Raw genomic sequence first — 57,671 nt, 5'->3', positions numbered from 1 at the left:
ATTATAAATCATGACATCCTTTTCTTGTCCGAGTCGATGGATACGTCCGATTCGCTGCTCTAATCTCATTGGATTCCACGGCAAGTCAAAATTAATTAAATGATTACAAAACTGAAGGTTGATACCTTCTCCTCCAGCCTCTGTTGCGATTAAGACTTGCGTTTGTTTTTGAAACAGCTCACGCATCCAATCCTTTTTACCACGTTTAAAGCCGCCGCGAAATGGCACAGAAGAAATGCCATTTTGCTGCAAATACCATTGTAAGTAGAGCTGTGTGGCACGATATTCCGTAAAAATAATGACTTTATCATCGATTTTTTTAATTAACTCCAGCGCTTTTTCAGCTTTGGAATTCTGTTCTGTCTCGTTCACTTTTTGTAAGACGTTGTCAATCATCGCTGTAAAGGCTGCAGATGGATTTTCATACTTCGCTTTCATATTTTTTAATGTATAATATACAGCTTCGCGACTACTGCATGCTTCTCTTTGGAGTGTGAGCGTTGAAAAAGAGGAATGTCCTACTCCATCTGAATGGACTTTAAACTGCGAAACTGCATCATATAGAGCTTGTTCTGTTTTAGAAAAATCAATAATAATCGTTTCAACTTGGCGTTTCGTCCATTCGATTTTCGTATCTGCCCGGCGGTTGCGAATCATCACCGTGTTGACGAGTTCTTTTAGATGCTGATTTTCTTGGATGGTACGTCCTTTTCCTTTATATTTTTCGGCAAATAATTTGGCATTTCCTAAATGTCCTGGTTTTAATAGAGAAACGAGGTGAAAGATTTCTTCCACCTTATTTTGAATAGGTGTTGCTGTTAGCAATAAGCAAAACTTTTTTTTAAGATTTTGGACAAACTCGTAATTTTTTGTTTTATTATTTTTAAGTTTATGTGCTTCATCAATAATGACAAAATCATAATCTTGATTTAAAATCATCTCACTATGCGGCTTCCTTTTAGCGGTATCAATCGAGGACACCACTACATCGCAAGAGTCCCATACATAGCTTTTTCTTTGTGTAACCGCTGGTATATGAAACTTTGTATTTAATTCAAACGCCCATTGAGTGACGAGGGAAGCCGGTACAAGAATTAATACTTTTTTGACAAGGCCGCGAATCATATATTCTTTTAAAATTAAACCGGCTTCAATCGTTTTTCCAAGTCCTACTTCATCTGCTAAAATGGCTTTTCCATTCATTTCTTCCACTACTTGCCTAGCTGCTTCAAGCTGATGAGGTAACGGCTTTAAATAAGGCAAATATTTAGGTGCCTGTAATCCTTCAAAATCAGAAATAACAAGATCTTTAGTGACTTCTATTGCTAATTTATACAGCTCCCAGTTTGCCCAGGGCCCATCCTCATTAATTTTCGTTAAAAAATTATCACTCCATTCTAAATCAGAGGTAATTTCAATTTTCACACGCTCCAACCCCTTTCAAATTGTTCTAAACACGAATGTTTTATTGTGAAATACTCGGAAATGATCAGTTTTTAGAATTTATTTTATAAAAAATGATTGCAGTTATATCTCTCTTAAGGTAGGATGAGAGTATCTTGAAGAAAAGCATAATTTGTTTTTCATAGTATGAGCAGTACGTGACAATTTTATAAGCGAATGAAGGCAAGGGGAGAGACTACGTCATGTAGCGCCGAAGGAGCAAACGAAGCTGTGAATCTCTCAGGCAAAAGAACTCTTGCTGGACGCAACTCTGGAGAGTGTCACAATAGGTGACCACCAAAGGGGAAAGCCTTGTATAAGGTAAACTTTCAGGTTTCAGGACAGAGAAAAGCTATGATAGGCTTTCTCTGTCCTTTTTTATGCCTTTTTTGAGGAATATCTTCGCGTTAACAAGTTTATTGAAGGAGGGAATTCATTGACGAATTTAAAAAGAACACCATTATTTGAAGTGTATCGTGAGAGTGGTGCCAAGACGATTGATTTTGGAGGCTGGGAACTGCCTGTACAATTCTCAGGAATTAAGGAGGAGCATGAAACAGTTCGCACAAAAGTGGGGTTGTTTGATGTTTCGCATATGGGTGAGTTTGAAGTTAAAGGAAATCAGAGTCTTGCTTTCTTACAAAAAATGCTTACGAATGATTTATCCAAGCTGCAAGCAGGTGGAGCAATTTATACAGCGATGTGCTATGAAAATGGCGGTACAGTAGATGATTTAATTGTTTATAAAAGAGCAGAACAGGACTATTTGCTTTGTGTGAATGCCGCAAATATCGATAAAGATTTTGAATGGCTACAATCACACCTTATTGAAGATGTAGAGCTTGTTAATGTTTCTAGTGAATATGCACAACTTGCGTTGCAAGGGCCTCTTGCAGAAACGGTACTTCAAAAGTTGACGAAAGATTCAGATTTGAGTGAAATTGGATTTTTTAAATTCAAGGATGGTGTGAATATTAATGGTGTTCAAGCACTAGTTTCCCGTACTGGTTATACAGGGGAGGATGGGTTTGAAATCTATTGCCGTTCTGAAGAGGGGCCGCAACTATGGCGCAAATTGTTAGAGGCTGGTCAAGAAGAAGGGATTTTACCAATCGGATTAGGTGCGCGCGATACGCTTCGATTTGAAGCGAAGTTGCCATTGTATGGTCAAGAACTTTCCGCTGATATTACACCGATTGAAGGTGGCATTGGCTTTGCGGTTAAAACGGAAAAGAACGCAGACTTTTTAGGGAAAGAAGTACTTGCTTCTCAAAAAGAAAATGGAGCTCCACGCAAGCTAGTTGGATTGGAAATGATTGATCGCGGGATTCCGCGTCATGGCTATAAAGTCTACAGCGGCGAGAAGTTAATTGGAGAAGTTACGACGGGAACTCAATCACCAACTTTGAAGAAAAATGTTGGGTTGGCACTGCTCGAACAAGCATTTACTACTCTGGGCACTGAAGTCGAAGTAGAGATTCGTTCAAAACGCTTAAAAGCTGTTACAACGGCAACACCATTTTATAAACGACCACGAAACTAGAGGGGAAGGTTATTTAAATGAAACATCGCTATTTACCGATGACAGAACAAGATCAAAAAGAAATGCTATCAGCAATCGGGGTTTCTAAAGTTGATGAACTTTTTAGTGATATTCCGGAAAGCGTTCGTTTTCAAGGCGAATATAATATTAAACAAGCGAAATCGGAACCGGCTTTATTGAAGGAATTAACGAAATTAGCAGGAAAAAATGCAGATTTAAAAAGCTATGCATCGTTTTTAGGAGCGGGAGTATATGATCATTACGCACCGATTATTGTCGATCATGTGCTTTCTCGTTCAGAATTTTACACAGCGTACACACCATATCAGCCTGAAATTTCACAAGGAGAGCTGCAAGCAATCTTTGAATTTCAAACAATGATTAGTGAGCTAACAGGTATGGATGTAGCCAATTCTTCGATGTATGATGGCGGGACAGCTTTGGCTGAAGCAGCGATGTTAAGCGCAGGTCAAACACGTCGTAAAAAAATCCTCCTTTCAACAACTGTTCATCCAGAAGCAAGAGATGTGGTAAAAACATATGCAAAAGGACAACATGTTGAAGTAATCGAAATTCCTTACAAAGACGGTGTAACAGATGTAGCGGCGCTTAAGGAATTGATAACAGATGAAGTTGCTGGTGTGATCGTTCAATATCCGAACTTTTTCGGTCGAATTGAACCATTAAAAGAAATAGAAGAAATCGTTCATAGTGTAAAATCGATGTTCATTGTATCCAGCAATCCACTTGCGTTAGGGGCGTTAACTCCTCCAGGTCAATTAGGAGCTGATATTGTGACAGGAGATGCACAGCCATTTGGTATTCCATCTTCGTTCGGTGGACCTCATTGCGGGTATTTTGCTGTTACAAATAAGCTTGTTCGTAAAGTGCCAGGTCGACTTGTCGGTCAAACGGTTGATGAGAATGGTAAGCGCGGATTTGTATTAACACTTCAAGCGCGTGAACAGCATATTCGTCGTGATAAAGCCACGTCTAATATTTGTTCTAACCAAGCCTTAAATGCATTGGCAGCGTCTGTTGCCATGACTGCTCTAGGCAAAAAAGGTGTAAAAGAAATGGCCGTTCAAAATATTCAAAAAGCTCATTATGCGAAACAAGTACTAAAGCAACAAGGGCTTGAAGTGGTCTTTGATGGTCCTTCATTTAATGAGTTTGTGGTGAAGCTGCCTGCTTCTTATCAAGAAACGAACAATCGATTGTTTGAAAAGGGAATTATCGGCGGTTATGACTTAGGAAGCAGCTATCCAGAATTACAGAATCATATGCTTGTCGCTGTAACAGAGCTTAGAACGAAAGAAGAAATTGATGCATTTGCTAATGAATTGGGGGATCATCATGAATAATCAAGACCAATCGTTAATTTTTGAAATCAGTACACCAGGTCGTATTGGTTATAGTTTACCAGAGATGGATGTAACAGAAGTTTCATTAGATGATATTTTACCTGCGGAATATATTCGTGCTGAAGAAGCGGAATTGCCTGAAGTATCAGAACTTGATATTATGCGTCATTATACGGCTCTTTCTAAGCGAAATCATGGTGTAGATTCAGGGTTTTATCCACTAGGTTCTTGTACGATGAAATATAATCCAAAAATTAATGAAAATGTTGCTCGTTTAAATGGATTTGCTCATATTCATCCGTACCAAGAAGCGAAAACGGTTCAAGGGGCTCTAGAGTTGATGTATGACTTGCAAGAGCATTTAATTGAAATTACTGGAATGGATCAAGTCACGTTACAGCCAGCAGCTGGAGCGCATGGTGAATGGACGGGATTAATGATGATTCGTGCTTATCATGAAGCAAATGGAGATACAGGTCGTACAAAAGTTATCGTACCAGACTCAGCTCATGGTACAAACCCAGCTTCTGCAACGGTTGCAGGTCTTGAAACGGTTACGGTGAAATCCAATGAAAACGGCTTAGTTGATTTAGAAGATTTAAAGCGTGTAGTAGGTGCTGATACAGCTGCATTAATGCTGACAAACCCAAATACACTTGGATTATTTGAGGAAAGCATTTTAGACATTGCGAAAATTGTGCATGATGCTGGTGGTAAATTGTATTATGATGGAGCGAACTTAAATGCTGTGTTATCGAAAGCTCGTCCAGGAGACATGGGCTTCGATGTGGTTCATTTAAATCTTCATAAAACATTTACAGGTCCGCATGGAGGCGGTGGCCCTGGCTCAGGTCCAGTTGGTGTAAAAGAGGATTTAATTCCGTTTTTACCTAAGCCGATTGTTACAAAACAAGGGGATCAATATGTATTAGATTATGACCGACCACAAGCTATCGGTCGTGTAAAACCGTACTATGGAAACTTCGGTATTAATGTCCGTGCGTATACGTATATCCGCTCAATGGGTCCAGATGGTCTTAAAGCGGTTACGGAAAATGCCGTTATTAATGCGAATTATATGATGCGTCGCCTGGCTCCTTTCTATGACCTTCCTTACGATCGTCATTGTAAGCATGAGTTCGTGCTCAGCGGTCGTCGTCAAAAGAAACTAGGTGTACGTACGCTGGATATTGCGAAAAGGCTGCTTGATTTCGGCTACCATCCGCCAACTATTTACTTCCCATTAAATGTGGAAGAAGGAATGATGATCGAGCCAACAGAAACGGAATCAAAGGAAACGCTGGATGCTTTTATTGATGCGATGATTCAAATTGCGAAAGAAGCAGAGGAATCACCAGAAATCGTGCAAGAAGCACCGCACACAACGGTAGTTAAACGTTTAGATGAAACACTTGCTGCTCGAAAACCTGTGTTACGTTATCAAAAATAATCATGAAAAAATCCCTGCTTTTATATAAAGTAGGGATTTTTTTATGCATTTTATACAGAATAAGTTTCTTAGCTTTTCTTTTTAATTTTACCGGTCCACATTCTGAACCCGCCTTTTAAATGAAACAGTTCTTTATACCCTTTTTTCTTTAGTAAAAGAGCTGCTCGACCGCTTACAATTTCGCTTTGTGCATATAAATACACAGGCTTGTCCGGTCTAATTTCTACAAGGCGTGTTTTTAGTTGAGTTAGCGGGATATTTCTTGCTCCTAAAATGTGACCATTTTCAAAGTCATTTGGCTCGCGTACATCAATTAGCTGTACTTTACGATATCCTGCAATGAATTCTTCTTGTGTAAGAGGTGTAACAGCTCGTTTTTGGCGAAACCATGTAAATAGGGAATAAGCAACAACAATTACAATGAAGATGAGCAGTGAATATAAAAAATCCAAACGTAAAACTCCTTTCTACCTAAGCAACATACAGACATCTCTTATTATATAGTTGCACCAGTTAATAATCAAAATAAATTTTAACAAAGAACAAAGGCATTTTGCATACACAAAGATTAAGAAATCAAGAGAAAAAAATATTTTTATTTTTTAGTAGAACGAACAGGAGTTTCTACTTTCCTTGAGAGACCTAGGTTGGAAATACATAATGAAATTGCAAGTTTGAAATTTATCGAAATATCTCCAAAAATAATTAAAAATCAATCCTATTCTCCTTTTTTCTACACAAATTAAGCCTTTTGACGTTTGACAAAAATAAAAAAATCAGAAGGGGACACAACATGTAGTATAGAAAATAATTAAGTGTATACTATATGTTGATTAAAAAGAATGCGTATGATAGATTTATATTACTGCTTAATGAAACGGCAATGTATGGGCTACATACACATTTCTACAGCAAGAAGAGGTTTAAGAATTTGTACGAATAAGGAGAGGACAATATGTCGGTTGTTTTAAATTCCACTTCAAAGGTTAATGTCGAAAGGTTGAATAAGGATATTTCTTTATTTGCTCCCGTTCACCCGATTACACCTGATATGAAGATGACACATAAAGGGGTTTCACGCCTTGTGATGATTGATCGCTACTCATTTAAGGACACAGAGAAAGTGACATTAACTGAGGGCGATTTCGTTGTGTTAACGATTAAAGAAGATCCTAAATTCCCTGCACGAGGCTTAGGATTTATCGTAAGCATTGACTGGGAGGCGAAAAAGGCCCGAGTGTTAGTGGAAGAAGAATTCCGCGGTGTGTTAGATAAACCAGAGGAAGTGGAAACAGGCATCGTTAACCGACCGTTAGATGTCATTGAGAAACCACTTGAAATTTTCTATGAGCAAATTGCGAAGCGTAATGCTACAGGCTTAGCTTCTGTTGAAGAAACAGAGGAAAAGAGACAAGAGTGGTTTGAGAAATTTTATCGTGAATTGAAAGAGTTAAATTTTGTTCCTGCAGGACGTGTATTATATGGAGCGGGAGCGGATACAGATGTCACATACTTTAACTGTTACGTAATGCCATTTGTACCGGATTCTCGTGAAGGAATTTCTGAGCACCGTAAGCAAGTGATGGAAATCATGAGCCGCGGCGGTGGTGTTGGAACAAATGGTTCTACACTTCGTCCACGAAACACGCTTGCAAAAGGTGTAAATGGGAAATCATCAGGTTCTGTGTCATGGTTAGATGACATTGCGAAATTGACGCATTTAGTAGAACAAGGTGGTAGTCGCCGCGGTGCACAGATGATCATGCTTTCGGACTGGCATCCAGATATCATTGAATTCATTATTTCAAAAATGCAAAACCCACGCATTCTTCGTTATTTAGTGGAAAACACAAAGGACGAAACGATTAAAAAATATGCGTTAGATAAATTGAAATTTACACCGCTAACAGAACAAGAAGAAGCGATGTACCAAGGAATTGTGAATTATAAACAAATTCCTGGTTTAGGCGGTTTTAACGAGAAAATCATTAAAGAAGCAGAAACGAAATTGCGCACAGGCGGCAATTACAGCGTTCATAATTCTGAGTTCTTAACAGGGGCTAATATTTCCGTTTGTTTAACGAAGGAATTTATGGCAGCTGTTGAAAACGATGATTTCTACGATCTTCGCTTCCCAGACGTGGAAAGCTATGATGCGGATGAAATGGCTCACTACAACGCAGAATGGCATAATGTCGGCGATGTACGCGAGTGGCAAAAGTCAGGCCATAAAGTACGTGTATATCGTAAAATTCGCGCTAAAGAGCTTTGGAACTTAATTAATATTTGTGCAACATATTCAGCAGAACCAGGGATTTTCTTTATTGATAATGCGAATGAAATGACAAATGCTAAAGCGTATGGGCAGCAAGTTGTTGCTACAAATCCGTGTGGGGAACAACCACTAGCACCATTCTCCGTTTGTAACTTAGCAGCGGTTAACCTTGCTGAAATGGCAGATAAAGATACAAAAACAGTGAATTTTGAAAAGCTGAAACGTACTGTTGAAGTCGGCGTTAGAATGCAAGATAACGTCATTAATGCCACACCTTATTTCCTTGATGAAAATAAAAAGCAAGCACTTGGTGAAAGACGTGTTGGCTTAGGTGTTATGGGACTTCATGACTTACTTATTTATTGTGAAACAGAGTATGGTTCTGAAGAAGGTAATGTATTAGTTGATAAAGTGTTTGAAACAATTGCAACGACTGCTTACCGTGCTTCTGTAGAGCTTGCTAAAGAAAAAGGAAGCTTCCCATTCCTTGTTGGTGAAACAGAAGAGGAAACGATGGAATTACGTAAGCGATTCACTCAAACTGGCTTCATGAAGAAGATGCCAGAAGATATTCGCGAAAGCATTGTTGAATCAGGTATTCGTAATTCGCATCTATTGACAGTTGCTCCTACGGGTAAATAATATTGCCCCCGATGCAAGTAATTGCATCGTGCAAATCGGGCTATATGCGGGAAACTCTGAGTATCCTTTTGTACCTGTACCTTGCCAGTACGTAAAGGTAAAAATCAAAAGGTGCAGACAATCCGCAGGGAAGTCGTGGCTGACCCCTCAACGACTACATGCCTGACAACCGAAATGAAAATCATCCAAGTAAATTCAAACATTCGGTTGATGATATAGTCTGACCCATATGGCGACATATGGAGCGGGTACTGATAATCCCGCCCTCCTAAAAATAGGAGAGTAACAAAAGTGAGTACAGGAACAATGGTCGGAGTATCAACAGGTCTTGAACCATACTTCTCATTTACTTATTTCCGAAGCGGACGTTTAGGGAAGTTCATTGAAGTAAAAGCAGATATCGTTCAAGAATATTTAGATCGTCATCCAGAAGTGGATGCAAACGAGCTTCCAAAATGGTTTATTTCAGCGATGGAACTAACGCCAGAAGCACATGCGGATGTTCAATGTATTATTCAACGCTGGATTGACAGCTCAATTAGTAAAACGGTGAATGCGCCAAAAGGTTATACAGTGGATCAAGTAGAAAAAGTATATGAGCGCTTATACAAAGGCGGCGCAAAAGGCGGTACAGTTTATGTAGATGGTAGCCGTGATAGCCAAGTATTGACGCTGAAAGCTGAGGAAAATCAGCTGGATGAAGAAGTCCAAACAGAGGAAAAACCTGCAGATAAGAAAAAAGTTGTATTAGTTGATACGATTAACGAACTTCGCTCAACGAATGTAACGATTGGTTCTGAAGTGGGCAATACTTGTCCTGTTTGTCGAAAAGGAGAAGTAAAAGATATTGGCGGCTGCAATACATGTACAAACTGTGGCGCACAATTAAAGTGTGGACTATAAGAATATGATTTGTAAAAAAGTTGTGGATTTAAAATAAAGTTGTACCGTTTTACCCCTTTGGATATTTTTATCTAAAGGGGTGTTTTTATAGTGAAAAGAAAAAGAACATCTGAATTGAAAAATCGATTGAGAAACTGTTGAGTGACAATAAGTTGTTCCGTTAAAGGGAGATTGTCGAAGAAGCGGATTTGAAGAAGGTTATTATTACCAATCCATTTGTGGTAAAATAAATGTGATTTTTTAGAAGAGGTGAGTTTAGTTGAGTAAAGTTGAGCAGAGTTCAAAGTTAGATTTAGAAAGAATTGTTTTTATTGGGAGAACTTTTGAAGAGTATTTGGATATGTTTTCGCTCTCTGAGGAAGAACTACAAGGAAAGAAAATACTCGATTGTCCAGCAGGAGCTTGTTCATTAACTGCTGTTGGTAACAAATTAGGTTTAGACGTAACAGCTTGCGATATTGCTTATTATCATTCGGATGAAGATCTAGAAAATAAAGGTCTTCAGGATATTGAACACGCAATGGAGCATATGCAAAAAGTTCAAAACAATTATAAATGGGATTATTTCGATGATATAGAAGGTCTTAGGAAGCATCGTTTAAGTGCTTTACAAGATTGTGCTAATGATATGAGAGAATCCAACGAAAGGTACATTCCCGTTACTTTACCTTCTTTACCATTTAGGGATGAAGAGTTTGATATTCTTCTTTCGGCCCATTTTTTATTTATGTATGCGGATAGATTAGATTATCAATTTCACATTGAAACACTAAATGAGTTATTGAGGGTTACGAAAGGGGAAGTTCGTATTTTCCCTTTAGTTGATTTAGAGGGAAAACATTATGAGCATTTAGATAAAATAATAAGTTATCTGGTGGACAATGGCTGTACAGTTGAAGAAGTGAAAGTATCATATGAATTTCAGATAAATGCTAATTCGATGTTAAAAATTCAAAAAGGTTAGTAAAGAAAGGGGCAATGGATGCATTGTCCCTTTTTGAAATAAGGCTTATTAAGCTACCATGAAAATAAACTTCTGTAATTTAGTGAAAAAGGCAATACTTAATAAGACGCAGCTTATTCATTTTAAAAAAAGGGGAGAGCGTCTAATTCAATTGATCTATTGTAGGAATATGGACTGGATTAAGATGCTTCAGGTTCTTGTAACGTTACTGTGTATCCTAAACTTTCAAGTCTTCGGAGTGAATGTCGTACAATAGATTGCTGTCTCTGTTTATCAAAGTAGTCTTCGCCTAAGTCTACATACATTTCTTTTCGTGTTAAGAGATAATAAGCTATTCTCATCATGGCATGAGCGACGACAATTCCTGCTCGTTTCTTACCTTTTCGTGATGCTGTACGCCTATACAGTGCTCCAAGGTAATTTTTTGATCCTCTTACGGAATGAGCTGCCTCTGTTAATGCTGACCTCAAATATTTGTTTCCTTTTTTGGTTTTAGCTGATTTTCTTTTTCCAGCACTTTCGTTATGTCCAGGAACCAAACCTGCCCAAGAACACATATGAGCTGCACTTGGAAACTGTTTTTTTATATCAGTCCCAATTTCGGATAAAATTTGCTCAGCCATTCTTGTAGCTATACCAGGAATAGAGTCTAATCGTTCCACATCTTCTTGATAGGAGCTTACCCTTTTCTCGACCTCTTGGTCGAGCATCTCGATTTGCTCTGTTAAAAAATCAATATGCTTTAAAATGGTTTTTAACATGAGGCGTTGATGCGAATTAATATAACCTTTAAGGGCAAGCTGCAGTTCATCTTTCTTCTTTTTCATTGTACGTCGAGCGAAGTTTGCTAGTTTTTCAGGATTTTCTTCGCCTTCGACAATAGCGTTAAGCATATCTCGAGCTGAAACGCCCATGATATCCGAAACCACAGAACCCAGCTTAATGTTGGCGCCCTCTAACACTTTTTGAATGCGATTATGTTGTCTAGCACGTTCTTCAATAATACTCCTGCGATATCGAACTAGTTCGCGTAGTTCCCGTTGATTTCGATCTGGAATGTAACTAGCTTTTAGGAGTCCATGACGAAGAAGTTTGGCAATCCATTCTGCATCTTTCACATCTGTTTTACGTCCTGGCACTGCTTTCATATGTTGGGCATTCACAACCAAAAACTCAATATCTTCAGCCTCTAATAAATTAACAATAGGTTTCCAATATACACTGGTACTCTCCATTGCAACATGAGTACAGCTATGCTGTTTAATCCAGTCCACCAATTGTATTAGAAAAATAGTTTTTGTCGAAAACGTTTGAATCTCCTTTCCTTCTGGTGTCATAATACATGCAGTAATATTGTCCTTATGGACATCCATACCACATGCTCTTTCAATGACTACTTCCATTGAAAACATCCTTTCTACGGCTCTCAATATAATTGGAGGCTGGTGCATCAACCAGAATAGGATTAATCTACCATGTGTGCTTCCCGTAAGGGAGCGACAGTCAGTGGTGCACCTTGGTCGTTGGAGTCAGACTAACGGATGGGCTCTAACGCACCATAGTTCATCGACCTTCCTCTCCCAGCCGTAGAATCAGTATTGACGGTTCTGAACCATTTTCATTCTCTGTGGTGAAGCGCTGATCTTTGCGCTTCATGAATGGCTAACGGGTAGCGTTTCCTCAATAAGGTCTTTGGAATGTTCATTCGCAAAACAGGGGCAATAGGGAAAGAACGTTATTAATGTCTTTTAAGATTATCTTGAAATCGAGTCTTCTGTTAAAGGGCGCTTTCCTGAAACAAGGATTAGCGTCTACTTCTGTTTTATGGTACATTTTACATATTAAGGGGATTGGTTATTAGAAAGTGAATTGAAGATGAGTATAATTACAGGGAATTTTCAAGAGGTGGTTTTTATTATGAGTAATCCAACCATAAAAGAACTTCAAACACGTGATGAAATCATTAAAGCCTTTCCAGTTATGAGACAGTTGCGAACACATCTTGATGAAGGTTCTTATCTTGAATTGGTCAGTGAAGCACAAGAAAAAGAAGGATATAAAATGTTTGCCTTATTCGATGGCAACGATATAGTTGCCGTTATTGGTTTCCGGCCAATGATAACTCTTTATTATGGAAGATTTATTTGGGTTTGTGATTTAGTTACAGATGCCAATAAGCGTTCGAAAGGGTACGGTGAAAAACTACTTTCATATATTCATAAATGGACGAATGCAAATAAATACGAAAGTGTTGCCTTATCTTCGGGATTACAGCGTATAGATGCACACCGTTTTTACGAAAATAAAATGGATTATAACAAAGTAAGTTATATATTTAAAGCGGATCTAAAATAAGTAAGATTTTCAATTAAAGGACGCTTTCCTGTAATAAGGATCAGTGCTTTTTTCATTTTAGGGCTAGAGTGTGAAGGAATGTACTTAAAGTAATGGGGAGTTTAGTTGAACAATCATCATTAGCTTTTATTCCACAATCGGAACATTCTTTGGAATAAAGTGATACTTTATGTAACCTCCAATAGGGGTCCTATTGGACCCCTATTGGAGTTATATACAAAGATTATGCTTCACTGTAATTACTGAAGATGTTTAGTTGCAAACTGAAAAGATGCGTGTTCTTACATGTAATTAAAACAGGTGTTTCTCGGATTCCTTAGTGTAATGCAATATTTGATCAAGTTTACCATTTTTGAGTTTTACCGCCCATTCTGAATCAGCGAGCAGTGCACGGCCGACTGCTACATAGTCATATTCGCCTGCTTTGATTTTTTCATCTATAATTGTGAGATTGTCTTCAATTGTTATATTATCATTATCATGATTGCTCCGATATGCGCGGTTAATTCCGACAGACCCAACCGCAATCGTTGGTTTTTTAGTAATTCGTTTAGTCCAGCCAGCTAAGTTTAAAGATCGATCTTCATCTTTAAATTCAGGTTCCCATATTCGTCTTGTAGAGCAATGGAAAATATCTACGCCAGCATCAACCAAGGGGGTAAGCAATTGTTCAAGCTCATTAGAGTTCTTAGCTAATTTAGCTTCATAATCGCTTCCTTTCCATTGTGAATAACGAAAGACAATCGGAAAATCAGGCCCAACTTCTTTCCGGCAAGCACGAACAATATCTGCCGCAAATTTCGTTCGCTCTCCTAGATCCCCACCATACTCATCTTTACGCTTGTTCGTTACTTCCCAAAGAAATTGATCAATTAAGTATCCATGCGCTCCATGCAATTCAATTCCGTCAAATCCGATGCGCTTAGCATTTGATGCAGCTTCGGCATATGCATCAATCATTTCAGTGACTTCTTTTTTCGTTAAAGCCTTTATTTTATCATTTCTGCGGCCTTTTAAAGTAAATCCAGACGGACTCACAGGAGGTGAGTCAATATTTGGTACACTGCCTGCTTTTCGTGCTGCACCTACATGCCATAATTGTGGAATGATTTTGCCACCTGCTTGGTGGACTTCAGTAACTACATTTGACCAGCCATTTAAGGCGTCCTCACCATAAAAATGGGGAATATCGGCGCTCGCTACTGCAGCTGGGTGGTTGATCGCTGTCCCTTCAGTTATGATGAGTCCAATCCCATTCTCTGCACGTTTGCGGTAATATTGTGCAACATTTTCCCCTGGGACACCTTCCGGCGAAAAGTTTCTTGTCATTGGGGCCATCACTAACCGGCTTGCTAACATTTCATTTCCAAACGGTACAGATTGTAACAAAGTATGACCTACGTACTTTTGATTCAAGGCCAGCACTTCCTTCCATTAATTCATTTTATCACGATACCTTTATTTTACAATTCCGCTATACAAATATAAACCGATAAGTCCTATGTTTTTACTAATATCAATCTTTATTATAAGAGATTAATACTTTTTCAAAAGAAAAACGACTATGTTTTTATTAAGTACCACTCTTCTTAAAGGGGAGCTTCTTCGAAAGGAATATACAGGCGGTGCTGGTGGATATGGCTCGCAAGATAACAAAGAATATGTGGATTTTATGAAACAAATTATAAAAAAAGAGTTTCGAAGTGGAAATTATGTAGTAAATGGTGTTGCTGATTTTTTCATTCTAATAAATGAGGAAACTAAATAAGGGATCTCATATAAAATAAAAGCACAAATCGGGTTTAAAGTTAAATCAATGGTTAAGAATTTTTAAGTTTTGTTGAACTAGAGGACGCCATTCTTGAGGTGGTGTCCTGTTTGAATTGGGGACAATTATTGAACAAGGAATGTTGATTTTTTTAATATCTGCGTGAACTTAATAAAAGAGAGCTTGTATGACCTCAGTGCGAAAAGGCATCTTTTTTTAGGCACCTTAAGTAAGCTGGTTGAAGGCTAAATTTTCTGCTTAAGTTCATTCTATGTCGATGTCTTAACAAAGGTTGGGTAATAGCCCATTTTTAAAAAGAGCAAGGTGAAGTTGTTTTGTTCATGGATGGTGGAGTCACACCTTGCTCAAGAATATTATTTTTCCCATTAGTGGTTAGTGGATATATAAATTTTGGAAATAAATCATATTTTAGTTATTCCAGAATAGGGCCATATTGTTGAACAGCACCTTTAAAGAAATTTGGATATCTATGTAACAGTTCAGGTAATTTCGGTTCTTTTACGTTTTCTTTTCCTAACAACAGCAATCACTAATAAAAACAAAGGGACAATCGTTTGTATCAATAGTGCGTATAGAGGAAAGGACCCGACAAGAAAATGTTGCAATCCCATTGTATTAGGAATTGACCAAAAGCCGAATGCTACAATCAGGATCCCTAACGGCCATACAATGGGTCGGTAGTCCGAAAGATTCAGCCACTGTGCGGTACCTAAAGCTGCTGCATAATAAAATACAGAAATTTTGACAAACGCCCCTGCTACCCAAATAGCCATGACGACGGACTCTAAATGTTCAAAAAAGTCGGCGATACTGATGTATCGAGATATGTTAAATAAGGGATAAGACCTAGAGGCAGTCGCTGATCCGAGTACAAAAAGAACGATAAGATTGACTACAATTAACAACATCATCACGGCAAAAACACTTATCATTCCGTATTTCATTCCTTTTTTCTGATCCGCTAAAAAAGGCAGGAGAAAAGTAATCAGAAAAAATTCTGTGAACCAACCACCAGGCACAATCGCACCCTTGATTAGAGGCAACATCCCATTTCCCAATATCGGGAATATGTTCTTAAATTCAAAATCAGGGAATGCTAAAATAATTAAGAGGAGGAGTGGAACTATAAAAACAGGTGAAAATAATTGAGCAACCCTCCCCAATACTTCTAAACCTCCGTGTACCACTAAGGCACAGAGGAATACCATCGATACCATGATCACGCTAATCGGAGTAGTGACTAGAAAAGAGTTAACAACAAAATCTGCGTACTGTCTTATAATAAGTCCTGTGCCCTGGATATAAAAAAACAAGAATAAAATACTAATAATTTTTCCTGCGTACCGACCCATGATGTGTTCACTGAATTGGATAACCGTTTGTTTCGGATACAATTTGTGCAGTTTATAAGCAATATACACCGTCACATATCCGATAAGAGACGCCAAAATGGGTGACAGCCATAAATCATTTTTGGCATATTTCGCCGTAATGCTTGGAACCCCAAGAATAGCGGTAGCCACAATCGTAGGAAACATCATGATGGCCATCTGTAGAGATGAGATTTTGCCTTTCTCCATTATCTTTTCCTTCCATTGATTGTTAATTACTTTCTTCAAAGATTAATGTAACCCAAGAGTGTGGAGACTATCCCCTGTAATACCCAAGGTTCGTACAGCTCTTTAAGAGGTCGCTGCCCTTTATTTCTAGTAAGGTAGATTATGTCACAAAGGGTACTCACCTCTTTTGGACTGATAGTTGTAATTATGATAATTTTCTTATTTCAGAAAAGGGTGCGATAGTTGAAGAAGAATCAGGTGGTTTATAGAATAAGGTCCGTTTCAGTTATTCCATTAAAGGGCGCTATAACGGAGTAAGGATCACAGAAATAATCAAACTTTTTTATAAAAATAAGATTTAAATCTACTAGATAAGAATCCATTTTGATCAATCTTTTTTCAAAATGGATTCTTTTTATTTATCGCAAAATACCGGTTTGTGAGGTGCTTTTGATTAAACTTTATTTTAAAGCTCCAAAAGCCGATTAGAGAGACATTTCTTTAATCGGCTTTTTCATGTATTAATACCTAACCTAAGGCTTTAAAATGACTTTTATACAATCCTCTTGTTTATTGTTAAAGATTGTATAACCATGTGCGGCTTCCTCTAGTGGAAGCTTATGCGTAATAATAGCAGTCGGATCAATTTTCCCTTTTACAATTTGTTCGTATAGGGTTGGCATATAGCTGCGAGCATGAGCTTGGCCCATTTTTAATGTAATATTTCGAGTGAAGAATGGCCCTAATGGAAACATATTATATAATCCGCCATAAACCCCTGTAAGTTGAACAGTCCCGCATTTTTTTACAGCTTTTGTGGCGATTTGTATAGGTCCAAGCGTTCCTCCTTGCAGCTTTAATTTTTGTTCGACATATTCAAGCGGTGATTTTTTTCCATCCATACCGACACAATCAATAACAACATCGGCTCCTCCTTTGGTTAATTCTTTTAAGGTTTCGCCCATATCATCATATTGTGTAAAATCGAAAATCTCGGTTCGATTCATTTTTTTTGAATGGTTTAGTCGATAGTCGAAATAATCAACTGCAATGACGCGTTCGGCTCCTTTTTGCCAAGCAAATTGTTGGGCCATTAAGCCAACTGGTCCACACCCTAATACGATAACGGTATCTCCTTTTTTGACACCAGCATGTTCAACACTCCAATATGCGGTCGGCAAAACATCTGATAAAAATAAAAGCTGTTCGTCCTCTAGTTCACATTCTTCAGGGATGAGAAAAGGTGTGTAATTTCCGAATGGAACTCGAAGATATTCAGCTTGTCCTCCTGGATAATTTCCAAATTTTTCGGAGTATCCAAAATAACCACCGGAGTCATAGTGAGGGTTTGCATTGTCACATTGACTTTCTAAATGTTGGTCACAATACGGGCAAGTCCCGCAGGCAACAGTAAATGGAATGACAACACGGTCTCCTTTTTTTACTTTTGTTACGTCTGGTCCCACTTCTTCTACAATTCCCATTGGTTCATGACCAATGACATAACCGATAGGGAGTGGAAAGTTTCCTTGGTACAGGTGCAAATCTGAGCCGCAAATAGCGGTCGAGGTGATTTTGACAATCACATCTTGAGAGTCAACAATTTTAGGATCCTCCACTTCCTTTACAGCGATAGACTGCTTACCCTGATATGTTACAGCTTTCATAATCGGCAGCACCTCCTAAGTCAATTAAGATTCCTTTTTATGATTGAAAAAAGAGTAAACCAAAACAGTTTACTCTTTAAGAAAACTCTTTAGTTTTCATAAAATAATTTACTCTTTTATTCCTTGAAGCCACTCTTGATAACATTCATCGCATAGTGTTTCATCTCTATGTTCGTTTGTAACATGGAACGTTACATGATGAATTCCATTTTCTTGAATATCACTTGTGCAATAAAAGCATTTTTCACTCATTATAATTTCCCTCCATAAAAAGTAAGTGTTAGTAGTTTGAGACGCTAGAGCGTTTTTTATGCAGATATAGTGAGGGGGATTGGAAAGAAAATATTTTCATAAATGTTTTGGTGAATTTATTAGGATGAGGGATATACGTTCTAGTGAATATTATCATTCATAATGATGTTCAAAATGCTCAGAAAGCACTGAAGATGCAATATTAGCCTCTTGCATAAATAGAATATATGGTGAAAAACTATCCTTGATTTTCAATTTAAAATAGCAAGGAGTCTTTTCATGGAGAACAATCTTTCATATGGAAGTGATTATAAATATATTCCTGCAACGTCAATAGGTAGTGGCATTGGTATAGAGGTGTTTCCGGATTTGTTTTGTTATACAGTGCAAATCGTCAATGTTATTTTAGTTGGTCATCCTAATACTAAAGAATTTGTATTAGTAGATGCGGGGATGCCTGAATCGGCTGATAAAATTATTGAGATGGTTGAGGAACGTTTTGGAGAGAATAGCCGGCCTAAAGCTATTGTTCTAACACATGGTCATTTTGATCATGTAGGGGCTATTATTGAGTTGGTCAAGCATTGGGACATTCCTGTATATGCTCATGAATTAGAATTACCTTTTCTAACGGGAAAGATGAGTTATCCTAAACCGGATCCGACTGTAGAAGGTGGGATGATTGCTAAAATGTCACCGATGTTTCCTAATGAGCCGATTAATTTGGGGAATCAAGTAGAAGCGCTTCCTGCTGATGGAAGTATTCCTTATATGGCTGGGTTCCGTTGGATTCATACACCAGGGCACACCCCCGGTCACGTATCTTTTTTTAGAGAGGAAGATAAGGCTTTAATTGTCGGCGATGCGTTCGTTACAGTAAGACAGGAGTTTCTTTATAAAGTACTAGCACAGGAGCAAGAAATCAGTGGTCCTCCTAGATATTTTACGCCGGATTGGGCAGCAGCATGGGAATCTGTAAAGAAATTAGAGGCTTTAAGACCATCTGTAGCTATAACAGGTCATGGTTTGCCGATGATTGGTGAACTATTAACAGATAGTTTGCAAATGCTTGTACGTGAGTTTGACCGTATTGCTATTCCGGATCATGGGAGATTTATTAATAAAAATATTCATTGAATCAGCTGATTTTTTATTACGGTCCTGTTTTACATAGTTCATTCTTATAGAAGAAAGCCTCCTGCTCGTGTGACAACGCAGTCTCACACGAGCAGGGGCCCTCAATCGTTTTATTAACAATCTTGTTTAACACATCCAAAGGAAAAACAAAGGTTTCAGCCCCCTATGAGTGAGCTTAGTTGAAACGTTTATGACCTGGTTGTTCTCATATTAAACTGTCATAATTTTTCTCCCCCTAGATTAAAAATGTAGAGAGCATCTAGGGGAGGGCAATTATGATTATTGATGGGGTTTTTTCTGGAGGAGGTATTAAAGGATTTGGTCTAGTTGGTGGACTGCAAGTTTTAGAAGAGAGAGGATATACGTTTCAAAGAACAGCTGGAACGAGTGCAGGGTCAATTATAGCAGCGTTAGTAGTTGCTGGCTATTCAAGTAAACAAATTGAAGAACTCTTTCGAAAAATAGATACCGATGATTTGTTGGATCGTCGGCGCGGTTGGTCACAACTTCCCTTTGCTAAATGGTTACTTCTTTATTGGAAGTTAGGTTTATATAAGGGAGATGCGTTAGAAGCTTGGGTTGCGGAGCAACTTAAGATGAAAGGAGTAGTCACTTTTCAAGACATTCCACCAAACTCTTTACGAATTATCACTTCAGATATTACGAATGGTCGTTTAGTCGTCCTACCCAATGATTTAAGTCATTACGGGATTGAATCACAATCCTTTTCGGTTGCAAAAGCGGTGCGAATGAGTTGTAGCGTACCTTATTTCTTTGAACCTGTAAAAATTAAAACGGGGAATCAAACGAATGTATTTGTCGATGGTGGTGTTCTTAGTAATTTCCCGATGTGGTTATTTAACACAGATCGTGGAACAAGGGAAAGACCGGTTGTCGGTTTGAAGCTAACAGGTGATGAAGTGGGGAAAGCCCATGAGGTAGATGATCCAATCGAGATGTTTACAGCTTTGTTCAAAACGATGACAAATGCTCATGATTCTCGTTATATTTCTAAAAAACATGTAAACAATATTGCCTTTATTCCAATGAAGGGGATCTCTGGTTTAGATTTTAAATTGAATGAGGAAAAGAAAGATGAGCTGATTCAAAGAGGTCGAGTGTATACAACTCAATTTTTGAAAAAGTGGAGCTATTGAAGAAAAGAAAAAATCGGGCTGTTAAAAGGAAGCCCGATTTTTTTTCTTATTTTTTTTGCCTTCAATAACGGTTAATTGTACATCCGATTTCTTACGAGCTTTAAGTTTATATAATGATTTAGCAGAGGACATGTTTGCTACATTATTTTGTTTCGGCTTGATTGTGCGTTCTTTCGTTCGTTTTTTAGATTGTCGCACAGCTTTTCTAAAAGCACGTTGCTCTTTTGGATTGGCTTTTCCTTGTATTAATCGAAAAATGAGATAAAAAATCCCTGCAAAGACGGCTAGCATGGCAATTTGTTTTAAAAACCCAATCGTGTTTGTTGTAAGCTGACTAATTAAACCGAGTGCACCAAGGGCAATGATACCATAAATGACATAGGATACTATACGATTCAACAAAGACACCTCCATATGAGCATCATAAGCTAATATAGCTTGTTTTAAACACTGTTTTTTACAAATTTTAGAATAAATTATTAAATGTATTTATTCTAGACAAGGTTGTTTGATTCTAACCCTTGTTCGGTCTCTCTCTCTAAGCGTAATAATTCATTGAATGAGGCGAGAGCGACTTCTACTTGATCATCGGTTGGTTCTTTTGTTGTTAACAGTTGAAGCCATAATCCAGGATAACCTAGGAAACGAAGGAAAGGAATGTCTCTTACTTTATTCGTAATTTGCAATACTTCAAAGGCTACTCCAAGTACAACTGGAATGAGTAGAATTCGGTTGACAACTCTTACCCATAGTGGATCGGTTGGTACGAGTAAATAGACAAACATTCCAACGATAACAGTGAATAAGATAAAGCTACTGCCACAGCGATAATGGAGACGAGAACTTGCTTGAACATTAGCGATAGTTAATTCCTTGCCTGCTTCAAAGCAATTGATGACTTTGTGTTCAGCACCATGATATTGGAAGACTCGCTTGATCATAGGGGTCATAGAGACAATATAAATATAACTGAGTAACAATATAAGTTTGAAGACGCTTTCTATAATAATTTGTGCGACATCGCTTTGGAAAATCGGTCTTGTCAGTTCAGCCAGAAAGACTGGAATGAGCGTAAATAATAATTTTCCAAATAAGAAGGACAGCACACCGATAACCGCGACCCCTAGCCATAAGCTTAGTTTGGAAGGCTCTTTTGTTTTTTTCGGTGTTTCATCATTTTCCAATTGCTCAGTGGAAAAATTTAGATGTTTAGAGCCCGTTGAACTTGCTTGAATAAGGGCAATAATTCCGCGTACAAAAGGTACTTTCTTTAAAGTATTCATCATAGGTGTTGATTTGCGTGGTAGATGATAGTACGCAATTGTTGAATCTGTGCGGCGAACAGCGGTTACAGTATGATGTTTACCTCCAAACATAACACCCTCTACGACTGCTTGCCCTCCATAAACAGGTTTTTGAACCTCAGACATTTCTACACCAACCTAACAGTAATTTCACGTTGTTTGCTCGTGATTGCTAATATGAGTTTTATATTTCCATCATACCGAAAAAAGTGAAAAACCTCTAGTATAACTCATGCGTTCGACATAAAAAAAGAAAATATTTCAAAAAAATCGAGGACATACTACGTAGTGGAGGTGTTTTTGTATGTCAAATAACAAAAATCGATATTATAGTAAAGGTACGCTTATAACGAATGTGTGGATTATCGGATTGGTTGGCGGTATGTTGGCAAGCTTTCTTGGGATTGTGTCCCATTATTTTCACTTTATGGAGTTTAGCCCGAACTTTATTTTAACATCGTGGTCGAATCGAGATTGGGTGAAAGCATGGCAAGGTTCATTAGTGACCATTCTTTTGTTTGGGATTATATCCATTATCATTGCTTTTATATACTATGCGTTGTTTAAGAAAATGAAGAATACGATTGCCTATATACTATTTGGTATTCTTTGGTGGGTTATTCTTCTTTTTGTCTTTGGACCAATATTTAATGATTTACCGTCTGTTGCAAAAATGTCTTCAGACTCTATTGTTACAAGTATTTGTATTTTTGCTCTATATGGTGTCTTTATCGGTTATTCTATTTCTTTTGATTATCAAGAGTATATGCATGAACAAACGGAACAAATTGAAGAAACGGAGCCTCAACCAGGCAGCTAAAAAATGGAGGAACACCTGAAATAAGTATGGTAAAATGATACTGCTCGGTATTTCAAAAAAGCAGGTGTGGAACATGACAAGAATTCTATTAATAAATGGACCAAATTTAAATCGCTTAGGAAAGCGTGAGCCAGCTCATTATGGAAGTGCGACACTGCGTGATGTAGAGGAAGGCTTACAAAAGCAAGCAGAAGCTTTGCAAGTGGAATTAAGTTGTTATCAGTCCAATTATGAAGGCGCAATTATTGATAAATTGCACTGGGCTGAGGACGAAGGGATCAATGGAATTATTATCAATCCAGGAGCCTATACGCATTACAGCTATGCGATTCGAGATGCGATTGCTGGTATCGATGTTCCTGTCATTGAAGTACATATTTCTAATATCCATGCTAGAGAGAGTTTTAGACATCAATCCGTTACGGCACCCGTTACAGCCGGGCAAATTGTTGGCCTTGGCGTACAAGGATATAACTTAGCAATGCAGGCAATTGTAAACATTGCAAAGGGGAGAAGCTAAATGGAAAAACTAACTCGTTTACGTGAGGCTATGGAAAAAGTCAATGTGGATGGTTTACTCATTACAAGTTCTTATAATCGCCGATATATGACTGGTTTTACAGGAAGTGCAGGTGTTGTCTTAGTTTCCTTAAAAGAAGCAAAGTTCATTACAGATTTTCGTTATGTAGAACAAGCGGGCAAACAAGCACAAGGGTATAATATCATTCAGCATAAAGGAACACTTATTGAAGAAGTAGCTAAGCAAGTAAAAGAAATGAAAATTGAAAAGCTTGGTTTTGAGCAAGAGTATGTTACTTTTTCAGCTTATAAAACTTATGAAAACGCAGTTAGTGCTAAACTTGTCCCTATCTCAGGCATTATTGAGAATTTACGCTTGATTAAGACACCGTCAGAGATTAAGATATTAAAGGAAGCGGCTGGCGTTGCAGATCGAGCATTTACACATATTTTGGACTTTATTCGTCCGGGTATTACCGAGCTTGATGTTTCGAATGAGTTGGAGTTCTTTATGAGAAAAGAAGGAGCTACTTCGTCTTCTTTCGATACAATTGTTGCATCTGGGGTCCGTTCAGCGTTGCCGCATGGTGTAGCTACAGATAAAATTATTGAAAAAGGCGACTTTGTTACATTAGACTATGGGGCATATTATAATGGATATGTGTCTGATATTACTCGAACAATAGCAGTCGGTGAGCCGAGTGAAGAACTTATAAAAATTTATGACATTGTTTTAGAAGCGCAACTTCGTGGAATGTCTGGCATTAAGCCAGGTATGACTGGCAAAGAAGCAGATGCATTAACTCGAAATTTCATTGTAGAAAAAGGGTATGGTGAATATTTTGGCCATTCAACTGGGCATGGAATTGGTCTTGAGGTTCATGAAGGTCCAGCTTTATCGATGAAATCAGATACTATTTTGCAGTCAGGAATGATTGTCACGGTTGAACCAGGGATTTACTTACCTGGCGTTGGCGGTGTTCGGATTGAAGATGATACGATGATTACGATAGATAGCAATGAAGCACTGACCCATTCGACAAAAGAGTTAATTATTCTTTAAACATGTACATGTAGGAGGACAACAAATGATTTCTGTAAATGATTTTCGTACAGGCTTAACAATTGAAGTAGATAACGGTATTTGGCAAGTTATCGATTTCCAACACGTAAAACCAGGTAAAGGGGCTGCGTTTGTACGTTCTAAACTTCGTAACCTACGTAATGGCTCAATTCAAGAAAAAACATTCCGTGCAGGTGAAAAAGTAGCGAAAGCACGTATCGAAAACCGTAAAATGCAATATTTATATGCGAGCGGTGACAGCCATGTATTCATGGATAATGAATCTTATGAGCAAATCGAGCTGCCAGCATCAAGCATCGAGCGCGAATTAAAGTTCTTAAAAGAAAACATGGAAGTACACATCATGACATTCAACAGCGAAACGTTAGGTGTTGAACTTCCGAAAACAGTTGTTCTAAAAGTAGCAGAAACAGAACCAGGCATTAAAGGAGATACATCTTCTGGCGGTACAAAAACAGCTGTTCTTGAAACAGGTCTTTCTGTTCAAGTTCCTTTCTTCATTAATGAAGGAGACGATTTAATCATTAATACAGTTGAAGGTACGTATAATTCACGTGCTTAATAAGAAACAAACAAAAGAGTCTAAGATGAATCATCTTAGACTCTTTTGTTTGTTCTAAAGGGTCCTTGTATAATTGAACAATCCTCTCAATTGAGATTGAATATTTGTGTGAAAATAGAAAGAGAATGTATTTAAACATATGCCGTTTAGTTGAAGGTGATATAATTAAATAAAGTGAAACTTCCATCAGTGGGGGTTTTCCTTCATCCCCACTGATGGTTAGTTGAACCAATCGGACCTTTACGGGCAGTTGTCCCCCACCTATCTTCTTTGTTTTCTCATAAGCTTGAGGTGGGGGTCTTACTGCCCGTTAAGTGTGGGATAAATCTGATTTATATGAAGGAGACTTATAGTTTTGGATGCGAAATGTATTAAATTCTACGAATTTGGTAGTCCTCAAAATGTATTAAAAGTTGAAGATAAAAGTATAGAACCACCAAAAGATCATCAAGTCCTTGTTCGAATGTTAGCCCGACCTATAAATCCTTCTGACTTAATACCGATCAGAGGGGCATATGCTCAGCGGATTTCTTTACCGAATATTCCTGGTTATGAAGGAGTGGGGATTGTAGAAGATGTAGGTCCTTTAGTTTCTAAAAACCTTATTGGTAAGCGTGTTTTACCTTTACGTGGGGAAGGCACTTGGCAAGAGTTTGTTAAGACATCAGCAGAATTTGCAGTTCCTATACCTGATTCTATTGATGATTTTACGGCAGCACAGATGTATATCAATCCAGTTACAGCTTGGGTAACTTGTACGGAAATTTTAAAATTACGACCGAATGATGTTTTATTGGTTAACGCGTGTGGTTCTTCTATTGGGCATATTTTTGCTCAATTATCGAAGGTTTTAGGTTTTCGATTGATTGCAGTTACTAGGAATAATAAATATACAGAAGATTTACTTCATCTAGGTGCTTCTTATGTCATAGATACTTCTAAAGTTCCACTCTATGAAACAGTTATGGAATTAACAAATGGAATTGGTGCAGATGCTGCTATTGATTCCGTTGGAGGGTCATTTGGGAACGATTTGGCTTTTTGTGTGCACCCTAATGGTAATTTTTTAACTATCGGTCTGTTATCAGGGGTACAAGTAAACTGGGCAGAAATTATAAGTAAAGCAAAAGTGCATGCTAATATGTTTCATTTACGGAATTGGAATAAGAATGTCTCAGCAGATAAATGGCAGGAAACCTTTAACCGCTTGATAAATCTAATAAATGATAAAAAATTACGTTTGATGATGGTAGATTCTAAGTATGACTTGTCGAATGTAAAAAAGGCTATCGATGTTGCTGAATCTTCTAAAGAAACCAAAGGAAAAGTATTTTTAACAAGTTATTAAGTCGATTATTTTTAAAGGGTGTCATACTTCAAAAAGGAAGTATGGCCCTTTTTATTTCAAAATATGCTCTTTCTATGCCTCTGCGCGTGTGAGAACGTAGTCTTTGCACGCATAGGAGCCAAAAATCGTTCCGCCAACTAGATGGAATGCGAGGATGTCCAAAAATCAAATTGGATTTATATAGATTTTTAGGGAATATCAACTAAAATTAAGCGTAAATTCCTATTGCGATAAAATTACTAATCTAATATAACTATTAATGCCTTGGGTAATTATAACTGTTATTCCTTTATTAACTAATCTGTTATTGACCGTGCAGAATAATGTTTCTTACAATTAACGTATTATCAAAGAAGAGGAGAGATGTATATGTCAGGAATTATTCGTGTAACGCCAGCAGAGTTAGAAAGCATGTCTGCCCGCTACAATAGTGAGAGCAGTCAAGTAGGGGAACAAATTGTCCGTTTAAATTCAATGATTAAAGAATTAGAAGGAGCTTGGGAAGGGGAAGCTAGTAGAGCATTTAGCGAGCAATACGAGGCATTACGACCTTCATTTATTCAAATGCAGCAGTTGCTTGAAGATATCGCTGTTCAGCTTAGCAATACGGGGAAAGCTCTTGCAGATGCTGACAATCAAATTGCAAGTCAAATTCGTGGTTAACTTCATCTGAAGTCTATGAAGTAAAGGAAGAGCGCCCATTCTATTGGAGGAAGGCGCTTTTTCGTTTTGAGGTGAAAAAATGTATATTGAAATAACGATAGACTTAAAGCATTATACCAGTGAAGTTTTTGATTTACGTCTATCGGATTATCACTCTGTAAAAAAAGTAATCGATATTGTTTGGCAAGCCAAATCTATTTCTGAATCGCCTAGAGAAGGTTATTGGGTGCGGATACCGAACAAACGCCTTGTCCTTTCAGGAACAGAAAGGTTAATAGATCGCGGAATTACTACAGGAGACCGTCTTGAAATTATATAAGGGAGTATCCAAACATGTCAGAAAAGAAACAATCTTATCTCGAAAAGCAGCTTGAAGCGGTCATAAAAAAAGAAAAAAATACGGTTCAGATCATTTTCCAAAGAGAAAAAATCAGGTTAGATGATGCACTAGAAATGGAAATGCTTAAGTATAGTGATTCTTCCATCAAGAAGGAAATAACATTAACGGAGGCTGAATTAAAACTTAGTGTTGAAACACCCTCAGGCTATCTACCTTTTACTCAATTAAAAAGGAAAGATGAGAAGAGCCGATGGATTTTTGCTTCGCAGCTTATTAAAAAGGTCGAAAATCATTCCTTGAATCGATTACATGTTATTGTATGTCCGGAAAATATTGTAGTTGATGAAAGTTTAACCCCATATTTTCTTCACTATGGGGTAAAGGAGAGCTTGCCGCCTTATGAACAGGATGAAGAAAGACTATTACAGGAATTAAGAGCAACGGTGGCGGAAATAGTCGATAAAAAGTATAGTTTTTTTCAATATTTATATTTATATCAAACGCTCGAACTTTCCCCTATTGCAGCCAAAATACTGGCTGCCAGTAATATAAATGAACTCCAAGAAAGGATTCGAGAGCATTTGACCGTCTTAGAGCAGAGGGCAAAGGAGGAAATCACGGTTACAAAGAAAAAGTGGAATGTGACCCGTTACACAGCTCTCGGTCTTCTTATTGCGTTGGTTCCTGCGCTTCTATTTAGTTTGTATACCCTCGTACTCGCTCAACCAAAACAGTCAGCATTCATTAATAGTCAGGAAGCTTTCTTGAAGAACCAATATAGTGAAGTAATTAATTCTTTGTTGGACTACGAGGTTGAAGATATGCCAAATGTTGTTCAATATCAATTAGCACAGTCATATATCATGATTAGTAAGGATTTAGAGTTAAAGGATCACCAAAAGGATACTTTGCAACAGGTTATTACATTACAAACTGATCCACAATATTATGATTATTGGATTCAAATTGGAAGAGGTAATGCGAAGGAAGCTCTTGATATTGCCTATTCTCTAGAGGATATATCCGTCATTATATATGGGCTATATCAATATAAAAAGGAAGTAAAGGCCGATGATGAGTTAAAGGCAGAAGAAAAACAACAGAAGCTGAAAGAGATTCAGTCTGAATTAGATGAATATGAACGAGAATGGGAAGAAGAACAAGAAAAAAGGGAAGCTGAAGAAAAGGCGAAAAAAGAAGCTGAAGCCAAAGTGAAGGCTGAGCAGATTCAACAAGAGAAAAGTTCTCAAAAACCTAAAGAATCAAAAGAATCGCAAACAAAGAATACGGAGTCATCTGAATCAAATTCAAATTAGGTAGATATTACAGGAGATGATAGCATGAGTAATCTCTGGTTGTTTTATGGCCAATATTACCAGAGGGTGCCCTTGAGCAAAGGTCAACAGCATTCCTTAACTGTTGGTCCAGACGCCAAACAAATGATTACATTAAGACACTATCCATTTACAGAGGGGCCAATTACCATCGAAGTAGAGGAATCAGGGTTCTCTGTATGGAGAAAAGGGAGCGTGATTGGCAGGGCAAATGAAAATCATTCCTTTCAATTAAAAGAACAAGATCATCTATTAACTATTTTTCTAACGCTATCCGATGAAACGGTAAAAACCTATTATTTAGGCTATCAGTCTGAAATTACATATTCATCATTTGACAATAAGGCAGAAATCTTTCATTCAAATTCTTTTCCTATAGAGCAAACAAAGAACTCCTTTACTCTATTTAAGGTGGGAAATGGCTGGGTTATTGAGCCTGAGATGTCCAATCTCTATTTGAATGGAAAGAGGATTCCGCAGAAGACAGAAGTGAAAGTGGGAGACTTGCTATTGTGTCCTTTTATGACCTTTCAGCTTCTTGAAGATGATGTGTTAGAGATAAAGAGTATAGGAGATTATGAGACCGAGCTTCCGATCATACAACAGCCACAATCTGTTATGAGCAAGAAATACCCGATGTATCGACGAACACCAAGGATGGTGTATGAACTTCCGAAAGAAAAGGTTTCTTTATCCTTTCCAGTTCAAGAGTCCGAAGATTCCAATAGAGGCCTATGGCTTATTATTATGCCTCCACTCATTATGTTAATTGTTATGGGGATCGTTGCACTTATCCAACCTAGAGGGATCTTTATTATTATTTCGATGGTTATGTTCATGACTACGCTTGTCACATCAACTGTTCAATTTTTTAAAGATAAAGGAAATCAAAAAAAGCGGAAAGAACGGAGACACCGAATTTATACTCATTATTTAGAGAATAAAAGAAATGAGTTATTAGAACTATCGGAAAAGCAAAAAGAGGTACTGCATTTTCATTTTCCATCATTCGAAAAAATGAAGTACTTAACAGAGCAACTGTCGGATCGCTTGTGGGAACGTTCATTAGATAGCTATGACCTTCTCCAATTTAGACTTGGAAAAGGGACAGTGCCGGCAAGCTATCAAATCTCGATTAATTCTGGAGATATGGCAAATCGAGAGATGGATGATCTATTAGAACAATCTCAGCAAATGGAGAAAGTGTATCGGGAAATCGAAAATCTTCCGATTGTTGCCGATTTATCAAAAGGGGCAATCGGTTTAATTGGTAAAGAAAATGTTGTGAAAAATGAGCTTCATCAGATTATTGGACAGCTCGCTTTTTTTCATAGTTATCATGATGTACGGATGGTCTTTATTTTTGATGAAGAAGAATATAGCGATTGGGAATGGATGAAATGGCTTCCTCATTTTCAATTGCCTCATGTTCATGCAAAAGGGCTTATATATAATGAGAAAACCCGGGATCAATTGCTTTCATCCATCTACGAAATGCTGCGAGAACGTGATTCTCAGGAGGATAAAGAGAAAACAAAATTTTCCCCCCATCTCGTGTTTATTATTGCCAATCAGCAATTAATAACGGATCATGTCATCCTAGAGTATTTGGAAGGAGAACATCCATCCCTTGGACTATCCGTCATATTTGCTGCAGAGGCAAAAGAAAGTTTAACAGAGCATATTCATACTCTCGTCAGATATATCAATGATGAAGAGGGAGATATTTTAATCCAAGATAAAAAAGCCGTGTCCATTCCATTTAGACTCGATGCTCATCAACAAAAAGGCAATGAAAAATTCGCTCGTCTACTTAAAACATTGAATCACCAAGTAGGAGTGACGAATTCTATTCCTAACAGTGTTTCTTTTTTACAAATGATGCATATGCAAGATGTAGCTCAATTACCAATTAAGCAAAACTGGCTGACGAATGAATCAGCCAAGTCTCTAGCTGCTCCGATCGGTTTAAAGGGAAAAAAAGATGTCGTGGAATTGAACTTGCATGAAAAAGCACACGGGCCGCATGGACTTCTTGCTGGAACGACAGGATCGGGGAAAAGTGAGTTTTTACAAACGTATATCTTGTCATTAGCTGTTCATTTTCATCCACATGAAGTTGCCTTTTTGCTTATCGACTATAAAGGCGGCGGAATGGCGCAGCCTTTTAAAAACATGCCGCATCTACTTGGAACGATTACGAATATTGAAGGAAGTAAAAACTTCAGTGAACGAGCACTTGCTTCTATTAAAAGTGAATTAAAGAAGAGACAACGTTTGTTTGATGAATATCAGGTGAATCATATTGATGATTATACGGATTTGTATAAACAAGGTAGATCAAAAAATCCATTACCACATTTATTTCTTATATCCGATGAATTTGCAGAGTTAAAAAGTGAAGAGCCTGACTTTATTAGGGAGCTTGTCAGCGCCGCTCGAATCGGGAGAAGTTTAGGCGTGCATTTAATTCTAGCCACACAAAAGCCTGGTGGAGTCATTGATGAACAAATTTGGAGTAACGCACGGTTTAAAGTGGCCTTGAAAGTGCAGGATGCCAACGACAGTAGAGAAATTCTTAAAAACGGCGATGCTGCAACGATTACTGAGACAGGAAGAGGTTATTTACAAGTAGGCAATAATGAAGTGTATGAGCTATTCCAGTCAGCATGGAGCGGTTCACCGTATCTCGAAGATACTTCCCAATCGGAAGATGAAATTGCTCTCGTAACGGATCTTGGTTTAATTCCATTATCGAATGTTACGACCCATGATAGAAAGAAAACAAACAAAAAAACCGAAATAGAAGCAATTGTAGAAAAAATAGAGGGCATACAAGCTGAAATGGGGATTGAGAAACTGCCAAGTCCATGGCTGCCGCCTCTTGCTCATTGGATATCTAGAAAATCTTATCGAGCATCTAATAGAAATGAAATTAGTTTCGCCTTAGTAGATGAACCTGAGAAGCAAAGTCAAACCGCCTTTCATTATGATGTGCTTGATGATGGGAATATAGGGATTTTTGGCTCTTCAGGATACGGGAAGTCCTATACGGTCATTACTCTTTTACTTAGTATGGCGGAAAGATTTAGTCCTGAAGAAATGTATTATTACTTGTTTGATTTTGGAAATGGTACTCTTCTTCCATTAAAGCAGCTTCCACATACAGCCGACTTTTTCTTAATGGATGAGGGGCGAAAGATTGAGAAGTTTATGAATCTATTAAAGGGTGAAATCGCACAAAGAAAGCAACTATTCCAACAGCAGGAAGTAAACAGTATTAAAATGTTTAATCAATTAAGTGATGAGAAACTACCGCTTCTTTTTATTGCTATTGATAATTTTGATTTGATAAAAGAAGAAATGCAGGAACTTGAAGCACAAATTACACAATTTGCAAGGGATGGTCAGTCGTTAGGGATTTATATGATTTTTACGGCTACAAGGATTAATGCAGTTCGTCAACCTCTTATGAATAATTTGAAGACGAAAATTGTTCATTACTTAATGGACAGCGGTGAATCTTACTCTATATTAGGGAGAATTCCTTTCACACCTGAACCGATTCCAGGCAGAGCGATTATTAGGAAAGATGAGTCCTATTTTTCACAAGTATTTTTGCCAACGGAAGGTAAGGATGATTATGAAGTACTGGAATCAATCAAACAAGATGTTCAGTTGTTGAAAGCAAAATATGAAGGCTTTAATGGGCCTAAACCGGTTCCAATGCTGCCATCTGAATTAACGATGTTGAACTTTACATCATATATAGAGAAAGCTCAGATGATTGGCAAATTCCCTATTGGTCTTGAGGAAGAGTCCGTTCAACCGGTTTATATCGATTTTGCGAAAAATAAACATTGTATCGTTCTTGGTCCAGCGCAAAAAGGGAAGACCAACGTTCTAAAGGTATTAGTAAATTCTTTAATCGATCGGGGAACAGAATCAGTAGGAATATTTGATTCATTCGATCGAGGATTATCGAGTTATTCATCAGAGCAAGCTGTCACGTATTTAGAAACGAAAGAGCAAATTACAGGTTGGTTGAGTCATATTGAACATCTGTTAGCGGGAAGAGAACAGGATTATCTCGCAAACATTCAACAAGGTCCTGTAAGAACGGAATATTCACCAATTGTACTCGTTATTGATGGGTATTCACGATTCTCTCAATCTATTGACAGCCTGTTGCAGGATCGAATTTCAAAGCTTATGAAAAATTACAGCCACCTTGGTTTCCACGTATTTGTTTCTGGAAGTAATAATGACTTAACAAAAGGGTATGATTCATTAACCGTTGAAATTAAGCAGATTCGTCAAGCTGTTGTATTAATGAAAAAATCAGAACAAACGTTATTTACCTTATCGTATGAGCGAAAAGAAGAGGAAATCTATCCGGGGTATGGCTATTATGTCATTAATGGCAAGGAGACGAAACTACAAATTCCATTATGCTCTACTGAAACGAGGGTTTATTTATGATAAGTAAAACAAGATATATGATGAAAATGATTTTAGTTATAATTCTTATTCTTGCCACCCCGGCAGTCTTCTTTGGTTCTATTGGTGATCACCCTTTCCAAGTTAGGGAAAACGCAACGCGTACAATCGCCGTAGTAAATGAAGATATAAAGGCAGAGAAGGAAAATAAAGCGATAGATTTTGGGACGCAAATTATGACCATTCTTGAAGAGGATTCCAATTATCAATGGGTGGCAATGAGCCGAAGCGCTGCGGTCAATGGTCTTAAAAACACAAAGTACGATGCAGTCGTTTATATTCCTTCCGATTTTTCGAGTAATATTATGACGTACGAAGATAAACAACCAGATAAAGCCAAATTTGAGTATGATGTTCAAGAACAATTAAATGTCGTGAACCGTGAGAAAGTTTTGCGTGAAATGGAGCGTGCAACTAATCGTGTTAATGGAAAAATATCTACGTTGTATTGGATGTACATTTCACAAGATCTAGAAGGTGTTCGAGGTCATTTTGATGAGATTGTACAGAAAGAAATTGACTTCCAAAAGGCGATGTTAGCATTTTATAGTCCAAGTTCGAAAAGTCTGGCTGGTGAGATCGAGCAGCAAAAAAACATGCTCGAAAGTATTCAAACAGCAACGAAGTCACTAGATAAAGCAGCTCCGGACAGAATCGATAATATTAATCAATTTGAGCAGAACTTAACAGCATTTGTTGAATTTGTAGAAAAATATAAAGAATATCAGGAAGCTCAGCAGCAAATATTGCAGCAATTGCAAGAGGAAAGCCTTGGAACAATTGAGGCATTTGCTTCCAATCAGATTCCGACCTTGACGGATTCTATTAATTCTTTTAATCAACAAGGCGGACAGCTGTCCCTTGAACTAGAAGAGATGGGGAAACAGTTAGAAGAAAATAATGAAAAGATGAATAATCTGTCTGCGATTCGATTAGATCAAGTGAATCGTCAAAAGGAAGAGTTGATTGCTTACTTTAGAGAACGAGAGATAGAATCTCTGAATCAGGCAGTGAACAAGCTTCAGACTTTAAAATCGGAATTAACGAACGGATCTCAACAACCAGATGATCAGGGAGCGGTGGATACTGCTCAAACTCCGACTGAACAATCACCGGCGGGAACTGTTAACACGCAAAAAGAACGAGAAGAATTACAGTCGATTGCTAAAGAGCTGAATGATATAAAGACGAACTTAGAAGCGATTGCTGAACCGCAACCAGAGCAGGTAACTGCTACGATTAACAGTATACCGCTGTTGGCAGAGCGAATGTCTAAAGTGGAACAACAGCTTGCTGCGATGGACACTGAGGAAAATCCATTACAGCCAATTGTGGATGAACTAAATGCAAAAATTAAAGATTTATTAGATAATGCTAATTCTCAAGTTGACCAAATGGATGAATTGATTGAGGAGATTAAGAAGAAAGAGCAAGCGGTTCTTGCTTCTCCTGTTTTAACTCAGGAGAAAAAGGATGTGTTATCCACTGTATTTTCCAAAGAGATTGAAGGTGGATCTTCAAATGCTATTTTGAATTATTATGCTGGACTTGTTCAATTAGAAACATTGTTACAAGATAGCTTGAATGCAAGTAATGAAAATCTTCAAGCTGTACAGGAAAGAATCAGTCCAATTCTTGGGATAAACGAGCAAGAACAAACTATGTGGAATGAGCTTTCTACAGATATGCCATCAGCAACAGGACAAATAACGACTTTACAAGAGCAATTGAATACGTTTTTAGCAGGATACAGTGAAGAGGTTGAAGAACAACATTCTACTATTATGGAAGATTTAACTTCACTTGAAGACAGCTCCAAACAAGTAATGAATCATGTTCAATTCATTTCTGCTGATGCTCCGGCTTCAACAGAAGAAGTGGATGGACAGTCCGTCGTTACTCATCAGAAGGGTCTTGCGCAAGAAATGGCTATGATTCATGATTTAGTGAATTCTCTTGGAGACAGCCAAGATCAAATTGTTACGTATACAGATGACCTGCAATCAAAGGTTGAGAATGTACAACAAGATGCCAATACGCTTAATAATAAATGGGCAGCAAATGTGGATACAACCAAAATGTTCCGAGATGATATTTTTAATGTTTTAGGAAATGCGTATGTAGATGGCCAAAAGAATGGGCCGGTTTATGATCATTTAGCCCAACCGCTTCAAATTAGCGGAGATAGCACGTTGAAGAAGGAAGAAAAGAATATACCGCCTGTTATCATCCTGGTCATTGTGTTAATTGCTAGTTTATTAATTGGATATTTCAGTCATTATTTCAAAGGGGCACCTAAACTTGTCCAAGTGGCTGTGTTTGCGCTGCTAAATTTAATTGTTGGTTTAATTATTAGCATATATGGCTTAAATATCTATCCATTAGAAGAAGTGCGAGCAATTGAATGGACGATTATGACAGTTCTTCTTCTTACTGCTGTTTCTACTATCGTTCTTGTTAGCTTTACGCTTGGAAACTTATTAGGGTGGCTGGTGAGTGTGGCGCTAGTGGTGTTCTTTGTTAGTCCATTACTTGCTTTAATAGCACCAAATATTGATTATGAAGATCCAATGTCAAAAGTATATATGTCGATTCAATATGAACCTGAATCGTTATTTATTCCAGCTGTTACTGTGTTAATGGGCATCATTGTCGTTCTGACCGTTATTCCGTTAGCTATACAAATCTGGAAGAATAAACGAGCAAGAAGTATCGAAGAGGAAGAGTCATATGAAGCTTAATCGAAGGATGATGTTTGCTTTGTTGCTTCCTATGAGTCTCTTTATAAACGCAAATGTGACAGAGGCAGCTGCACCTGATCTTGAAACACTAACACCGAATGAGTATGAAAAAAAAGAGTTCAAGGAAAATACAGAGTATTTACATGAAAAGGCACTATATGAAAATAAGCAATCCATTCCGGAACAGCAAAAGGAATTAACGTTTGAACTTCCAACGTCTAATTCTAATGAAGAAATATTAAATCAGTTATTCGTTGGAGAGATAAACGCTCAACATACCATTGCTGAGAAAGCCGAACAAATGAATCTTTTTTCGGATAAGAAACCAGAGGATCTTCGGCTTAAAGACAAAAGTGAACATCCTCCGAATCGGCAAATACAGTTAATGGTTATAATCGGCTTACTAGCCATTGGACTGATGGTAATGCTCGTTTTGCTTATTCCTAAAATGGTGCAAGGAAACCAGCAATTGAAGTGAGGGGTAAGCGAGTTGAGGGAAGGATTAAGCCTTCTCTCAACTCGTCTTATTTTAAAGAATGCCTTTACGTTCTTCCCCCACTGATGGAAGTTTCACTTTCCAGGAGGTGTAAATATGAGTTTTTCAGATACACTTAATCAAATTTACAATGAGATTTCCAGTCAATCGGCAGCTATAGATGAAAAAATTTCCCGGTTAGAGCAAGCGAAACAGAAAATAAAGGAAGAGCAATATATCAGTTTGCAAGAAATTCCGAAAATTCTAGAACCTCAACTAGGTGCTTTATGGATGGGGAGCCGCTCAAATTCTTTTGATAATTCTAGAGAGAAAGCCCATACAGCGATGGTCACCATCATCAATGATGATTATGATGACTACGTGCAAAGTATTGAAAATAAAATCAATCTATTACAGATAGAACGAAGCGTTTTAGATTTCGCAAGCGGATTGGCCAATGAAGCGAGTCAATTGATAGGGAAAGGAGAAGAAGTATTCGATGAGTTAGAAAGTAAAATCAGTGATTTGAAAGGGAGGCTGTTTTAATGCAAAATATCAAACTGGATTATTCAGAAGTGATTCAACAATTAAATGATGTGAAAAAGAAGCTTAGTGAATTACATCTCCCGAGTCCTTCTGAAACAGAACTTGGACAGAATCAGCTTACATTTACAAAAGAATGGCTTCAAAGAGAAGAGAATCTACAAAAAATGGTTATACAGTATATGCAGGCCGTTCAAAAAAACGTGGAAGATACACATGCGAATGTAGACATTTTGAAAAAACAAGATGAAGCGATCGTTAAATAATGTAAAGGGGCTTTATGAACAATGGAAATGAAGATATATGAAGCCGACACGTTGGTTCATTCTGTTGAAGAACGTGCCAAGCAATATAAAGCATTAAAAGAGCAATTTCAGCAATTAAAAATAGAGTTTGCTAAGATTGTAGATAATGGGAATTTTCTCGGCAACGGAGCAGAAGCCATCAAAGGATTTTATGAAGCACAAATCGATGTAGTTGACGTATGGATTCTGCTTATTGATCAACAAGTGGCTTTTTTCGAAGGCATTCAAGGAATGACAGAAGATGTTCAACTATCAGGAGACACCGTTGTAAAAGTACCTTTCCTAGAAGAAAATTTGTCCCAATCCAATCAGTTAGCGAAAGAAATGGTCACCCAGCAACAAGAAGATCTCCAGCAAATCTTTAACGACATTGAAGATTTAATTTCCCTCCAGGTGTTCTCTAAGGAAGAATTCGATGAAAACATCAACGAGGCCGAAAAAGAACGCAACGAAACGATTCAAAAAGTCAATAAGCTAGATGAAGATTTAACGACGGAATATGCGCTATCTGAACAAACAGAAACGTATGTCTATGCTCTGTTCAACCAATTGATAGAGGCGACCAGAAAGGGCGAGAACATATCTCCTCTCTACTTTAATGCTAACACGTATAAGACGAGTGAAATCTATCAGCTGAAAGACGATGTAGCGAAGCAAACAAATCAATATTTAACCTTCAAAAAAGATCAGCATGAAGCAAGAGAGCTGGCCAAAGAAATCGAAGCCCAGGAAAATCGCCCCTGGTACGAAAAAGCGTGGGAGGCAACAAAAACCTTTACAGGTGAAATCACCGGCTATTATGATACTAAGAGAGCCGTAGAAGGTGTTGATCCCGTAACAGGCCGAAAACTATCCGAAGCTGAACGAATCACAGCCGGAGCTATGGCCGCAGCAGGCTTTATCCCCGTCGTCGGCTGGGCTGGAAGAGCGTTCAAAGGCGGAAAAGCAATCTATTCAACAGCTAAAGGATTGGATGCCGCGAGCACCGCTCTCGATGCCTACAAAACATCCAAGTCTCTATCTATTTTACAAAAAAGCGAGATGGGCATCTACGGTTTAGTCTCGGCCAACGGACTAAGCGAAGCGATGCTTGGTAAGGATATGTTTGGGAATGAGCTGACGGATGAACAGAGACAGAATAGTCTATTGACGGCACTGGGGATTGTTGGGGTTGCGGGGGCAGCGAAGCTTGTAGACAAAGCAGGAACGAACTTCCCATACAGCAAGGCATACATACAACAGCAAGTCCAACACGCTCAAACGATTCTTAAGGATATGGGAAGAGCCGGCTATGACACACTAAAAAATGTTGGAAAGTCAGGAACATCCACAGCCAAGGCAATCGGTAGAGAACTCGGAAAAGTAAAGGTTCCAACCGGTATCAAAGCCGAACAATTACTTGCCAGCAACGGAACGAGATTTGTCCATGTTGGGGTGGATAAAACGCAAATCAAGGATCTTGTTCAGAAGTTTGCGGTGAAAAAGAGTTCGGGGAATACGATTGATACGGGGATGGTAAATGGTGTTGCTGGAGCAAATGGCGTTAAAACATTAGTTGGAGCAGGAGAACAGTTTACAAACGGAAGAAAAAATAGGTTAAAGCCTGATATTAGGTATAAAACAGGAGAGTATGATTACTTTTATGAAACAGATAGTGTAGGTAGGGTTGTAAAATTTGAAACAGAAAACTTACAGTTAACAACAAGAACAGAAAGGTTGTCACACAGCAAAAATACACCAGGTAAAGTAAAAGGTCAGGACCATGCAGGCCATTTGGCAGGTGATAGATTTGGAGGCTCACCTAAAATTGACAATTTGGTATCGCAATTATCTGATGTTAATTTGAAGCAGTATAAGAAGATTGAAGAAGAATGGGCTACAGCTTTGAAAGAAACACCTCCCAAAGAAGTAACAGTTGATGTTGAAATAATTTATTCCGGAAATGATATGCGTCCAAAGAAGTTTATAGTTAATTATTCTATTGATGGTGAGCTGGGCTTTGAAGTTATTGAAAATTAATCTAAGGAGTGAGAATGTAGTATGAAAGAATTTGAAGATAGATTTAGTGAATTGCAAGCGGATATGATATCTATATGTATGGAGTACGTTGAAGATAGAGCGGATAAGGTGTATGTTTACGCTTCATGTGAAGAAGGTATTATTTCGGGTAGATTCTTTTATTTGATTAATAATAAGTATGTAAAATGTCATAAAGTGAATGATGCATTGGAGGATGGGGACGAAAGATATGATGTGTCTAGAGAACGCCAGTTTATGGTATTGCGCATAATATGTGAAGATATCGAAAAAGTAAAAGTACTGTGCAAAGAATATGAAAGAGACATGCCAACGGAGATGAAATTAATATATGATGTTAAGAGTGGCAATTTCAAAGCTGAGTACAAATATGATTTAGTATATACGAATGATGATATTAAAACGGCGGGGCATATTGCTGATGAGTGGTTTGAAGAGGTAAAAAATAATAACTTTTAAATTGTTCACAGTTAAAGGTATGCTAAGATTTGAATTCATAACTCATGAAGGTTGTGCCATCATGGAGTTATATAACCATGTTCTGCTAAGGAAATTAACATGCTCGTTGGTTTAAAGATAGGACTAGTAACGAATTAATTTATATAACTAGCTATAAAACACCTGATTGCTTTTTAGGGCATCAGGTGTTTTTTTCGGGAAATTTATACTTTGGCCAACATGAATAATGCGTACATGAAATTCATAACCCATGAAGGTAGTATCATCATGGTATAGTTAACAAACAAGAGAGACTGTACAAGCTCGTAGCGATAAACAATAGGTAATGTAAAAAGGTTCCTCAGCCAAAGGAATGAACGCCGCGAATCATGCCCTTGATGCAAATCCTTATCTATTCTATAAAAAAGGAAAAATACATGCACGAAACTATTTGTAAGACTTTTGTAGAGATTTCAGAAGACCCTCATGTTATTAAATTAGATAATTCTAAATTAACCAAAGATGAAATTAATGAGGCGATAGAAACTGCTGATTTATCATTTCTCGACAGAAGACTCCACCTCAAGGAATGGGGACATAGCCCAATGAGTAGATGGGGGGAGTTCAATAGAAATGGGGATTTGCTAATGAGTAATTTAAAAGAAGGAAAATTGGTAGTAGAAGGTATTGAAGTTAGTAAAGATACCAAATTGACTGTTTTTGAAAAATTTCTAACCATAAATACTAGTCTTGAGGTGAGGAAAAGACAAAATGGTAAAGCGACAGTGGGATCTTTAAAACCTATACAATTGGGGAATAAAAAGTTTGCTGTTAGAATTTTATTTGAAAATAATAATATACAAGGAATAAGATTAAAGGTTAGTGATCCATCCATTAACGAATGGGACTACGAAGAAAAACTATCTCAACATGGAGAATGGTTAACAGAACAAATAGGCTATCCTGAGGGAATCTTATCGGAAAATGTGTTTGAGTGGGGGAAAATCACGCAGTGGTATGATCAAAGGTCTAGTGGGGCGGGAATTAGTATATTATATTTTCAAAGTTGAAATCTTTAGTAGGCCTTAACAGTTTGTTGTTAAGGTCTTTTTTATACATAAATAGAAAAATGAAAGAAAAGGATGAGCTTTAGAATGGAGAAGTAAAAACCTTTACAGGTGAAATCACCGGCTATAAAGATTGATTTAGAGGTTATTCATAATAATGGGAATAGAATAAAACCATAAATAACTAATTATCGGAGGTTTTTTGATGGAGCACTTTACTTATAATGAATTATTTGAAGTTATCCAGGAGGATTATCAAGAGTATTTAAATAAAAATAGAGGAAATAGATATGCTATTGCTAGGGCCTTTAACGAGAATCTTGATATGGGTAATATAGAGGGTTTTATTGTTTATACCGCTATTGGTGAAATATTGATTACGCATGATAAAGTATTTAACGGATATCTTGAAGCTATAACAAATAAATTAAATAGTTTCAATCCTAAAGAAGCGTCAGGAGAATTGACAGCCGTAGAGATAGAGAATTTATCTAAAAGAATTAAAGAAGTATTAGAGGGGCTCAATCATGTTGAAGTAGACTATAAGCCTAATACAGACAATAGAGATTAAAAATTAAGAACCTTTGGGAATAGTGAATTTATTCTCATAAGGTTCTTCTTTATTATTCAGCGGTCAATTAGACTATTTTTAATAACCGCAGAAGGTTCAGCCACTTGTTTACTTTGATTGGCAGATGAGTAAATCTATCATCAATGATAATGGGATTAGTCGGTATGTCCGTTATTTTTAATTTCTTGCTGATTAAACTGATTACACGCACTTTTGGATTGTAAATCCATATGCACAACAATATTAATATTCATTTCTTCATTAATATCTTCTATATACCTGATTCCCATAAAACCCCTTCTTAGTTTAAAAGATTTTCGCTATTCTTTACATTGCTGTTTAGATGTGTTGTTATCTCACGGTTTATTTTCCTCTCTTAGCCTAGCATACTTTTCGAAAGCTTGTCATGAATGCTAAGCGATTTGCATACATATTAGGGAAATGGTGGATACAGGAGGAACGTTAGATGGAATCAGTACTTGCTCTTTTGCCTAAAAAAATTCAAGATCCGCTTCTTAGAGTACCACCGGATATTTTGTCGCGCAGTGAAGAGGTTCGCATTCGTGTTGGAAAACCAATTGAAGTAACTGTGGCAGGGCAGCCATACTTTATTCCTTATGAAGTAAGCGCACGGGATGCGGAACAATTATTAAGTCATTTGAGTCAGTTTTCGTTATATACATTAGAAGAGGAATTGAAGCGCGGCTATATAACAATTGCTGGTGGACATCGTGTTGGTCTTGCGGGCAAGGTTATTTTAGAAAACGGTACAGTAAAAGCAATTCGTGATATTTCTTCATTCAATATTCGTATTGCTCGGCAAAAGATTGGTGTCGCTGAATCGCTTATTCCTTCTATATATAACGATCAATGGCATCATACATTGATTATCGGTGCACCGCAAACTGGAAAAACGACCATTCTTCGTGATATTGCAAGAATTATGTCTACAGGACATGAGCCGCTCAATATCCCTGCTAAAAAGGTAGGAATTGTCGATGAGCGTTCTGAAATTGCCGGCTGCGTTCATGGTGTACCGCAGTTAGAGTTTGGGATTCGAGTCGATGTGTTAGACGGATGTCCGAAAGCAGAAGGAATGATGATGATGATCCGGTCGATGTCACCGGATATATTAGTTGTGGACGAGATTGGTAGACAAGAAGATGCGTCAGCTGTTTTAGATGCAGTAAATGCAGGGATTAAACTCATTATTACAACGCATGGTCATACATTTCAAGAAGTTCAAAAACGTCCCTTTATTGCGAATCTGTTAGATCAAAATATTTTTGAACGCTTTATTGAAATTAGACGAGATGATAAAGGAAATCGGAGCTATCATATTTTGAATGAAAAAGGACAACAGTTGTACGTGAAGGCAGGTGCTGGACTTCATGTTTAAGTTGTTAGGCGCAGCGATTATTATCATGGCTACCACTTGGGCTGGTTTTGAGGCTGCCCGAAAATTAAGTACAAGACCCCGGCAATTACGGCAACTAAAAGTCGCTTTGCAATCACTCGAAGCGGAAATTATGTACGGGCATACCCCGTTGAAAGAAGCAGCGCAAAAATTGCAAAAACAGCTGCCGAAGCCGCTGAATCATTTGTTTGCTGCGTTTGCTACACGGCTTGATCAAGGGGAAACAACGGTTAAAGAAGCATGGGATGAAAGTTTAACAGAAGTGTGGAGCGCTCTTTCTTTAAAGCAAGGAGAGTATGAAATTCTTACGCAATTTGGAGAAATGTTAGGCAAAAGCGATAAGTACCACCAGCAAAAGCAAATTATGCTGACAATGGCTCATTTAGAACGTGAAGAGAGCGAAGCTGTTGACCTGCAAGGAAAGTACGAAAAAATGATGAAAAGTCTTGGTTTTTTATCAGGGTTATTATTAATCATTTTGCTGATGTAGCAGAAGTGGGAGGAATGGAAGATGGGCATTGAAGTAGACATCATTTTTAAAATCGCAGGAGTGGGCTTAGTTGTCGCCTTTTTGCATACGATTCTTGATCAAGTTGGAAAAAAAGAATATGCCCAGTGGGTTACTTTATTCGGCTTTATTTATATTTTGTTTATGGTTGCCTCTATTGTAGAAGATTTATTTCAAAAAATTAAATCGGTCTTTTTGTTCCAGTAAAGGAGGGGATGCGTCATTGAGATCATAAAGATTGTTGGGATTGCTCTCGTGGCTGCTTTTCTTGCTTTAGTTGTAAAAGAACAAAAGCCGAATTTTGCTTTTTTATTAGTTGTTTTTGTAGGCTGTTCTATTTTCTTGTTTTTAGCAGACAAAATTTATGAAATTATTATGATGCTTGAAAAGCTGGCCATTAATGCAAATGTAAATACGGTTTACTTAGAAACGATTCTTAAAATTATCGGCATTGCCTATATTGCTGAATTTGCCTCTCAGATTACGAAAGATGCCGGCCTTGGCTCATTGGCTTCTAAAATTGAGTTAAGCGGGAAAATTTTAATTTTAGCAATGGCCATTCCGATTTTAACGGTCATTATCGAAACCATCTTACAGATGCTCCCAAGTTAATGAACAATTTCTACTAGTCGATGAGGTGAAGTTATGAAGCAGCGGCATCTTTTTTTTATCGTCGTATACACGCTGTTCCTTTTTTTTCAAACGACCGTTGGACAGGCTGCTGAAGAAGATGAATTGAAACAAGAGCCAATTATGCAGTCGGATTTAGTACAAGATCAACTTGAGAGAATTGACTTTGAAGAGTTAAAAACCTTTTGGGATAGCGTAATTACAGAGTATGGTGGTTTTTTGCCAGAAAGTCAAAAAGGCAGCTTTATGGATTTTGTAAGCGGAGAGAAGCAATTTTCCTTTAGCGAGTGGTTTAAGGGCATTGCTAAGTTTGTCTTTCATGAGCTGCTTGTAAATGGAAAGCTGCTTGGTTCGCTTCTTTTGCTGACAATCTTTAGTATGTTTTTGCAATCTTTACAAAATGCTTTTGAACAAAGCTCCATTAGTAAAGTCGCGTATGCCATTGTGTATATGGTGCTCATTATATTAGCGTTAAATAGCTTTCATGTAGCAATGGAATATACGAAAGAGACCATTAACATGATGACTTCCTTTCTAATGGCGCTTATCCCATTGTTACTTGCGCTAATTGCTACTTCGGGAGGGCTGATTTCAGCCGCTTTTTTTCACCCGCTTTTGATGTTTTTGATGAATACAAGCGGCATTTTAGTTCAATATGTCGTGCTGCCGCTCTTATTTTTTTCGGCGATTTTAAGCATTGTTAGTACACTTACCGATCATTATAAAGCGACGCAGCTTGCCCAGTTATTGCGAAACTTTGCCATCGGTATTCTCGGTGCATTTATGACGGTTTTTCTGGGGGTCATTTCCGTACAAGGAACTTCTTCGGCTGTAGCTGATGGCGTGACGATTCGGACAGCTAAGTTTATAACAGGAAATTTTATTCCGGTAGTTGGCCGAATGTTCACCGATGCTACAGATACGGTCATTAATGCATCGGTCTTATTAAAAAATACAGTGGGAATGGCTGGAGTTGTTATTTTATTAGCGATTATCACATTTCCTGCACTTAAAATTTTAATGATTTCATTTATTTATAAGTTAGCAGCGAGTTTACTGCAGCCGCTCGGTGGAGGCCCGGTTATTGCTTGTCTCGGTATTATTAGCAAAAGTATCATCTTTATTTTTGCGGCGCTTGCGATTGTTTCACTTATGTTTTTTTTAAGTATTACCGTTATTATTGCTGCGGGGAATATTACGCTCATGGTTCGTTAGAAAGGAGGAGATATCGTGGATTTTTTAGCTAGTTGGATCTCGAATATTATTATCTTTATTCTATTAGCGACCGTAATCGATATGCTTCTTCCGAACTCAGCTCTGCAAAAGTATTCAAAAATGGTGATTGGGCTGCTGCTTATAGCGGTTATTATTACCCCAATTTTGCGTTTACTTCATACAAATTTTGACGATGTTCTAGCCTCTGCGACGATTCAATTTGAACAGGGAGAGGCTCAGTCACTTGGAAATTTAACAGAATCGAAGAAAAAAGAAATACAAGCTGCCCAAAGTGCATATATTTTAGAACAAATGGCTGTCCAATTACAGGCAGAGGCAGAAGAGGAGCTGATGGAGAAGTATCAAATGGAGATTCAGGATATTCAGGTAACTGTTAAGGATGAAGAGAAACCGGAACCAGAGAATTTACAGCATATTACGATTAGCCTATCAGAAGTAAAAGAGGATGAAACCATTGAAGCCATTGCGAGGGTAGAGATTGATACAAAGCGTGCTGTTGTGACAGATGATGCACGCTATGCAGATGTGAAACAATTCCTAGCAAATACTTGGTCCATTGATGAAGAAATGATTCAAATTGCCGGGGAAAGGAGGGACTAAACCATTGAAAAATGAAAAAGGTCCATTATCCTGGCTCACTCAATTTTTGAACAAACATAAAAATCAAAAGGATAAAAAGCCATCACTCTATGTATATGTCTTTATCATCGTTCTACTTGGAATGGGGATTATGATGGTCGGTAATTTATTTACGGCTAATCAACCGGAACAAAATGAGAACCTTCAATCCGTATTTAACAATAAGGAAGCAACAAAAGACACCGAAGTATTTGGTCAGAAAAACGAATCAGAATTTAAAACAACACGAGAGTATGAGGTGTATTTACAAAATGAGATGAAAGAAGCGCTGGAGATGATTGCGGGTGTCAGTGATGTGAAAGTTGTCATCTATGTGGATGCAACAGAGAAAAAAGAATTTGAAAGAAATAAAGTAACCCAAAAACAGGTGACAGAAGAAGCTGATCAAGAAGGCGGGAAGCGAACGGTAGAAGATACTTCGATTGATGAACAGCTCGTTATTATAAAAAATGGTGATAAAGAGGGTCCAATTGTTGCACAAACGAAAAAGCCTAGTGTTAGCGGTGTATTAGTTGTTGCCAAGGGTGCTGAAAATATCCAAATTAAAAAATGGATTGTAGAGGCGGTAACTCGTGCTTTAGATGTACCAAGCCACCGCGTATCTGTAATGCCTAAAAAATAGGAGGGTGTACAATTATGTTATTGAAAAAACAAACAGTATGGTTATTAACGATGTTAAGTCTTGTCGTCGTATTATCTGTCTATTATTTAACATCTCCTGAAAGTGTAGAAAATGCAGCGACAACCGAACAGCAAAAGAATGAGCAAAATGAAAATGCTATGGTTGGAGACGAAATGGAATCAGAATCAGAATCAGTAGCGAAGCCTGATGCAAATGACACAAAGAAAGAAGAACAATCAGATACAAAGTCAGACACAAAATCAGATGAGAAAGCGGAAAAAGATTCTGAAGCATCCGTAGCGATTACTTCTGGAGACGATACATTTGACGCTTTACGTATGCAAATTGATGATGAACGATCTAAATTAAGCCAAGAATTAACAGAAAAAATGGGGAATACAGAGCTAAGTACCGAGGAAAGAAACGCTGCTTATGAAGCAGTCGAACAATTAAGTGAGATTAAGGTAAAGGAAAATATTTTAGAAGGAATGATTGTTTCACTAGATTTTGATGCGGCTCTTGTACGTGTAGATGGGGACGATGTGAAGGTGACGGTAAAAGCTGAAGAGCAATCGGCAGCTGATGCAAATAAAATTATGCGCCTTGTTCGAGGAGAAATAGAAGAGGCTAACGATATTTCCGTAGAATTCCAGGTAGGGAAATAAGGAAAGAAATAGGATGATCTGATACACAACAGTTTTATAGATTAAAAGAGTAAAGCTTTAGTCCCTTTCGTAATAAAAGAAAGGGACTTTTTTGAAATTTATTAGGAAATATAAAGGATGAGAGAGAGGGAGGATAAAAAGTTATTTGAATTTTAATGAAAATGATGTAAGCGATTACTTTTTATATGAAGTTTTCAGTTGAATATTTTTACAAATGTTATATTAGAGGTGTTTTTTGAGTTTATGGATTCAATAATTTGTAAATTTATTTTAATTATTATATGGTTAATTTTGGTTTGTTGTTTGCTGATTTTTAAGTTAATTATGTATTTTTGATAAACTAATTATTGAATTTTCAGTAGATTGTATCGTATGATGTTAAGGGCTAGATAATAATTTTTTTTTACTGATTTGAAAATAATATTCCACAGTAATGAAATCTCTGTTATACTACAGGTAAGGTATTAATTCTTGTAATTTTAAAGAACTAATAGTAATCCGCTCTAGCCATTAAAATATGTGAATTCTTCAGAATTTTTTTGAAGTAAGCGTCTACATTATTAGCGGACGTTTCATGAAAAAATTATTATGAGGATAGCATATAATTTGACAGAGTAAATTTCTTTTAAGGATGTTTTTTTCTCTTCGGTGCGGACAGACTGTAGTTGAGAGTTACTGAAAAGATGCCTCAACCAAAACATTAAAACAAGACAAGGAGTGCCAAGATGAAAGTACAAGAAATTCGTGAAATTATTAAATTAGTTGATCAATCAAACATTAGTGAATTTTCTTTTGAACAAGAGGGTTCAAAAATTAAATTAAAGAAAACAGAAGTAGGTACAGTTGTTTACCCAACAGCAGCTCCAGAAGTGAAAGCTGTAGAAGCTCCAAAAGCTGCTCCAGCACCAGTTGCTGCACCAGTAGAAGCTCCAAAAGCTGCTCCAGCACCAGCTGCTGCACCAGTTGCTGCTGTAGCTCAAGATACAGAAGGATTACATAAAATCACTTCTCCAATGGTTGGAACTTTCTATCAATCTCCATCACCAGACGCTGATGCATATGTAAAAGCTGGCGATAAAGTAACTGGCGATTCAATCGTTTGTATCGTTGAAGCAATGAAACTTTTCAATGAAATTGAAGCAGAAGTAAACGGTGAAATCGTTGAAGTGTTAGTTAAAGACGGCGAGCTTGTAGAGTACGGTCAAGCATTATTTTTAGTAAAGCCTGAGTGAGGAGCTGTTCCAAAATGATTAAAAAGGTATTAATTGCAAACCGTGGGGAAATTGCAGTACGTATTATTCGTGCTTGTAAAGAACTAGGGATTGAATCAGTAGCAGTTTATTCTGAAGCTGATAAAGATGCCCTTCATGTTCAACTTGCTGACGAAGCATATTGTATTGGACCTAAACTATCAAAAGATAGTTATTTAAATACAACGAATATTCTTAGTGTAGCGAAGAAAACAGGGGCTGACGCTATTCACCCTGGTTATGGCTTCCTTGCTGAGAATGCTGACTTTGCGGAGCTTTGCCGTGACGTAAACATTACGTTTATCGGACCAAGCCCAGAAGCAATCAGCCAAATGGGTACAAAAGACGTAGCACGTCGTACAATGGAAGCTGCAAATGTTCCAATCGTACCTGGTACAGAAGGCGTTATCGCAAGCGTTGAAGAAGGTGTAGAGTTTGCTGGTAAAATTGGTTACCCAGTAATCATTAAAGCTACAGCCGGCGGTGGCGGTAAAGGGATTCGTGTTGCAAGAACAGAAGAAGAACTAATTAAAGGCATCAACATCACGCAACAAGAAGCAGCAACAGCTTTCGGGAACCCAGGTGTTTATATCGAGAAATTCATCGAGGATTTCCGCCATGTTGAAATCCAAGTTATGGCTGATAACCATGGCAATGCGATTCACCTTGGAGAGCGTGATTGTACAGTTCAACGTCGTTTACAAAAACTTGTTGAAGAAACTCCATCACCAGCTCTTGACGGTGAACTACGTGAAGAAATGGGCCAAGCTGCTGTAAAAGCTGCGCTTGCAGTTAACTACTCTGGTGCAGGTACAGTTGAATTTATCTTTGATTACAAAGCTCGTAAGTTCTACTTCATGGAAATGAACACTCGTATCCAAGTAGAACACCCGGTTACAGAAATGGTAACAGGTTTCGATTTAATTAAAGAACAAATCAGAGTGGCATCTGGTGAAAAGTTATCGATTTCACAAAAAGATGTAACATTCAATGGTTGGTCTATTGAGTGCCGTATCAACGCTGAAAACCCAGCGAAAAACTTCATGCCTTCAGCTGGAAAGATTCAAAACTATCTTGCGCCAGGCGGTTTCGGAGTACGTGTTGATTCAGCGGCATACCCAGGCTATTCAATTCCGCCATACTATGATTCAATGATTGCCAAATTGATTGTTCACGCTCCAACTCGTGAAGAAGCAATTGACAAAATGAAACGTGCTTTAAGTGAATTTGTTGTTGAAGGAATTCATACAACAATTCCGTTCCACCTTAAATTACTTTCTCATGATCAATTTGTTTCAGGAGAATTTAATACGAAATTCCTTGATATTTATGATGTAATGAACTCATAATGTAAAGGAAGATAGGAGGTGCTTGGAATGAGTGAAGTAGAAAATCAATTGCTTGAAGTGACTGACTATAATAGTGGACTTGGCAAGGTTGAAATTGCTCCAGAAGTAATTGAAGTCATTGCGGGGATTGCTGCATCCGAAGTTGAAGGGATTGCTCATATGCGCGGTAATTTTGCGACAGGTGTCGTAGAAAAGCTGGGCAAGAAAAATCACGGCAAAGGTGTTAAAGTCGATTTAACTGGAGAAGCAATTAAAGTGGATCTCTATTGTGTCATGAAGTTTGGAGTCTCTATTCCGAAAGTTGCGCAAGAAGTACAAGATAACATTCGTCAAGCTTTGTTAAACATGACCGCTATTGATGCTGGTGAAGTAAACGTACATGTTGTCGGAATACAATTCGAAAACGCAAAGCAGGAAGCAGATTACGAGCAAGATATTTAATCATTCTAAACGAATCCTCGAAAAACCCGGCTATTCGCCGGGTTTTTTGTCGTAAGGCTGTTTCGTTTTCTCTGAAACGCTTGCAAGATGCGTAAGTGCTTGAAGTTATCCTTTAATTCATGTTTATTTTCTGTTAGAGTAGATAAGATGGATGTAAGAAAGTTATGAAAAATGGGCACAGTAAGTTTAATAAAGAGGCCGTGTTACACAATGTTGCTAATTAAAGTATCGTAAATAACAAAGCCGATGAAAAAGAACGATGGATATTATGGGGAGAATAAAGAAAATCTTAATATTTTTGTTTTTTTATAAATTAATGTTCGTCTGTGCAGGCATTTTCAGATATAATAGTAGATGTTAAAGGAGTAAGATGATGAAAAGAAGAACAGCACGTGAAAAAGCCCTTCAAGCATTATATCAAATCGATATCGTTGGAGCAGAAGTACAAGATGCGACGGAAAGCGTATTGAATGGTGCAGAACCTGATCGCTATTTAGAAGCAATAGTCACAGGTGTTACAGGGAAACGTGAAGAATTGGATGAAATCATCCGTGGGAATTTAGAGAATTGGAAATTAGAAAGACTGGCGAATATTGACCGGAATTTACTTCGTATGGCCGTTTATGAAATGGTCTACAGTGAAGATGTTCCTGTTAGTGTTGCAATTAATGAAGCGATTGAGATTGCTAAGAAATTCGGTGACGATCAATCAAGCAGCTTTGTAAATGCCGTTTTATCAAAAGTAAAAGCTCATTTAGGCTTTTAAAAGCTTGGCTAATCGGATGCCACCGCAATTTCTTTTACAGCATAATTATTCTTGGGAGGATACAATCATGACAGCTCAAATTATTAATGGGAAAGAAATTGCACAGGCAGTGAGACAAGAAATTCGTGAAGAGGTAGAACAATTAAAGCAAAAAGGTCTTGTGCCTGGTTTAGCTGTAATTTTAGTTGGAGATAATCAAGCTTCACAGACTTATGTGCGTAATAAAGAAAAGGCATGTGCTGATTTAGGTATGCATTCTGTGTTGATTAAAAAACCTGCTACACTTTCACAAGAAGAACTAATTGAAAACATTAATGAATTGAATCAAGATGAATCGATTCATGGGATTTTAGTTCAACTTCCATTACCATCTCATATTAATGAGGAAGCTATTATTGAAGCTATTTCACCGGAGAAAGATGTAGACGGCTTCCACCCAATTAATATTGGAAGAATGATGACAGGACAAAGTGCTTTTTTACCTTGTACCCCATATGGAGTTATGGTAATGCTCAAACATATTAATTATGATTTGGAAGGCAAGCATGTTGTAGTTGTTGGCCGAAGCAATATTGTTGGGAAACCGATGGGACAATTGCTATTAAATGCAAATGCGACAGTAACTTACTGTCATTCTAAAACAAAAGATTTGACTTATTTCACAAAGCAGGCTGATGTCATTGTTGCGGCGGTTGGTAGAAGAAATACAATTACGAGCGAGCATATTAAAGAGGGTGCGGTCGTGATTGACGTAGGAATCAACCGAAATGAAGAAGGGAAACTATGCGGGGACGTTGACTATGAAGATGTGTTAAGCAAAGCTTCCTATGTAACACCAGTGCCAGGAGGCGTTGGACCGATGACGATTACAATGCTAATGAAAAACACTATAGAATCAGCTCAAAAAGCATATAGTGTACGCCAATCTGCTTTAAAATGTTAAAAAATCGTTAAAATATTTCGATGAAGCGGTTTCTTGTTTTATAATAACAAGAGACCGCTTTTTTAATAATGTAAGCAAGTATAAAATGTTTGACACGTTTTAATGTTTAGCTCTAGGCGCCATCGGCTCTATCGTTTAGATAATCGCTTCGGAAGGCAAAGAACGTCTTCTATCAGTGCTTATCTTATGCTTGTCGGCGATAACGGGCGCCTTGCGCTTTTCTTATAAGGAGACGGAATTCAAAATATGAGTGAACAACAATATTTGAGCGTTTCGGCACTAACTAAATATATTAAACGAAAATTCGATGTGGACCCGCATTTACAGCATGTTTATATAAGAGGGGAAATCTCAAATTTTAAGCAGCATACAAGCGGGCATATGTATTTTACGTTAAAAGACGAAAAATCACGTCTTTTAGCCGTCATGTTTTCGGCCCATACTAGAGGGATGAAGTTTGTTCCGGAAAATGGGATGAAGGTACTTGTACGTGGTGACGTAACGGTTTATGAGGCGAGTGGACAGTATCAAGTCTATGTAAAACATATGGCCCCTGATGGAATTGGTGACCTATATTTAGCTTATGAGCAATTGAAGAAAAAGCTTGAGGAAAAAGGAATGTTTAGTGAGCAGCATAAGAAGGTGATCCCTCCTTATCCTCATACTGTTGGGGTTATTACATCACCTACAGGAGCTGCTTTAAGAGATATTTTAACAACGATTAAGCGTCGTTACCCGATTGCCAAAGTGATTATTTATCCTGCACTTGTACAAGGAGTAAATGCTGCGAAATCTATTGCTTTAGCGATATCGAAGGCAAATGAGCGAAGAGAAGCGGATGTGCTGATTGTAGGTCGTGGTGGAGGGTCCATTGAAGAGCTTTGGGCTTTTAATGAAGAAATCGTAGCCGAATCTATCTATGATTCTGATCTGCCTATCATTTCAGCAGTCGGTCATGAAACAGACTTTACAATTGCTGATTTTGTCGCGGACCTGCGAGCGCCAACACCGACAGGAGCAGCTGAGATGGCTGTCCCTCATATGAATGAAGTGCTGGAGCGACTAATGAACCGAAAAAATCGTCTAACACGCTCCGTACAGGAACGGATTCATTTCGAATCGAATCGTTTAGCCAGGTTAGAGAAATCGTATGCGTTTCGCTACCCGCAAAAAATGTATGAACAAAAACTAGAGCAACTAGACCGGGCTATGGAGCGTTTACAGAAAAATAGTGAGCGCTATTTTATGAATAAGAAAGAAGCATTAGAACAAATAGATGCCACCTTAAGACGTCAACATCCTGCAGAAGCTCTTCAACGCTCAAAGCAATCATTAGAGCAGCGTCATAAAAATTTGAATCGCGCCATGATGGCTATTTTAAAACAAAAAACTCAATCATTTGTTCATATAACCTCGACTTTATCGGCCGTCAATCCTCTGCAAATTATGGAAAGAGGATACGGGCTAATCTTTGGGGAAGATGAGAAGCTCATTAAAAGCACGAAGCAAGTGTCTAAAGGAGATAAGATTTCTGTCTCGATTAAGGATGGTACACTTACATGTAAAATTGAAGAAATTCAAGAGGAGGTAGAGTCGTGAAGGATCAACAAGAGCTTTCATTTGAAGAAGCAATGGAAAGTTTAGAACAAATCGTAGAAAAGTTAGAGGAGGGAGATGTCCCTTTAGAAGAAGCTATCTCGATTTATAAACAAGGAATGAACTTATCTCGTCTTTGTCATATGAAACTGAAATCGGTAGAAGATCAATTAACGGAAATCTTAAATGAAGATGGACAATTAGAGAGTTTTACAACTGTAGAGGAGGAAACACCGTGATGCTAGACTATGCTACGTTTTCCAGAGAATATAAGGCGGTTATTGAGAAGGAAGTTGTTGAGTATGTGAGAAAGTTGCAGGCACCTTCTATTGTGAAAGAAGCAATGATTTATTCATTAGAGGCAGGGGGAAAACGAATTCGTCCAATGCTTACTTTTGCTGTATTAGCTTCCTTTGGTCGAGATATAGAACGTGCTATTCCGGTCGCAGCTGCCATTGAGATGATTCATACTTATTCATTAATTCACGATGATTTACCTAGTATGGACGATGATGATCTTCGTCGTGGTAAACCAACGAATCATAAAGTTTTCGGTGAGGCCGTTGCTATACTTGCCGGTGATGCATTACTTACATATAGCTTTCAATTAATTGCAGAGATGACTCATTCTGAAGTAACTCCAGAGATGAAATTAGAATTAATTTCAGAAGTTAGTAAATCTGCGGGAGCTGAAGGAATGGTCGGTGGTCAAATTGCAGATATGGAAGGGGAAAATAAGCAATTGACCCTTGAACAGCTAGAATACATTCACGAGCATAAGACAGGTAAACTATTAGCAGCTAGTATTTTATCCGGTGCTATTTTAGCAGGAGCGAGCGTCGAGCAGCGTCAGCATTTACGGCAGTTTGCTTTTCACTTAGGACTGGCCTTTCAAATCCGCGATGATATTCTCGATATTGAGGGAACGGAAGAAGTACTTGGCAAACCGGTCGGCAGCGATACGACTAATCATAAAAGTACTTATCCAGCACTGCTTACGTTACAAGGTGCAAAGGAGAAGTTAGCAGAGCAGGTTCAATTAGCTCAAGACGCATTAGCAGAGACTAAGTTGCCTACAATGATTCTACTTAGTGAACTGACTGATTTAATCGCAAACCGCAACCATTAATTTATGTAACGAATTTGTGATGAATTAAGGTTTATGCTATAATTGTAATGCGAAAATATGTGGAACTAATTAAATTTGTGATGATTGTATACAGTCGCCGAAATCATTTTGGATGCAGGCGGCTATTTTTACTATTGGCTGTGTTTCATCATATCGTTAATCAACCGTATCGTATACTAAAGCCTTACTTAGAAACCGTATTCTCTCTATAGAACAAGCTTTGGTATAATGAAGATAGAACTCGATTTTGCCAGGCTGAAAAGTACGATAAGTCGATAAAGGTTTGCTTATTGAAAAATACACATTATAATGACTTATAAATAAAAATAAAAACAACTTAAAAAGATTTTTCGGACTAGCGTTATGAATGTTTATGTTATGCTTGCTTTGTAATAGCTGTTTGCCGAAAATGACAGAAAGTGAGTGGTCCTGTTTGGATCTTCTATCTATAAAAGACCCTTCATTTTTGAAGAGCTTGAGCAATGAGGAATTAGTTGAATTAAGTGCAGATATTCGTCGATTTCTCGTTGAAAAGACATCGGTAACAGGCGGGCATATCGGTCCTAATTTAGGTGTCGTCGAATTAACGATTGCTCTTCATAAGGAATTCGATAGTCCAAAAGATAAAATTATTTGGGATGTAGGGCACCAATCGTATGTTCATAAAATTTTAACTGGACGAGCTAAAGATTTTGATACATTAAAGAAATATAAGGGACTTTGTGGGTTTCCGAAGATGATTGAAAGTGAGCATGATGTTTGGGAAACCGGACATAGTTCTACTTCTCTTTCTGCTGCCATGGGAATGGCGGCTGCACGAGATATTAAACAAGAACAAAGCTATATTCTACCTGTAATAGGAGATGGTGCCTTAACCGGTGGAATGGCACTAGAAGCACTTAATCATATTGGGGATGAAAAGAAGGATATGATTGTTATTTTGAATGATAACGAAATGTCCATTGCACCAAATGTTGGTGCGCTTCATTCTGTGCTTGGTCGACTTCGTACAGATGGCAAATATAATCGTGCCAAAGACGAATTAGAGTGGTTGTTGAAAAAGATACCAGCAGTTGGCGGTAAATTGGCAGCAACAGCAGAGCGTCTAAAAGATAGCTTGAAATATGCACTCGTTTCAGGAATGTTTTTTGAAGAATTAGGATTTACGTATCTTGGGCCGGTCGATGGTCATAATTACGAAGATTTGTTTGAAAACTTCCGTTATGCGAAAAAAATAAAAGGTCCCGTTTTATTACATGTTATTACGAAAAAAGGAAAAGGATACACACCTGCTGAAACGGATACGACTGGAAATTGGCATGGGACGGGTCCTTATAAGATTGAAACGGGTGATTTTGTTAAGTCACATAGCAGCGGTCCAGCATGGAGTTCGCTTGTAAGTGAGACTGTTCGTAAGTTAGCGCGTCAGGATGAGCGAATTGTAGCAATTACACCAGCTATGCCTGTTGGTTCGAAGCTGGAGGGCTTTGCTAGTGAATTCCCTGAACGTTTCTATGATGTCGGCATTGCCGAACAGCATGCTGCAACGTTTGCGGCAGGACTTGCTACGCAAAAAATGAAACCGTTTTTAGCCATTTATTCGACGTTTTTACAAAGAGCTTATGACCAAGTTGTGCATGATATTTGTCGTCAAAATTTAAATGTCTTTATCGGGATTGATCGAGCGGGTCTTGTTGGATCAGATGGGGAAACACATCAAGGGGTCTTTGATATTGCATTCCTTCGTCACGTACCGAATATCGTTTTAATGATGCCAAAGGACGAAAATGAAGGCCAGCATATGGTGAATACAGCGATTCAATATGATGATGGGCCGATTGCGATGCGTTTCCCACGAGGAAACGGCTCTGGAGTACCAATGGACAAAGAGTTAAAGCAAATTCCAATTGGTAGTTGGGAAGTGCTTAAAGAAGGCTCGGATGCTGTCATTTTAACCTTTGGTACAACAATTCCGCTAGCGATAAAGGCAGCCACACAGCTGGAGAAGGAAGGCTATTCTGTTAAAGTTGTAAATGCTCGCTTTATTAAACCGATGGATGAGAATATGTTAAATGCATTACTAGGTAGTAAACTTCCTATTTTAACGATTGAAGAAGCGGTTCTTCAAGGCGGGTTTGGTAGTGCGGTGATGGAGCACGCTCAAGAACAAGGATTTTACGGTGCAATTATTGACCGTATGGGAATTCCAGATTACTTTATCGAACATGGCAGTGTCGATGAACTGTTGGAAGAAATCCATTTAACAGCCGAAGCGGCTGTTAAGAAAATCAAACGAATGACACCGAAAAAACAAAAAAGGGCATGAAGCGATGAAAGTAATGAAAGAAAGGCTAGATGTTCTCCTCGTACAACAGGGACTAGCTGAAACACGTGAAAAAGCAAAACGAATGATTATGGCCGGACTTGTATACGCCAATGAAGAGCGATATGAAAAGCCAGGTGAGAAGGTGCCTGTTGATTTAGAGTTTTCCATTAAAGGAAAAGTCATGCCTTATGTCTCAAGAGGCGGATTAAAGCTCGAGAAGGCGCTGAAGACCTTTGATGTAACTGTTGAGGGCAAAATTCTTTTAGATATCGGTTCTTCAACAGGTGGATTTACGGACTGTGCGTTGCAAAATGGGGCCGTGATGTCGTATGCGGTGGATGTTGGTTATAATCAATTAGCTTGGAAACTTCGTCAAGATGAGCGGGTAAAAGTGATGGAGAGGACTAATTTTCGTTATGTAACACCTGCTGATTTGGACGGAGAGATGCCAAATTTTGCGAGCATTGATGTCTCATTTATTTCTCTTACATTAATCTTACCCGTTCTTAAAACGCTGCTTGTAGCTAAAAGTGATGTGATTGCACTCGTCAAACCCCAGTTTGAAGCAGGGAAAGACCAAGTTGGGAAAAAAGGGATTGTTCGCGACCCTAAAGTTCACAAAGAAGTGTTGAATAAAATTATTACGTTTGCTGTCAAAGAAGGGTACGATGTCCAAAATGCTTCGTTCTCTCCGATTACTGGAGGAGATGGCAATATTGAATTTTTATTACACCTTAGTTGGCAGGGCTCGAAACAAACGGGAGAGAATTTTCTTCGTCAGTCAGTTGATGAGATTGTGAATGAAGCTCATGCTCAGTTTAAGAAAGAATAATTTGTCGCTCCTTTAGATTTTGGCTAGAGGAGCTTTTTTTATCACGGTTATGTTATAGAGCGTTGTTGATTTTGTCTTATTTCGTTTGAAATTGACATTTCATATGTATTTTATACAACTGCTGGATGTAAGAGGGGCAGAAATACATGTACAATTGTATAAAAATACGCT

Annotated in this window: 53 protein-coding genes, 2 pseudogenes and 2 riboswitches (1 of these 57 cut by a window edge); of the genes and pseudogenes, 45 read left to right on the top strand and 10 right to left on the bottom strand. The window is 37.9% G+C overall.

The annotated features are described in order from the left end of the window. On the bottom strand, nucleotides 1-1,425 hold the 5' portion of the coding sequence (locus ACE199_RS05835) for a DEAD/DEAH box helicase (protein ID WP_375348943.1). The gene continues 264 nt to the left of window position 1, outside the view; only the first 1,425 of its 1,689 coding nucleotides appear in the window; the start codon lies at nucleotides 1,423-1,425; the stop codon falls past the left edge of the window. Nucleotides 1,426-1,620: 195 nt separating this feature from the next. Continuing rightward, nucleotides 1,621-1,709, top strand: a riboswitch (glycine riboswitch). Between the two features lie 3 nt (nucleotides 1,710-1,712). Continuing rightward, a riboswitch (glycine riboswitch) is annotated at nucleotides 1,713-1,790 on the top strand. An 89-nt stretch (nucleotides 1,791-1,879) separates the two neighbouring features. Here ACE199_RS05835 and gcvT point away from each other — a divergent pair. The 3 genes from gcvT to gcvPB are packed head-to-tail and all read left to right on the top strand — an operon-like array spanning nucleotide 1,880 to nucleotide 5,800. After that, nucleotides 1,880-2,986, top strand: coding sequence for a glycine cleavage system aminomethyltransferase GcvT (gene gcvT, locus ACE199_RS05830; protein ID WP_375348942.1), 1,107 nt, complete (start codon nucleotides 1,880-1,882; stop codon nucleotides 2,984-2,986). 17 nt (nucleotides 2,987-3,003) lie between these two features. Next, the gene (gcvPA, locus tag ACE199_RS05825) at nucleotides 3,004-4,350 is read left to right on the top strand and encodes an aminomethyl-transferring glycine dehydrogenase subunit GcvPA (RefSeq protein WP_375348941.1); all 1,347 of its coding nucleotides are present in this window, start codon (nucleotides 3,004-3,006) and stop codon (nucleotides 4,348-4,350) included. Next, a complete protein-coding gene (gcvPB, locus tag ACE199_RS05820) occupies nucleotides 4,343-5,800 on the top strand; it encodes an aminomethyl-transferring glycine dehydrogenase subunit GcvPB (protein ID WP_375348940.1) in 1,458 nt (485 codons plus the stop codon). The genes gcvPA and gcvPB overlap by 8 nt, the downstream gene beginning before the upstream one ends. Before the next feature lie 68 nt (nucleotides 5,801-5,868). Here the strand turns inward: gcvPB and ACE199_RS05815 are convergent, their stop codons facing one another. Further along, complete coding sequence (locus tag ACE199_RS05815) at nucleotides 5,869-6,252, bottom strand: rhodanese-like domain-containing protein (RefSeq protein ID WP_127761353.1); 384 nt, start codon at nucleotides 6,250-6,252, stop codon at nucleotides 5,869-5,871. Between the two features lie 503 nt (nucleotides 6,253-6,755). Between ACE199_RS05815 and ACE199_RS05810 the strand changes: the two are divergent. From ACE199_RS05810 to ACE199_RS05800, 3 genes and pseudogenes are all read left to right on the top strand, one after another. Continuing rightward, nucleotides 6,756-8,711, top strand: a pseudogene (locus ACE199_RS05810) (vitamin B12-dependent ribonucleotide reductase); the annotation flags it as partial. Nucleotides 8,712-9,011: 300 nt separating this feature from the next. Beyond that, nucleotides 9,012-9,620, top strand: a pseudogene (locus ACE199_RS05805) (hypothetical protein); the annotation flags it as partial. 259 nt (nucleotides 9,621-9,879) lie between these two features. Beyond that, nucleotides 9,880-10,584 carry an SAM-dependent methyltransferase gene (locus tag ACE199_RS05800; RefSeq protein WP_375348939.1) on the top strand — a complete coding sequence of 235 codons (705 nt, stop codon included), beginning with the start codon at nucleotides 9,880-9,882 and terminating at the stop codon, nucleotides 10,582-10,584. Between the two features lie 179 nt (nucleotides 10,585-10,763). Here the strand turns inward: ACE199_RS05800 and ACE199_RS05795 are convergent, their stop codons facing one another. Further along, on the bottom strand, nucleotides 10,764-11,987 hold the full coding sequence (locus ACE199_RS05795; protein ID WP_375348938.1) for an IS110 family RNA-guided transposase: 1,224 nt from the start codon (nucleotides 11,985-11,987) through the stop codon (nucleotides 10,764-10,766). A 514-nt stretch (nucleotides 11,988-12,501) separates the two neighbouring features. On the opposite strand from ACE199_RS05795, the gene ACE199_RS05790 reads away from it, so the two are divergent. Beyond that, nucleotides 12,502-12,939: a GNAT family N-acetyltransferase gene (locus ACE199_RS05790; protein ID WP_375348937.1), complete on the top strand. Its 438-nt coding sequence runs from the start codon at nucleotides 12,502-12,504 to the stop codon at nucleotides 12,937-12,939. A 291-nt stretch (nucleotides 12,940-13,230) separates the two neighbouring features. Here the strand turns inward: ACE199_RS05790 and ACE199_RS05785 are convergent, their stop codons facing one another. Next, nucleotides 13,231-14,355 (bottom strand): NADH:flavin oxidoreductase, encoded by a 1,125-nt coding sequence (locus ACE199_RS05785; protein WP_375348936.1) that lies wholly within the window; start codon nucleotides 14,353-14,355, stop codon nucleotides 13,231-13,233. Between the two features lie 148 nt (nucleotides 14,356-14,503). Here ACE199_RS05785 and ACE199_RS05780 point away from each other — a divergent pair, with 148 nt between their 5' ends. After that, nucleotides 14,504-14,707, top strand: a complete 204-nt coding sequence (locus ACE199_RS05780) for a hypothetical protein (protein WP_252290719.1) — start codon at nucleotides 14,504-14,506, stop codon at nucleotides 14,705-14,707. 500 nt (nucleotides 14,708-15,207) lie between these two features. Here the strand turns inward: ACE199_RS05780 and ACE199_RS05775 are convergent, their stop codons facing one another. The 3 genes from ACE199_RS05775 to ACE199_RS05765 form a co-directional block, all read right to left on the bottom strand. Further along, a complete protein-coding gene (locus ACE199_RS05775; RefSeq protein WP_375348935.1) occupies nucleotides 15,208-16,308 on the bottom strand; it encodes a GerAB/ArcD/ProY family transporter in 1,101 nt (366 codons plus the stop codon). A gap of 512 nt (nucleotides 16,309-16,820) precedes the next feature. Next, nucleotides 16,821-17,954, bottom strand: a complete 1,134-nt coding sequence (locus tag ACE199_RS05770) for a zinc-dependent alcohol dehydrogenase (protein WP_375348934.1) — start codon at nucleotides 17,952-17,954, stop codon at nucleotides 16,821-16,823. A 108-nt stretch (nucleotides 17,955-18,062) separates the two neighbouring features. Beyond that, complete coding sequence (locus ACE199_RS05765) at nucleotides 18,063-18,206, bottom strand: hypothetical protein (RefSeq protein ID WP_164853276.1); 144 nt, start codon at nucleotides 18,204-18,206, stop codon at nucleotides 18,063-18,065. Nucleotides 18,207-18,485: 279 nt separating this feature from the next. Between ACE199_RS05765 and ACE199_RS05760 the strand changes: the two genes are divergently transcribed. Beyond that, nucleotides 18,486-19,343, top strand: a complete 858-nt coding sequence (locus ACE199_RS05760) for an MBL fold metallo-hydrolase (protein WP_375348933.1) — start codon at nucleotides 18,486-18,488, stop codon at nucleotides 19,341-19,343. Nucleotides 19,344-19,618: 275 nt separating this feature from the next. After that, on the top strand, nucleotides 19,619-20,500 hold the full coding sequence (locus ACE199_RS05755) for a patatin-like phospholipase family protein (protein ID WP_375348932.1): 882 nt from the start codon (nucleotides 19,619-19,621) through the stop codon (nucleotides 20,498-20,500). 21 nt (nucleotides 20,501-20,521) lie between these two features. Here the strand turns inward: ACE199_RS05755 and ACE199_RS05750 are convergent, their stop codons facing one another. Both ACE199_RS05750 and ACE199_RS05745 read right to left on the bottom strand, forming a co-directional pair. Beyond that, entirely contained in the window at nucleotides 20,522-20,899 is a 378-nt protein-coding gene (locus tag ACE199_RS05750; protein WP_127761318.1) for an SA1362 family protein, read from the bottom strand. A gap of 95 nt (nucleotides 20,900-20,994) precedes the next feature. Beyond that, the gene (locus ACE199_RS05745) at nucleotides 20,995-21,930 is read right to left on the bottom strand and encodes a DUF1385 domain-containing protein (protein WP_252290698.1); all 936 of its coding nucleotides are present in this window, start codon (nucleotides 21,928-21,930) and stop codon (nucleotides 20,995-20,997) included. A 178-nt stretch (nucleotides 21,931-22,108) separates the two neighbouring features. Here ACE199_RS05745 and ACE199_RS05740 point away from each other — a divergent pair, with 178 nt between their 5' ends. From ACE199_RS05740 to ACE199_RS05660, 17 genes are all read left to right on the top strand, one after another. Next, a complete protein-coding gene (locus tag ACE199_RS05740) occupies nucleotides 22,109-22,624 on the top strand; it encodes a YqhR family membrane protein (protein ID WP_375348931.1) in 516 nt (171 codons plus the stop codon). A 73-nt stretch (nucleotides 22,625-22,697) separates the two neighbouring features. After that, nucleotides 22,698-23,144 carry a type II 3-dehydroquinate dehydratase gene (gene aroQ / locus ACE199_RS05735; RefSeq protein WP_127761315.1) on the top strand — a complete coding sequence of 149 codons (447 nt, stop codon included), beginning with the start codon at nucleotides 22,698-22,700 and terminating at the stop codon, nucleotides 23,142-23,144. Then, complete coding sequence (locus tag ACE199_RS05730; protein ID WP_127761314.1) at nucleotides 23,145-24,206, top strand: M24 family metallopeptidase; 1,062 nt, start codon at nucleotides 23,145-23,147, stop codon at nucleotides 24,204-24,206. A gap of 25 nt (nucleotides 24,207-24,231) precedes the next feature. Further along, entirely contained in the window at nucleotides 24,232-24,789 is a 558-nt protein-coding gene (gene efp / locus ACE199_RS05725; protein ID WP_127761313.1) for an elongation factor P, read from the top strand. Between the two features lie 355 nt (nucleotides 24,790-25,144). Then, complete coding sequence (locus ACE199_RS05720; RefSeq protein WP_375348930.1) at nucleotides 25,145-26,137, top strand: zinc-dependent alcohol dehydrogenase family protein; 993 nt, start codon at nucleotides 25,145-25,147, stop codon at nucleotides 26,135-26,137. Nucleotides 26,138-26,506: 369 nt separating this feature from the next. Then, nucleotides 26,507-26,800 (top strand): WXG100 family type VII secretion target, encoded by a 294-nt coding sequence (locus ACE199_RS05715; protein WP_375348929.1) that lies wholly within the window; start codon nucleotides 26,507-26,509, stop codon nucleotides 26,798-26,800. 79 nt (nucleotides 26,801-26,879) lie between these two features. Then, a complete protein-coding gene (gene yukD / locus ACE199_RS05710) occupies nucleotides 26,880-27,119 on the top strand; it encodes an ESX secretion system protein YukD (RefSeq protein WP_375348928.1) in 240 nt (79 codons plus the stop codon). Nucleotides 27,120-27,133: 14 nt separating this feature from the next. Beyond that, the gene (gene essB, locus ACE199_RS05705; RefSeq protein WP_375348927.1) at nucleotides 27,134-28,456 is read left to right on the top strand and encodes a type VII secretion protein EssB; all 1,323 of its coding nucleotides are present in this window, start codon (nucleotides 27,134-27,136) and stop codon (nucleotides 28,454-28,456) included. Between the two features lie 24 nt (nucleotides 28,457-28,480). After that, on the top strand, nucleotides 28,481-32,956 hold the full coding sequence (essC, locus tag ACE199_RS05700) for a type VII secretion protein EssC (protein ID WP_375348926.1): 4,476 nt from the start codon (nucleotides 28,481-28,483) through the stop codon (nucleotides 32,954-32,956). Beyond that, the gene (gene esaA, locus ACE199_RS05695) at nucleotides 32,953-35,715 is read left to right on the top strand and encodes a type VII secretion protein EsaA (protein WP_375348925.1); all 2,763 of its coding nucleotides are present in this window, start codon (nucleotides 32,953-32,955) and stop codon (nucleotides 35,713-35,715) included. The genes essC and esaA overlap by 4 nt, the downstream gene beginning before the upstream one ends. Then, nucleotides 35,705-36,193, top strand: a complete 489-nt coding sequence (gene essA, locus ACE199_RS05690; RefSeq protein ID WP_375348924.1) for a type VII secretion protein EssA — start codon at nucleotides 35,705-35,707, stop codon at nucleotides 36,191-36,193. Before esaA ends, essA begins: the two co-directional genes overlap by 11 nt. A gap of 114 nt (nucleotides 36,194-36,307) precedes the next feature. After that, nucleotides 36,308-36,736: a YwqH-like family protein gene (locus tag ACE199_RS05685; protein ID WP_375348923.1), complete on the top strand. Its 429-nt coding sequence runs from the start codon at nucleotides 36,308-36,310 to the stop codon at nucleotides 36,734-36,736. Next, nucleotides 36,736-36,999, top strand: a complete 264-nt coding sequence (locus tag ACE199_RS05680; protein WP_375348922.1) for a YwqI/YxiC family protein — start codon at nucleotides 36,736-36,738, stop codon at nucleotides 36,997-36,999. Before ACE199_RS05685 ends, ACE199_RS05680 begins: the two co-directional genes overlap by 1 nt. 21 nt (nucleotides 37,000-37,020) lie before the next feature. Continuing rightward, nucleotides 37,021-39,057: a T7SS effector LXG polymorphic toxin gene (locus ACE199_RS05675; protein ID WP_375348921.1), complete on the top strand. Its 2,037-nt coding sequence runs from the start codon at nucleotides 37,021-37,023 to the stop codon at nucleotides 39,055-39,057. 21 nt (nucleotides 39,058-39,078) lie between these two features. Next, nucleotides 39,079-39,534, top strand: coding sequence for a DUF600 domain-containing protein (locus tag ACE199_RS05670; protein ID WP_375348920.1), 456 nt, complete (start codon nucleotides 39,079-39,081; stop codon nucleotides 39,532-39,534). A 416-nt stretch (nucleotides 39,535-39,950) separates the two neighbouring features. Beyond that, nucleotides 39,951-40,583: a hypothetical protein gene (locus ACE199_RS05665; protein WP_375348919.1), complete on the top strand. Its 633-nt coding sequence runs from the start codon at nucleotides 39,951-39,953 to the stop codon at nucleotides 40,581-40,583. A 202-nt stretch (nucleotides 40,584-40,785) separates the two neighbouring features. Then, nucleotides 40,786-41,151, top strand: a complete 366-nt coding sequence (locus tag ACE199_RS05660; RefSeq protein WP_375348918.1) for an Imm3 family immunity protein — start codon at nucleotides 40,786-40,788, stop codon at nucleotides 41,149-41,151. Between the two features lie 155 nt (nucleotides 41,152-41,306). Here ACE199_RS05660 and ACE199_RS05655 read toward each other — a convergent pair whose 3' ends face one another. Next, nucleotides 41,307-41,441, bottom strand: coding sequence for a hypothetical protein (locus ACE199_RS05655; protein ID WP_375348917.1), 135 nt, complete (start codon nucleotides 41,439-41,441; stop codon nucleotides 41,307-41,309). Between the two features lie 176 nt (nucleotides 41,442-41,617). Here ACE199_RS05655 and spoIIIAA point away from each other — a divergent pair, with 176 nt between their 5' ends. The 18 genes from spoIIIAA (at nucleotide 41,618) to ACE199_RS05565 (ending at nucleotide 57,500) form a co-directional block, all read left to right on the top strand. After that, nucleotides 41,618-42,550: a stage III sporulation protein AA gene (gene spoIIIAA, locus ACE199_RS05650; protein ID WP_375348916.1), complete on the top strand. Its 933-nt coding sequence runs from the start codon at nucleotides 41,618-41,620 to the stop codon at nucleotides 42,548-42,550. After that, nucleotides 42,543-43,058 carry a stage III sporulation protein SpoIIIAB gene (spoIIIAB, locus tag ACE199_RS05645; protein WP_375348915.1) on the top strand — a complete coding sequence of 172 codons (516 nt, stop codon included), beginning with the start codon at nucleotides 42,543-42,545 and terminating at the stop codon, nucleotides 43,056-43,058. The genes spoIIIAA and spoIIIAB overlap by 8 nt, the downstream gene beginning before the upstream one ends. Before the next feature lie 21 nt (nucleotides 43,059-43,079). Further along, a complete protein-coding gene (gene spoIIIAC / locus ACE199_RS05640) occupies nucleotides 43,080-43,283 on the top strand; it encodes a stage III sporulation protein AC (RefSeq protein WP_110927473.1) in 204 nt (67 codons plus the stop codon). A gap of 15 nt (nucleotides 43,284-43,298) precedes the next feature. Beyond that, entirely contained in the window at nucleotides 43,299-43,688 is a 390-nt protein-coding gene (spoIIIAD, locus tag ACE199_RS05635; RefSeq protein ID WP_257467714.1) for a stage III sporulation protein AD, read from the top strand. 33 nt (nucleotides 43,689-43,721) lie between these two features. Further along, nucleotides 43,722-44,921, top strand: coding sequence for a stage III sporulation protein AE (gene spoIIIAE / locus ACE199_RS05630; protein ID WP_375348914.1), 1,200 nt, complete (start codon nucleotides 43,722-43,724; stop codon nucleotides 44,919-44,921). Nucleotides 44,922-44,936: 15 nt separating this feature from the next. Next, the gene (gene spoIIIAF, locus ACE199_RS05625; protein ID WP_375348913.1) at nucleotides 44,937-45,542 is read left to right on the top strand and encodes a stage III sporulation protein AF; all 606 of its coding nucleotides are present in this window, start codon (nucleotides 44,937-44,939) and stop codon (nucleotides 45,540-45,542) included. Between the two features lie 4 nt (nucleotides 45,543-45,546). Then, entirely contained in the window at nucleotides 45,547-46,203 is a 657-nt protein-coding gene (spoIIIAG, locus tag ACE199_RS05620) for a stage III sporulation protein AG (protein ID WP_375348912.1), read from the top strand. Nucleotides 46,204-46,217: 14 nt separating this feature from the next. Then, a complete protein-coding gene (locus tag ACE199_RS05615) occupies nucleotides 46,218-46,868 on the top strand; it encodes a SpoIIIAH-like family protein (protein ID WP_127761292.1) in 651 nt (216 codons plus the stop codon). A gap of 725 nt (nucleotides 46,869-47,593) precedes the next feature. Beyond that, complete coding sequence (gene accB, locus ACE199_RS05610; protein WP_375348911.1) at nucleotides 47,594-48,100, top strand: acetyl-CoA carboxylase biotin carboxyl carrier protein; 507 nt, start codon at nucleotides 47,594-47,596, stop codon at nucleotides 48,098-48,100. A 14-nt stretch (nucleotides 48,101-48,114) separates the two neighbouring features. Beyond that, nucleotides 48,115-49,467 (top strand): acetyl-CoA carboxylase biotin carboxylase subunit, encoded by a 1,353-nt coding sequence (accC, locus tag ACE199_RS05605; RefSeq protein ID WP_375348910.1) that lies wholly within the window; start codon nucleotides 48,115-48,117, stop codon nucleotides 49,465-49,467. 27 nt (nucleotides 49,468-49,494) lie between these two features. After that, nucleotides 49,495-49,908 (top strand): Asp23/Gls24 family envelope stress response protein, encoded by a 414-nt coding sequence (locus tag ACE199_RS05600; RefSeq protein WP_127761289.1) that lies wholly within the window; start codon nucleotides 49,495-49,497, stop codon nucleotides 49,906-49,908. A gap of 373 nt (nucleotides 49,909-50,281) precedes the next feature. Then, nucleotides 50,282-50,674, top strand: a complete 393-nt coding sequence (nusB, locus tag ACE199_RS05595; protein ID WP_375348909.1) for a transcription antitermination factor NusB — start codon at nucleotides 50,282-50,284, stop codon at nucleotides 50,672-50,674. A gap of 67 nt (nucleotides 50,675-50,741) precedes the next feature. Then, nucleotides 50,742-51,617: a bifunctional methylenetetrahydrofolate dehydrogenase/methenyltetrahydrofolate cyclohydrolase FolD gene (folD, locus tag ACE199_RS05590; RefSeq protein ID WP_375348908.1), complete on the top strand. Its 876-nt coding sequence runs from the start codon at nucleotides 50,742-50,744 to the stop codon at nucleotides 51,615-51,617. Nucleotides 51,618-51,863: 246 nt separating this feature from the next. Then, entirely contained in the window at nucleotides 51,864-53,216 is a 1,353-nt protein-coding gene (gene xseA, locus ACE199_RS05585; RefSeq protein WP_375348907.1) for an exodeoxyribonuclease VII large subunit, read from the top strand. Continuing rightward, nucleotides 53,213-53,452 (top strand): exodeoxyribonuclease VII small subunit, encoded by a 240-nt coding sequence (locus ACE199_RS05580; protein ID WP_286676481.1) that lies wholly within the window; start codon nucleotides 53,213-53,215, stop codon nucleotides 53,450-53,452. The genes xseA and ACE199_RS05580 overlap by 4 nt, the downstream gene beginning before the upstream one ends. After that, a complete protein-coding gene (locus ACE199_RS05575) occupies nucleotides 53,452-54,342 on the top strand; it encodes a polyprenyl synthetase family protein (RefSeq protein WP_127762614.1) in 891 nt (296 codons plus the stop codon). The genes ACE199_RS05580 and ACE199_RS05575 overlap by 1 nt, the downstream gene beginning before the upstream one ends. 433 nt (nucleotides 54,343-54,775) lie before the next feature. Continuing rightward, on the top strand, nucleotides 54,776-56,668 hold the full coding sequence (gene dxs, locus ACE199_RS05570) for a 1-deoxy-D-xylulose-5-phosphate synthase (protein WP_375348906.1): 1,893 nt from the start codon (nucleotides 54,776-54,778) through the stop codon (nucleotides 56,666-56,668). A gap of 4 nt (nucleotides 56,669-56,672) precedes the next feature. After that, nucleotides 56,673-57,500, top strand: a complete 828-nt coding sequence (locus ACE199_RS05565; RefSeq protein WP_375348905.1) for a TlyA family RNA methyltransferase — start codon at nucleotides 56,673-56,675, stop codon at nucleotides 57,498-57,500. Nucleotides 57,501-57,671 lie beyond the last annotated feature (171 nt).

The organism is Peribacillus sp. Hz7 (genome assembly GCF_042136355.1).
Taxonomy (GTDB): Bacteria; Bacillota; Bacilli; order Bacillales; family DSM-1321; genus Peribacillus; species Peribacillus asahii_A.
Note: the sequence above shows the minus strand (reverse complement) of the source record. Positions and strands in the feature narration are given on the sequence as shown.

Bases quoted from the DNA above. Each gene is read 5' to 3' on its own strand.
- essA (WP_375348924.1), top strand. From the start codon at position 35,705: ATGAAGCTTAATCGAAGGATGATGTTTGCTTTGTTGCTTCCTATGAGT.
- nusB (WP_375348909.1), top strand. From the start codon at position 50,282: ATGAAAAGAAGAACAGCACGTGAAAAAGCCCTTCAAGCATTATATCAA.
- accB (WP_375348911.1), top strand. From the start codon at position 47,594: ATGAAAGTACAAGAAATTCGTGAAATTATTAAATTAGTTGATCAATCA.
- gcvPA (WP_375348941.1), top strand. From the start codon at position 3,004: ATGAAACATCGCTATTTACCGATGACAGAACAAGATCAAAAAGAAATG.
- gcvPB (WP_375348940.1), top strand. From the start codon at position 4,343: ATGAATAATCAAGACCAATCGTTAATTTTTGAAATCAGTACACCAGGT.
- ACE199_RS05600 (WP_127761289.1), top strand. From the start codon at position 49,495: ATGAGTGAAGTAGAAAATCAATTGCTTGAAGTGACTGACTATAATAGT.
- aroQ (WP_127761315.1), top strand. From the start codon at position 22,698: ATGACAAGAATTCTATTAATAAATGGACCAAATTTAAATCGCTTAGGA.
- ACE199_RS05790 (WP_375348937.1), top strand. From the start codon at position 12,502: ATGAGTAATCCAACCATAAAAGAACTTCAAACACGTGATGAAATCATT.
- accC (WP_375348910.1), top strand. From the start codon at position 48,115: ATGATTAAAAAGGTATTAATTGCAAACCGTGGGGAAATTGCAGTACGT.
- ACE199_RS05730 (WP_127761314.1), top strand. From the start codon at position 23,145: ATGGAAAAACTAACTCGTTTACGTGAGGCTATGGAAAAAGTCAATGTG.
- ACE199_RS05660 (WP_375348918.1), top strand. From the start codon at position 40,786: ATGGAGCACTTTACTTATAATGAATTATTTGAAGTTATCCAGGAGGAT.
- ACE199_RS05715 (WP_375348929.1), top strand. From the start codon at position 26,507: ATGTCAGGAATTATTCGTGTAACGCCAGCAGAGTTAGAAAGCATGTCT.
- ACE199_RS05770 (WP_375348934.1), bottom strand. From the start codon at position 17,954: ATGAAAGCTGTAACATATCAGGGTAAGCAGTCTATCGCTGTAAAGGAA.
- folD (WP_375348908.1), top strand. From the start codon at position 50,742: ATGACAGCTCAAATTATTAATGGGAAAGAAATTGCACAGGCAGTGAGA.
- spoIIIAC (WP_110927473.1), top strand. From the start codon at position 43,080: ATGGGCATTGAAGTAGACATCATTTTTAAAATCGCAGGAGTGGGCTTA.
- ACE199_RS05760 (WP_375348933.1), top strand. From the start codon at position 18,486: ATGGAGAACAATCTTTCATATGGAAGTGATTATAAATATATTCCTGCA.
- xseA (WP_375348907.1), top strand. From the start codon at position 51,864: ATGAGTGAACAACAATATTTGAGCGTTTCGGCACTAACTAAATATATT.
- ACE199_RS05795 (WP_375348938.1), bottom strand. From the start codon at position 11,987: ATGGAAGTAGTCATTGAAAGAGCATGTGGTATGGATGTCCATAAGGAC.
- spoIIIAB (WP_375348915.1), top strand. From the start codon at position 42,543: ATGTTTAAGTTGTTAGGCGCAGCGATTATTATCATGGCTACCACTTGG.
- ACE199_RS05745 (WP_252290698.1), bottom strand. From the start codon at position 21,930: ATGTCTGAGGTTCAAAAACCTGTTTATGGAGGGCAAGCAGTCGTAGAG.
- ACE199_RS05740 (WP_375348931.1), top strand. From the start codon at position 22,109: ATGTCAAATAACAAAAATCGATATTATAGTAAAGGTACGCTTATAACG.
- ACE199_RS05575 (WP_127762614.1), top strand. From the start codon at position 53,452: ATGCTAGACTATGCTACGTTTTCCAGAGAATATAAGGCGGTTATTGAG.
- ACE199_RS05670 (WP_375348920.1), top strand. From the start codon at position 39,079: ATGAAAGAATTTGAAGATAGATTTAGTGAATTGCAAGCGGATATGATA.
- ACE199_RS05565 (WP_375348905.1), top strand. From the start codon at position 56,673: ATGAAAGTAATGAAAGAAAGGCTAGATGTTCTCCTCGTACAACAGGGA.
- ACE199_RS05780 (WP_252290719.1), top strand. From the start codon at position 14,504: ATGTTTTTATTAAGTACCACTCTTCTTAAAGGGGAGCTTCTTCGAAAG.
- ACE199_RS05615 (WP_127761292.1), top strand. From the start codon at position 46,218: ATGTTATTGAAAAAACAAACAGTATGGTTATTAACGATGTTAAGTCTT.
- ACE199_RS05655 (WP_375348917.1), bottom strand. From the start codon at position 41,441: ATGGGAATCAGGTATATAGAAGATATTAATGAAGAAATGAATATTAAT.
- essB (WP_375348927.1), top strand. From the start codon at position 27,134: ATGTCAGAAAAGAAACAATCTTATCTCGAAAAGCAGCTTGAAGCGGTC.
- ACE199_RS05755 (WP_375348932.1), top strand. From the start codon at position 19,619: ATGATTATTGATGGGGTTTTTTCTGGAGGAGGTATTAAAGGATTTGGT.
- ACE199_RS05765 (WP_164853276.1), bottom strand. From the start codon at position 18,206: ATGAGTGAAAAATGCTTTTATTGCACAAGTGATATTCAAGAAAATGGA.
- yukD (WP_375348928.1), top strand. From the start codon at position 26,880: ATGTATATTGAAATAACGATAGACTTAAAGCATTATACCAGTGAAGTT.
- ACE199_RS05675 (WP_375348921.1), top strand. From the start codon at position 37,021: ATGGAAATGAAGATATATGAAGCCGACACGTTGGTTCATTCTGTTGAA.
- spoIIIAE (WP_375348914.1), top strand. From the start codon at position 43,722: ATGAAGCAGCGGCATCTTTTTTTTATCGTCGTATACACGCTGTTCCTT.
- ACE199_RS05680 (WP_375348922.1), top strand. From the start codon at position 36,736: ATGCAAAATATCAAACTGGATTATTCAGAAGTGATTCAACAATTAAAT.
- esaA (WP_375348925.1), top strand. From the start codon at position 32,953: ATGATAAGTAAAACAAGATATATGATGAAAATGATTTTAGTTATAATT.
- efp (WP_127761313.1), top strand. From the start codon at position 24,232: ATGATTTCTGTAAATGATTTTCGTACAGGCTTAACAATTGAAGTAGAT.
- ACE199_RS05685 (WP_375348923.1), top strand. From the start codon at position 36,308: ATGAGTTTTTCAGATACACTTAATCAAATTTACAATGAGATTTCCAGT.
- ACE199_RS05665 (WP_375348919.1), top strand. From the start codon at position 39,951: ATGCACGAAACTATTTGTAAGACTTTTGTAGAGATTTCAGAAGACCCT.
- spoIIIAA (WP_375348916.1), top strand. From the start codon at position 41,618: ATGGAATCAGTACTTGCTCTTTTGCCTAAAAAAATTCAAGATCCGCTT.
- ACE199_RS05775 (WP_375348935.1), bottom strand. From the start codon at position 16,308: ATGGAGAAAGGCAAAATCTCATCTCTACAGATGGCCATCATGATGTTT.
- essC (WP_375348926.1), top strand. From the start codon at position 28,481: ATGAGTAATCTCTGGTTGTTTTATGGCCAATATTACCAGAGGGTGCCC.